Annotated in this window: 35 protein-coding genes and 2 tRNA genes; 15 read left to right on the forward strand and 22 right to left on the reverse strand. The window is 37.8% G+C overall.

Annotation, left to right across the window (positions count from 1 at the left end; genetic code table 11):
- The 9 genes from C0430_RS04350 to C0430_RS04390 form a co-directional block, all read left to right on the forward strand.
- Positions 1-301: site-2 protease family protein (locus C0430_RS04350; protein ID WP_290865853.1), on the forward strand; the 301-nt coding region annotated here is incomplete at its 5' end.
- 84 nt (positions 302-385) lie between these two features.
- A tRNA-Asn gene (locus C0430_RS04355) sits at positions 386-459 on the forward strand.
- Between the two features lie 652 nt (positions 460-1,111).
- On the forward strand, positions 1,112-1,495 hold the full coding sequence (locus C0430_RS04360; protein WP_290865855.1) for an HU family DNA-binding protein: 384 nt from the start codon (positions 1,112-1,114) through the stop codon (positions 1,493-1,495).
- Positions 1,496-2,306: 811 nt separating this feature from the next.
- A complete protein-coding gene (locus tag C0430_RS04365) occupies positions 2,307-3,923 on the forward strand; it encodes a class I SAM-dependent DNA methyltransferase (protein ID WP_290865857.1) in 1,617 nt (538 codons plus the stop codon).
- 12 nt (positions 3,924-3,935) lie between these two features.
- Positions 3,936-5,093 (forward strand): ATP-binding protein, encoded by a 1,158-nt coding sequence (locus C0430_RS04370; protein WP_290865859.1) that lies wholly within the window; start codon positions 3,936-3,938, stop codon positions 5,091-5,093.
- Complete coding sequence (locus C0430_RS04375) at positions 5,094-6,335, forward strand: restriction endonuclease subunit S (protein WP_290865861.1); 1,242 nt, start codon at positions 5,094-5,096, stop codon at positions 6,333-6,335.
- A gap of 138 nt (positions 6,336-6,473) precedes the next feature.
- A complete protein-coding gene (locus C0430_RS04380; protein ID WP_290865863.1) occupies positions 6,474-6,776 on the forward strand; it encodes a GIY-YIG nuclease family protein in 303 nt (100 codons plus the stop codon).
- Between the two features lie 78 nt (positions 6,777-6,854).
- Positions 6,855-9,854, forward strand: coding sequence for a type I restriction endonuclease subunit R (locus tag C0430_RS04385; protein WP_290865865.1), 3,000 nt, complete (start codon positions 6,855-6,857; stop codon positions 9,852-9,854).
- 175 nt (positions 9,855-10,029) lie between these two features.
- Positions 10,030-10,593 (forward strand): DUF4256 domain-containing protein, encoded by a 564-nt coding sequence (locus tag C0430_RS04390; protein ID WP_290865927.1) that lies wholly within the window; start codon positions 10,030-10,032, stop codon positions 10,591-10,593.
- Positions 10,594-10,810: 217 nt separating this feature from the next.
- Here C0430_RS04390 and C0430_RS04395 read toward each other — a convergent pair whose 3' ends face one another.
- From C0430_RS04395 to C0430_RS04415, 5 genes are all read right to left on the reverse strand, one after another.
- Positions 10,811-11,740 carry a sialate O-acetylesterase gene (locus tag C0430_RS04395; RefSeq protein WP_290865867.1) on the reverse strand — a complete coding sequence of 310 codons (930 nt, stop codon included), beginning with the start codon at positions 11,738-11,740 and terminating at the stop codon, positions 10,811-10,813.
- A gap of 51 nt (positions 11,741-11,791) precedes the next feature.
- Positions 11,792-13,252, reverse strand: coding sequence for a glycoside hydrolase family 30 protein (locus tag C0430_RS04400; RefSeq protein ID WP_290865869.1), 1,461 nt, complete (start codon positions 13,250-13,252; stop codon positions 11,792-11,794).
- Positions 13,253-13,275: 23 nt separating this feature from the next.
- Complete coding sequence (locus tag C0430_RS04405; RefSeq protein ID WP_290865871.1) at positions 13,276-14,709, reverse strand: glycoside hydrolase family 30 beta sandwich domain-containing protein; 1,434 nt, start codon at positions 14,707-14,709, stop codon at positions 13,276-13,278.
- Between the two features lie 165 nt (positions 14,710-14,874).
- Positions 14,875-16,326 (reverse strand): RagB/SusD family nutrient uptake outer membrane protein, encoded by a 1,452-nt coding sequence (locus C0430_RS04410; protein ID WP_290865873.1) that lies wholly within the window; start codon positions 16,324-16,326, stop codon positions 14,875-14,877.
- A gap of 26 nt (positions 16,327-16,352) precedes the next feature.
- Positions 16,353-19,343, reverse strand: a complete 2,991-nt coding sequence (locus C0430_RS04415; RefSeq protein ID WP_290865875.1) for a TonB-dependent receptor — start codon at positions 19,341-19,343, stop codon at positions 16,353-16,355.
- Positions 19,344-19,689: 346 nt separating this feature from the next.
- On the opposite strand from C0430_RS04415, the gene C0430_RS04420 reads away from it, so the two are divergent.
- Positions 19,690-22,557, forward strand: a complete 2,868-nt coding sequence (locus C0430_RS04420; protein ID WP_290865877.1) for a triple tyrosine motif-containing protein — start codon at positions 19,690-19,692, stop codon at positions 22,555-22,557.
- 189 nt (positions 22,558-22,746) lie between these two features.
- On the opposite strand, the gene C0430_RS04425 is transcribed toward C0430_RS04420, so the two are convergent.
- The 5 genes from C0430_RS04425 to C0430_RS04445 all read right to left on the reverse strand — a co-directional run bounded on the left by C0430_RS04425 (position 22,747) and on the right by C0430_RS04445 (position 30,116).
- A complete protein-coding gene (locus C0430_RS04425) occupies positions 22,747-23,937 on the reverse strand; it encodes a PepSY-like domain-containing protein (protein ID WP_290865879.1) in 1,191 nt (396 codons plus the stop codon).
- A 174-nt stretch (positions 23,938-24,111) separates the two neighbouring features.
- Complete coding sequence (locus C0430_RS04430) at positions 24,112-24,627, reverse strand: phosphoheptose isomerase (RefSeq protein ID WP_290865881.1); 516 nt, start codon at positions 24,625-24,627, stop codon at positions 24,112-24,114.
- A 48-nt stretch (positions 24,628-24,675) separates the two neighbouring features.
- Complete coding sequence (locus C0430_RS04435; RefSeq protein WP_290865929.1) at positions 24,676-24,918, reverse strand: glycoside hydrolase domain-containing protein; 243 nt, start codon at positions 24,916-24,918, stop codon at positions 24,676-24,678.
- A 247-nt stretch (positions 24,919-25,165) separates the two neighbouring features.
- A complete protein-coding gene (locus C0430_RS04440; protein WP_290865883.1) occupies positions 25,166-27,538 on the reverse strand; it encodes a glycoside hydrolase family 127 protein in 2,373 nt (790 codons plus the stop codon).
- A gap of 493 nt (positions 27,539-28,031) precedes the next feature.
- The gene (locus C0430_RS04445; protein WP_290865885.1) at positions 28,032-30,116 is read right to left on the reverse strand and encodes a TonB-dependent receptor; all 2,085 of its coding nucleotides are present in this window, start codon (positions 30,114-30,116) and stop codon (positions 28,032-28,034) included.
- Positions 30,117-30,339: 223 nt separating this feature from the next.
- On the opposite strand from C0430_RS04445, the gene C0430_RS04450 reads away from it, so the two are divergent.
- The 5 genes from C0430_RS04450 to C0430_RS04470 all read left to right on the forward strand — a co-directional run bounded on the left by C0430_RS04450 (position 30,340) and on the right by C0430_RS04470 (position 35,379).
- Positions 30,340-30,411 (forward strand) — tRNA-Arg (locus tag C0430_RS04450).
- Between the two features lie 122 nt (positions 30,412-30,533).
- Complete coding sequence (locus tag C0430_RS04455) at positions 30,534-31,577, forward strand: hypothetical protein (protein ID WP_290865887.1); 1,044 nt, start codon at positions 30,534-30,536, stop codon at positions 31,575-31,577.
- 409 nt (positions 31,578-31,986) lie between these two features.
- Complete coding sequence (locus C0430_RS04460; protein ID WP_290865931.1) at positions 31,987-33,423, forward strand: circularly permuted type 2 ATP-grasp protein; 1,437 nt, start codon at positions 31,987-31,989, stop codon at positions 33,421-33,423.
- Between the two features lie 35 nt (positions 33,424-33,458).
- On the forward strand, positions 33,459-34,412 hold the full coding sequence (locus C0430_RS04465; RefSeq protein ID WP_290865889.1) for an alpha-E domain-containing protein: 954 nt from the start codon (positions 33,459-33,461) through the stop codon (positions 34,410-34,412).
- Between the two features lie 4 nt (positions 34,413-34,416).
- Positions 34,417-35,379 (forward strand): transglutaminase family protein, encoded by a 963-nt coding sequence (locus C0430_RS04470; RefSeq protein WP_290865891.1) that lies wholly within the window; start codon positions 34,417-34,419, stop codon positions 35,377-35,379.
- A 72-nt stretch (positions 35,380-35,451) separates the two neighbouring features.
- Here the strand turns inward: C0430_RS04470 and C0430_RS04475 are convergent, their stop codons facing one another.
- From C0430_RS04475 to C0430_RS04530, 12 genes are all read right to left on the reverse strand, one after another.
- Positions 35,452-36,759, reverse strand: coding sequence for a peptidoglycan DD-metalloendopeptidase family protein (locus C0430_RS04475; RefSeq protein ID WP_290865893.1), 1,308 nt, complete (start codon positions 36,757-36,759; stop codon positions 35,452-35,454).
- 23 nt (positions 36,760-36,782) lie between these two features.
- Complete coding sequence (locus C0430_RS04480) at positions 36,783-37,553, reverse strand: DUF4292 domain-containing protein (RefSeq protein ID WP_290865905.1); 771 nt, start codon at positions 37,551-37,553, stop codon at positions 36,783-36,785.
- A gap of 8 nt (positions 37,554-37,561) precedes the next feature.
- Positions 37,562-38,911 carry a tetratricopeptide repeat protein gene (locus tag C0430_RS04485; RefSeq protein ID WP_290865907.1) on the reverse strand — a complete coding sequence of 450 codons (1,350 nt, stop codon included), beginning with the start codon at positions 38,909-38,911 and terminating at the stop codon, positions 37,562-37,564.
- A gap of 139 nt (positions 38,912-39,050) precedes the next feature.
- Positions 39,051-40,061: a sugar phosphate nucleotidyltransferase gene (locus tag C0430_RS04490; protein ID WP_290865909.1), complete on the reverse strand. Its 1,011-nt coding sequence runs from the start codon at positions 40,059-40,061 to the stop codon at positions 39,051-39,053.
- Between the two features lie 67 nt (positions 40,062-40,128).
- Entirely contained in the window at positions 40,129-40,446 is a 318-nt protein-coding gene (locus C0430_RS04495; protein ID WP_290865911.1) for a GIY-YIG nuclease family protein, read from the reverse strand.
- 138 nt (positions 40,447-40,584) lie between these two features.
- Positions 40,585-41,019: a dUTP diphosphatase gene (gene dut / locus C0430_RS04500; protein WP_290865913.1), complete on the reverse strand. Its 435-nt coding sequence runs from the start codon at positions 41,017-41,019 to the stop codon at positions 40,585-40,587.
- 48 nt (positions 41,020-41,067) lie between these two features.
- On the reverse strand, positions 41,068-42,540 hold the full coding sequence (locus C0430_RS04505) for an oligosaccharide flippase family protein (protein WP_290865915.1): 1,473 nt from the start codon (positions 42,538-42,540) through the stop codon (positions 41,068-41,070).
- 97 nt (positions 42,541-42,637) lie between these two features.
- On the reverse strand, positions 42,638-43,081 hold the full coding sequence (locus C0430_RS04510; protein ID WP_290865933.1) for a GNAT family N-acetyltransferase: 444 nt from the start codon (positions 43,079-43,081) through the stop codon (positions 42,638-42,640).
- A 74-nt stretch (positions 43,082-43,155) separates the two neighbouring features.
- Complete coding sequence (gene atpG, locus C0430_RS04515) at positions 43,156-44,016, reverse strand: ATP synthase F1 subunit gamma (protein ID WP_290865918.1); 861 nt, start codon at positions 44,014-44,016, stop codon at positions 43,156-43,158.
- Positions 44,017-44,089: 73 nt separating this feature from the next.
- Positions 44,090-45,667 carry a F0F1 ATP synthase subunit alpha gene (gene atpA / locus C0430_RS04520; protein ID WP_290865920.1) on the reverse strand — a complete coding sequence of 526 codons (1,578 nt, stop codon included), beginning with the start codon at positions 45,665-45,667 and terminating at the stop codon, positions 44,090-44,092.
- A 16-nt stretch (positions 45,668-45,683) separates the two neighbouring features.
- Entirely contained in the window at positions 45,684-46,220 is a 537-nt protein-coding gene (atpH, locus tag C0430_RS04525; protein WP_290865922.1) for an ATP synthase F1 subunit delta, read from the reverse strand.
- A gap of 1 nt (position 46,221) precedes the next feature.
- Entirely contained in the window at positions 46,222-46,722 is a 501-nt protein-coding gene (locus tag C0430_RS04530; protein ID WP_290865924.1) for a F0F1 ATP synthase subunit B, read from the reverse strand.
- Positions 46,723-46,897: the final 175 nt, after the last annotated feature.

Below are 46,897 nucleotides of genomic sequence, written 5' to 3' on the forward strand. Positions count from 1 at the left end.
TGCTTACAAAGGCGTGGGTGGTTTTAAAGCTATTTTTGATATTTTCCCTAGCACTTGGAGCTGGGAAGTATTCTGGAATATTACCGCTTTATTGTCGATTATGCTTGGTGTGATGAATTTATTGCCTATTCCGGCTCTTGATGGTGGTCACGTGATCTTTTTATTGTACGAAATGATTAGCGGCAAAAAACCTAGCGACAAGTTCCTGGAAAACGCCCAAATGGTTGGTTTCTTTCTACTTATAACTTTGTTGTTGTTTGCCAACGGGAATGACATCTACAAAGCAATCGTGGGGAAATAAATTTTTTTAAAAATTTTTGCTGATTTGTTTGTGAAAATTAATTTTAGCACTATATTTGCACCGCTTTAAAAGTGAAACACACTTTCCTTCTTAGCTCAGTTGGTTAGAGCATCTGACTGTTAATCAGAGGGTCCTTGGTTCGAGCCCAAGAGAGGGAGCAAAAGCAGAAAGGCTATCAGAAATGATAGCCTTTTTTGGTTTTAGTCCATAATGAACTTAATACGGATCAAGGCCAATACCTCTCACGATGTTTCCCAAACTTTTAATTCGAGTTCAATTTCCCGACAGAGCTACTAAAAGACGATTTGCCGGGACGAATATTCTTTTTTATAATTCGCGATACCGAAGCCTTAATTTCTTTAACCTACACACCGCTCCTAGCGCTTCGATCCAAAGATTTTGTCAATGGAGCTGTCTTTTATTCTCCTTTGTCATGACAAGTGGGATCACCCAAAAAAATACTTGTTTAGCTTTACTTTCTTATTTTGAAGAAGATTCTCAAGTTTATTTCTAAATATTTTTGAAATGCAGCAAAAAAAGTATGATCAAACTATATGTAGTGCACCAATTGTTAATAAAAAAATGATAATCTAAATATCAATTTAATATCAAAATATTGTTAAATAATTGCTAACCAGTTGTTTATGGAAAATATTGATACAATTTCAATAATTGAACATCTTCACTTTTGTTGATAAGAAAATGATTAATAAAACTAAATAATATTTACCTTTGGAATTGTCAGTTAGGTACTGGTTATCAGCACACTAAGACAAAATGTTTTTTTCTTTAATTTAATACGCGAAAATCATGGCGATTAAATTCAAACCGCAGTCCAGAAAGAATCCTCAGGACCTGACTGCACCTGAGAAGTTTTACGCCGCTGCGGTAGCAGATGGCAATGTCGATTTGGATAGGCTCGCGGAGCTGATTTCCTACCAATGTACGGTTACCGAGACCGACTGTTATGCCGTGTTGCTGGCTTTAGAGCACAACATCATTGGCGAACTGGGTCAAGGTCGAATCGTGAAACTGGGCAGGTTGGGTAATTTTCAGGTGGGCATCAGCTCAAAGGGAAGTGACTCTGCCGCAGAAGTTTCGGCGACCACCATCACCAAGAGTCGTATTTTGTTCCGTCCCGGAAAAAAAATGCGCTCCATGTTGAGTGATGTATCCTTCAAAAAAGCTGGCTAGCACCTCTTTTTTGGAGCGAGTCTCTAATGTAAGACCTCGGGTATTTCAGTGCCCGAGGTCTTTTTTTTTGTGCTATTTTCTACGAAAACTTTCGTCAATTCGTCCTGACGAGACAAACGTTTCGTCCTGATGAAGTGAAAAGCTCGTCCTGATGAAGTGAAAATCCCGTCGGGACGAATTGAAAAAATCTCCTACACCGTGCTTTTTACTAAAAACTACTGCTGTTTTGATTTTTTTAGAGGAAATGGCGGCTTTGTTTTTCCTTTTTTTTGGCTCAAAAACCCCATTTTCCTTCCCTTCTTTCCTTAAAAAAAGCCCAAAATCATCCTCCTTTTGTCATTCCGACGTAGGAGGAATCGCATAACGAGAGCAATAAATTGGAGCAACTAATGTGATTTCTCCCGTTGGTCGAAATGACAAATAACCCGAATAAAAGAAATAATTCAACCCCTAAATCGCATTCCTTTCAAAAAAAACAATCCCCTTCCCTTCCCTTTTTTCCATAAAAAAAGCTCAAAATCACTGGCTAGCACCTCGTTTTTTTGAGCGAATTTTTAATGTAAGACCTCGGGTAATTTCAGTTACCGTTTCGAATTATGGGTTAAATGTAATGATAAAGTGGCGAAAAGTGGTGCTTTTTGTTCTTAATTTGTTCAGATTGTTGAAAACTATTCCCGCCCTACTATTGATTTTTATCTCGCTTTTTCAAAAAAATAATTCCCCTTTTTTACGGTTTCCCGTAAACTGTATGAAATTATTTTCAATACCTTAGCAGAACGAAAAAAATACTGTTCCATCATCACACTGAATAATGTCTAAAAATCCTATAAAAGCCGATATCAATTTTGAACAAGAATTATGGAAAGCGGCCAACGAACTCCGTGGTGCTGTAGCCGAAAATCAATACAAAGATTACATTCTGCCCCTGATTTTCCTCAAGCATATGTCCGAGCGATACGAAATTCGCAGGGAAGAGTTGTTGCATTTGGTACAAGACAAAACCTCGGGTTATTACACCCAAAACCAAGACGAAATCAATTATGTATTGGATGATGCCGACGAGTACCTGTCCAAAAACATCTATATCATACCCAAGGAAGCCACTTGGAACTTCCTCAAAGAAAATGCCGAGCAAGACAATATCAAGGTCATCATTGACGATGCCTTTGATGTTTTGGACAGCACGCTGGCACAATTTCGTCCCGATTTGAAAGGGATTTTACCGCGACTTTTCGTAAAAAGCCAATTGTCTCCGCGACAAGTGGGCGGATTGATTAACTTGTTATCGAACCCGAAACTCTCCCAAAAGGAAAATCCCGAAAGCGATATTCTGGGGCGGGTCTATGAATATTACATTGGCAAATTTGCCATTGCTGAAGGTTCCGGTGCCGGACAATTCTTTACTCCGGGAAGCATCGTGCGTTTGATGGTGGAAATGATTGAACCTTATCAAGGCAAAATATTTGACGCTGCCTGCGGCTCGGGTGGCATGTTTGTGCAATCCTTGAAATTCCTGGAATCTCACGGAGGCGACAAAAAGAACATTTCCATTTACGGACAAGAGCGTTACGATGGTACATTGCGGTTGTGCAAGATGAACCTCGCCTTGCGTGATTTGTCTTTTGATGTGCGTTTGGGCGACTCCTTGCTGAATGATAAATTCCCCGATTTGAAAGCCGACTTTATCATCGTGAACCCGCCGTTTAACGTGAGCCAATGGCATCCCGAAGATTTACCCGAAAACGACCCCCGTCTTTTTGGCCCCAAAGAAGAATTTACTACCGATGGCAGTGCCAATTATATGTGGATGCAAACCTTTTGGAGCCATTTGAGCGACACGGGAACCGCCAGTGTAGTGATGGCAAACGGAGCGATGACCTCGAACAACAAAGGCGAGAAAAACGTAAGGGAATTTATGGTCAACAACAATATGATAGACTGTATCGTGCGTTTGCCCGACAAACTGTTCCTGACTACGGGAATTCCTGCCTGTATTTTCATCTTGAGCAAAAACCGCGACGGCAAAGACGGCTTACACCGAAAACGCACGGATGAAATCCTGTTTATAGACACCAGCAAAATGGGCACGATGGAAAGCCGCAAACTGCGTGTTTTTACCGATGCCGATGTGGACAAAGTTGCCGAAACCTACCACGCTTGGCGCAACAATTCCCCTCTTGAGAGGGGTGCCGAAGGCGGGGTGTGTTATGCTAACACCGACGGCTACTGCTACGCCGCCACCCTAGCCGAAGTACAAAAACAAGACTATAAACTCACGCCCGGCATTTATGTAGGCACTGAGGAACTGGAAGACGACGGCATTTTGTTTGAAGATAAAATGGCAGGACTGAAAGCACAACTGCAAGCACAGTTTGCCAAAGGGAATGAATTGCAAGGAAGGATTTTGGAGAATTTTGAGAAATTGTAAAACTATAAATTCATGAATCTAACTAAATTAAGAGAAGAAGTCATTCAGACTATTAATAACATTAAAGATCACGGTGTTTTCCCTAAAGAAAACAACCATTATGATTTTAAATTAGAACTTAATTTTTTTGGATTAACTGATTCAACAGAGATTTTTCTAAGAAATTTTGCAAAAGACATAATATCATTTACAAATACTAATGGAGGCATTATACTGTTAGGTTTTAATGAAGATAAATCTACAGGAAATATTGAAGATATAGGGTTAAACACAAAGAACATAGATTTATTAAAAAAAATAGACTTAAATGATATTGCTCAAAAATTTGAAAAGATAACTAAAGTTACTATCAATTTAGATTTACAATCTTTTCAATCTGGAACTAGGAAGTATTATTATTTATTAATTGAAAAACAGAGTCAAGTAATTTTACCATTAAATGATTATCCAGATTATAAATTTAAAAAAGGTGATATCATATATCGTTTATCAAGTAAGAATAAAATCGCAAATGAAACACCACAAGACTTCAATAGTTTTTTACAATTAAAAGCAAATGAAAAAAGCAAGGAGTTTATGGAAATATGGTCAAAATTATTACCTGAAATGTTTGAAATTAATCCTAGAGAAGTATTAATAATTAATCCAAAATATAACAAAGTTTATGGTTATAATGGTAAAGAAAACATTCTATCAAGTAGTGAAATTGAAATTGAAAAAGGTGGAAATGGAGTTTTTAATGTAATTCTTAATGCAATTTCCGCAGGTGATATTGGAAAAATTTCAGATACCGAGGGAAAACCTTTATACAAAATCGTTGGAGAAATAAAATCTTCCGTACCACGAGATTCAATTACGATTTCAACTTTGCAAAGTGAGTCTTTAAAACAGTCAAATTATAAGTTTACAAATGCTCAATTAAAACTAATTATTAAACATTTAGGATGGGTAGATGATGAAAAATTCAAAATTGAAAATCCTGATTCAGAAAGTGTAAATCCAAATTTTTGTGAATTTCTATGGATTGAAACTGTTGATTCTATAAAAGATACTCATAAAGTAGTTTTTTCAAAAGAAGCTGTAAATCAAATAGTAAATACAGTAAATAATCAAACTTTACATAAATCCATTTTCAAAAAAGATTTAGAAAAAAACACAAAGAAAAAATAAATGCCAAACAACTGGAAAACATATAAACTCTCTGATTTCATCGATATAAATCCGTTAGTAAAACTAAAGGCAAATGAGTCATATTCATTTGTAGAGATGAAGGACTTAGACGCAAACAATAGAACAGTTTTACCATCAAATTTTAAATCTTTAAATGGAGGTGCAAGATTTCAAAATGATGACACTTTATTTGCTCGAATTACTCCTTGCTTACAAAACGGAAAAATATGTCAAGTTAAAGGATTAAAAGAAAATGTTGGTTTTGGCTCTACTGAGTTTTTAGTTTTTAGAGGTAAAAAAGGAGTTTCAGATACAAACTTTGTTTATTATTTATCGAGAGAACCTTTTTTTAGACAATTTGCAGAAAACAATATGATTGGCACTTCTGGCAGACAAAGAGTTGCAAAACAAGCATTTCAGAACATTGAGCTTGAATTACCTCCCCTCCAAGAACAACAATCCATAGCCTCCATCCTTTCCGCGATAGACGACAAAATAGAGAACAACCTCGCCATCAACAAAACCCTCGAAGAAATGGCAATGGCATTGTATAAACACTGGTTTGTGGATTTTGGCCCATTTCAGGACGGCGAATTTGTACAAAGTGAATTGGGGATGATTCCTAAGGGTTGGGAAGTGAAGAAGATTTGTGATGTAGTTTCTGTTATTGGTGGTTACGCCTTTAAATCCAAATGGTTTCAAGAAACTGGAATAAAAGTTTTAAAAATCAAAAACATCAATAATAATATTGTCGATATTAGTAAATGTGATTGTATTTCTGAAACAGTTTCAAAAAGTATTAATCCTAAGTTTAAAGTATCCAAAGGTGATTTCCTAGTTGCTATGACTGGTGCCGAAGTAGGGAAAGTTGGAGTTGTTCCAAATTACCAACAAGATTTATGGTTAAATCAACGCGTTGGAAAATTCAATGATAAAGAAATAAAAAATGCTTCCATATTAATTGGGAAAGTTATGCAAACTAATGATTTTTATAAAATCATTCAAGGTCTTGCATACGGTAGTGCGCAACCCAACATTAGTACCTCTGATATAGAAAACATTAATATTATATTACCAAACGACAAAAACATATTAAATACATTAATCAATGATTTTGTTCATTTACATAATATTACAATTGAAAATTTAACAGAAAACCAAACCCTAACCCAACTCCGCGACACGCTATTGCCTCAATTAATCAGTGGTGCCGTGCGGTTAAAGGAGTTTCGGGAGTACTAATTGAGATTGCCACGCTTCACTGCGTTGCGCTCGCAATGACACCAAACGTCATTGCGAGTGGAGTGCAACGGAACGAAGCAATCTCATTAAATGAGTAACAAATTGTATAGTAGTACCTCCTTGTAATGACTAATGACAATGAAGCCAGGATTTATATACATTATTACAAATAAAAACAATACTACCCTATATATTGGGGTAACTTCTAGGCTACCTGAACGTATAATAGAGCACAAAGAAAAACGCTATCAAAACTCATTTTCAGCAAGGTATAATTTGAATAAATTAGTATATTACGAGTCCTTTCAAATGATTGGTGATGCCATAGGAAGAGAAAAGCAACTTAAAGCGGGTAATAGAGCCACAAAAGAAAAATTAATCAACAGTATCAATCCTGAATGGAAGGATTTGTATGAAGAGATAATAGATATAATGAACTAAAACAGGAGATTGCCACGCTTCACTGCGTTAGATGAATAAATAGAACTACAAACAGATGGCTTCGTGCCTCGCCAAGACATGACAACAGAAGCAGTAATAGAACAAGCCACTATCGAATGGCTCCAAGATTTAGGCTACACGCACGTAAAAGGCAATGAATTGCCCCAAAATGCCAATGCTGTAATCCTGAAAGACCAATTGCGAGACTTTATTGTAAAACAATATCCGCAACTGCCTACTGAGATTCAAGACCTTGCCGTGGCGGACTTCTGCAACAATGCGGGTGCGGATATCGATTATCGCAACCGTAGTTTCCACCTGAAACTCACCAAAGGGATTAGTTATGAATACAAAGATGGCGAGGGCAACGAAAAAGCCGTCCACATCTACCCTATTGATTATCAAAATCCTGAAAACAATGCGTTTTGGTGTGTCAACCAATTCAGCATTGTAGGTAAAAACAAACGCCGTCCCGATATTATTATTTACATCAACGGCATTCCGCTGGTATTGTTCGAACTCAAAAACTGGTTCGACGAAAACACCACCATAGACGAAGCCTTCAACCAAATACAGCATTACCGCAAAGACATTCCGCTCTTGTTCGAATACAACGCCCTCACGATTGTAAGCGACGGCAACGAAGCCCAACACGGAATGTTCAACAGCAACTCCGAATGGTACGCCGCCTGGAAAAGCATCAACGGTGTCGAAATCGTGGACGATGATTTCCAAATGCACACCTTGCTTTTTGGCTTGTTTCCCAAAGACCGTTTGCTGTCTTACATCAAAAACTTTGTCTTTTTTGAAGACCACAACGGATCTTTAATAAAAAAAGGCGCTAAATACCACCAGTTTTTCGGAGTCAACTTTGCCGTTGAAGCCGCCAAGAAAGCGATAAAACCTTTTGGCGACGGACGTATTGGCGTAATCTGGCATACCCAAGGTAGCGGTAAAAGTATTTCGATGGCGATTTATGCCGGAATCCTACGCAGCTTGCCCGAACTGAAAAACCCGACTATTGTGGTTCAAGTGGACAGAAGCGATTTGGATTTTCAATTGTACGAAAACTTTGTTCTAGCCAAAGACTTGGTAGGCGATGTGCAACGCGCCGAATCCACAGACGATTTGCGCAAATTATTGTCCACAGGAAGTGGTGGCGTTATCTTCACGACCATCGAGAAATTCCGATTGAAGCAAGGCAACGAAAACCAATTGGGAGAAATCGCCCACCCCATACTTTCCGAAAGGGAGAACATCATAGTGATGGCGGATGAAGCCCACAGAACCCAATACGGATTGCTCGACGGGTTTGCTTCCAACTTGCGCAAAGCCTTGCCCAATGCTTCCTTTATTGGATTCACGGGAACACCCATAGACAGCAAAGATGCCGATACTCAAGAAGTTTTTGGCGAAACGATACACATATACGACATCAAACAGGCGGTCAACGACAAAGCGACCGTTCCCATATACTATGAACCTAGATTGGCAAAACTGCATTTGGGCAATCAAAATATCGATGCCGAAGTGGATGCCATCACCGAAGATATGGAAGACGATGGCAGCCTGAAATGGGCTGCAATTGAAGATGCGGCAGGCTCAGCAGACAGGGTTCGGAAAATTGCCGAAGACATTATGAAGCATTTTAAAAACCGTACCGAAACCCTGCCCGGAAAGGCAATGGTGGTTTGTATGAGTCGCCGCAATTGCGTTAAAATGTATGATGCCCTGAAAGCCATAGAGGGTTGCCCTGAAATTGCGGTAGTAATGACCGGAAACATTTCGAAAGACCCGATTGCCTGGAACGAACACATTAGAACACAAGACGCCACCGAAGCCTTGAAAAAACGATTCCGCAAACCCGAAGACCCTTTGCAAATTGTAATCGTTAGGGATATGTGGTTGACAGGATTTGATGCGCCTTGCGTACACACGATGTACATTGACAAAATTATGCGCGGGCATACCCTGATGCAAGCCATCACAAGAACCAACCGCGTTTTCCAAGACAAACCTTCGGGCGTAATCGTGGATTATATCGGCATTGGTGACTATTTGAAATCGGCAACTTCTAAATATACAGGCGGTGGCGGAAAAGGACAACCTACTATTGATATGCAGCAAGCCTTGGAAATGTGCTACCATCAAGTGGAAATTTGCAAAGGATTGGTTTCGGAGAATATTGATTATTCCAACTGGAAAGGATTGCGCGACAGCGACAAAGTACTCTTAATTAGAAAAGCATTGAACAGCATCATCAAATACGATGAACCCGCGAATCAATTTATGCTCGAAGAAAAGAAACTCACTGGATTGTTATCCATCGTAAAATCGCAACCTGAAATTCAGGAATATGCGGTTGATGTTTTGTTTATGCAACATTTATCGAAAGCGATACGCAATGCCAAATCCGTAAAAGGAATACGTACCAATCAGAAAGACCAAATCAAGGAATTGATAAGCCGCAGCATCGAATCGGATGCCATTGTCGATGTATTTGCCATGGCGGGATTGGATCGCGCCGATATTTCTATCTTGAACGAGGAGTTTCTTTTGGGTGCCAAAACAGAAAAAGACAGCATCGCCATCAAAATTGAATTGCTGAAAAACATCCTGATGAACGAGGTCAAATTACGTTTGCACAAGAACATCAAAAAATACACTTCCCTCAAAGAAGAGTTAGAAAGGGTAATCGAAAACTATCACAAAAACGCCATCGATTCCTATACTACCATTGCCGAATTAGTAGAAAGAGCCAAGCATTTACAAGAAGAAGACCATCGCAACAAAGAATTGGGATTGTCTGACGAAGAGTTGGCTTTTTATGACATTCTAGCATCCAAAAAAGAAATCATCAAGGAAGCAGGACCCATTCAGGATATTGTACACGCTGTGGTAAAAGCCGTGAAAAACAATTTGCAATTGGACTGGATGAACAAGGAAGATGCCAAGGCAGGAATTCGATTAGCCGTCAAAAAAGAATTGCGCGGCAAAGTGAATATTTCAGAATTGAATGCCATTCTACAAGAGATAATGGAACAAGCCGAAGGACAATTTAGCGATTGGAGTGCTTAAACTTTTGATTCCCCCGAAAGTTTTCGGGGGAATCCCGACGGAGCTACTAAAAAGGCTATCAGAAATGATAGCCTTTTTTGGTTTTGGTAAATGCCTTAACTTTCTTCTTGCTAGTTTTTACCTATTTTTGTTTGAATCAAAAGGAATGGCAACACCTAAACAAACGCTTTCGACAATGGAAAACAAAAAATACTTGTCCGCAGAACAACATTCAGCATTACTGAGCACATTGAAAGAGCGTTTCGAGAAAAACACCAATCGCCACAAAGGGCTGGAATGGGATAATGTACAGGCCAAATTGGAGTCAAATACCGAGAAATTGTGGTCTCTAAACGAAATGGAAAGAACCGGCGGCGAACCAGATGTAGTAGGCCATGATACAAACACGGGCGAATACCTTTTTTATGATTGCTCGTCAGAAAGCCCCAAAGACCGCAGAGGCGTTTGTTATGACCAGCAAGCATTGGACGCAAGAAAAGAACACAAACCCAAAAATAGCGCCTTGGCAATGGCAACAGCAATGGGCATCGAGCTTTTGACGGAAGCACAATACCGGGAATTGCAACAATTGGGGAATTTCGATACCAAAACATCGAGCTGGATAGCAACTCCTGCCAAAATTAGAACGCTTGGTGGCGCCATTTTCGCCGATTTCCGCTACGATACTGTTTTCGTGTACCACAATGGTGCCGAATCGTATTATGCCGCCAGAGGCTTTCGTGGAAGGCTGGGCGTTTAATGTTGTTTGAATATTCTTTGGACTAGATTCCCGAAAAATACAGCTTTGCAATTACCCAAACCTTGCGGTATTCAATGAAAAGCAGAAAGGCTATCGTTTCCGACAGCCTTTTTAGTTTTAAATCCATAATCCCACGAATAGAAAACGGGTTTGTCCGGGTTTGCCAAATCCTTTAGTCTTCGTTTTTCGCCGTAATTAGTTTCCTTTATAAAGTATTTTAATTCGCTTTTTTAGATTTATTGGCCATTTTACTATTCAAGAGAAAAATTTTATTTGCAAATTGTTTGCCTAAATCAATAAATCCGTTGTTGTCATAATGGTATCTATCCGTATATTTATAGGTGTTCGTGGTTCTTACGATGGCGGCATTGGGTTGGGTTGCGGCAAATTTTTCTTGGCTATATTGTACCAATTCGCCAAAATTCCACACTCTTCCGTCCTCGTCGTCACCTGAATCTGATATTTTTCCAATGACGATAGGCAAATCATTGTTTCTAAAAGTGGCTCGCATCAAATCCATCAACCTTTTCAAATTGGAATAGTATTGATTGGCGATGGTTTCCGTTTTATCGGCATCACTTTCGCCTTGCATCCAAATGATGCCACTTGGAATCAAAACATCCTCGACTCCATCACCGTTTATATCTTTTACGGCCATAGCACCTTTGACAGTTTTAAGAAAATAATCGTATTGATTCATCCCTTTTCCGCCTTTAAAATCTGGTTCCCAAGCACCAAAACCAGCTGTTCCAATGCTATCAATTGAAGAACCGTTTCTGGCATATTTTATAAAAGCCAATTTTTGGCGTGGATATAATTCTTGTAACTTTTTGGCCAGCGAAAGCTCCACGCCAAATCTATCGGAAAGGGTGTTGGTTTTTCCATCTGACGAAAATCCTGTTCCGTGACCGGGCTGCAACAAATCCCACTTTCCCAATCCTCCACTTGCATCATTGTCCACAACAGGATTTCCTTGATAAATAAAAACATTTTTTACTTTTTTGTTCAAAGAATCCGGCAAATTTTTCACATAACCAAAACCTTCCATATTGGACTGTCCGCCCAAATAAAACACTTTGATGCTGTCTTTTTTTATTTGTGCCAGCAGCATGAAGGGCATTACAAGAAATATTAAAATAGATTTCATAGTATAATAATTAAAAACATAAAAAAAACAAGAAAGACTATGTCTGGCAAGCTAATAAACCAATGTCTGGATTCCGTGAGCTGGAATGACCACCACCGCTTTTTCTGATGCTATAGCCAAATTATAAGTAACACTTTTGTTGCTTTGATTCATCACAACGGTAACCATTTTCCCGTCAACATTTAGAAATGAGGTGCTCAACAAGCTGCTTCTGCTCACTGAAGTTCTCACTCTTTTGGCATCCTCACGAATGAATTTTGAGAAATGACCTATGTAATAATAACTAGGCGTATAAATTAATTCACCTGAATCCGTGTCGGCATGAATGGGCGCGAAACAAAAATTGCCTACGTGATTTGGTCCTCCATTTTGGTCTAAAAGAATATTCCAATCCGTCCAACCCACGGTTCCGTTATTGAAATCATTGATTATCGAAATGCCGTATCGTTCGCCGTTATCCCAAAATTGGTATTTTTTGGCATCAAATTTTTCGATGCATCCTTCGGTGAACAATAAATGCTTAGAAGGATGTTCTTCATAAACTTCGCGCACATTGTCAAACATTGAGGCGCCTCCCGACCAATTTTCATACCAATGAAAACCTATTCCCCAAGCGTATTTTGAAGCTTCCGGATCAGAAAAAATAACATCGGCCCTATGCCCCATCAAATCTCGATTGTGATCCCAAACCACAATTTTCTTGTCGGCAAAACCTTCTTTTTTCATTGTTGGTCCCAAAAAGTTTTTCAAGAAATCTCTTTCGGCTTCAGCACTGAAAATACAGGATTCCCAAGTTTGAGTGGCCATTGGTTCGTTTTGAACGGTAATCCCCCAAATAGGTATTCCTTCTTTTTCGTAAGCTTTGATAAATTTTGTAAAATAATTAGCCCAAGGCTGGTAATATTCCGGAAGCAATGTTCCTCCTTTGAGCATGTTGTTCGTGCTTTTCATGAACGCTGGCGGACTCCAAGGCGATGCATAAGTCAATAGTTTGCCGCCCGCCGTTTTAATGGCTTCTTTGATCATTGGAATACGGTATTGCCTGTCGTGATCAATGTTGAAGGACTTTAAATCCTTGTCGCCTTCATTGATATAAGTATAGCTTCCGCTGGCAAAATCAGAACTGTGGATCGTGGTTCTCAACAAGGAATACCCAATTCCTTTTTCTTTGTCATAATAAGCATCCATAAATTCTTTTTGCTTGTCTTTGGGTAATTTTGCATAAACCTCGGCACTGGCATCGGTTATTGCTCCACCGATTCCGATAAACTTTTGGAACGTTTTAGCGGGTTCCACAAAAACAGAAACCTCAATTTCCAAGGGTTGTTTTGCAGGTTCAAAAGTTAAAATGTCGGTTTGGGTCAATCTCAATTTTAAGCTGTCTGCCGTAGTGTAAACAGTAATTTTTTTGTTTTTGGCAGAAAATGGCTTGGATTGTTCCGTGTTTTTTTGCTGGGAAAAAGCAAAAACGGATACCATCAAAAGTACTGCTGCTGTTGTTATTTTTTGCATAATATTATATTGTTTACTGTTATTTACCAGATGTAAGTGGCTACCGAACCTGCTTCTAATGATGTTGTGACACTTTTTCCTTTGTATTTGATGTTAAATGATTCGGCCGTGTTTCCATCATTTTCCACAATTAAAACTTTTTTGCCGTCGGGCGTTTTAAAAGCTACATTTTGCAAATTACCGCTTAAGTTGCTTGCAATTCTAACCGAACCAGCCGGTACAAATTTGGAGGCGTGGGCAATAATATAATAGGCAACATTTCGTGTGAAACTATCGCTGTTTTCAATTGTCAAAGCGCCTTTGCAAGTGGTGCAACCACCGGGAGTATTGGGGCCAAAAGCAGCGTTGTTGGCCAAGTTCCATTCTAATGCCGTTTTACTCCAATTGCGCATCGAGCCAATAATAACATTTCTTAAATGCCATTTTAAATCCCCGTCAAAATTGCCTGCATTCGATGTGTATTGTTCCGTGAAATAGACATTCTTGTTCGGGAATGCGTCGTGAACCGTTGACAATGCGCTAATGTCTCCTTCATACAAATGAAAGGCCGATCCGTCAATGTAAGGATATGCCGCAGCATCATTTAAAATGGCCAACGGATATTCGGGTTTGTTACAATTGTGGTCGTAGGTAATGATTTTAGTTTTCAGGTTTGCCTTTTGGAATACCGGTCCCAAATGATTTTTAATGAAATCGGCTTGTTGGGTAGCAAGCATCAACAAACTTGGATTATTACCTGGATGAAGTGGCTCGTTTTGTGGAGTTATGGCATCGATGGTAATTCCTTCGGCTTCCATTTGCTGGATGTATTTTAGAAAATATTGCGCATAAACGCCATAATATTTGGGTTGTAAACTTCCGCCAATGAAACTGTCACTGTCTTTCATCCAAACTGGTGGTGACCAAGGCGTGGCCAGGATTTTGATGTTTGGATTGATGGCCAGTATTTCTTTCAACATTGGAATCACGTCATTTTTATTGGGAGCCAAACTGAATTTTTCCAGATTCATGTCTGTTTGTCCTTTTGGTAAATCGTTATACGTGAAAGGTGCCGAGTCCAAATCTGAAGCACCGATGCTAATCCTGACATAACTTACCGAGATTGCATTATGGCCAGAGCCAAATATTTCTTGCAATAATTGTTGTCTTTTTGATGGGTTTAATTGATTGATGACTTGGGCACTTCCTCCCGTCAATGTATATCCAAAGCCATCAATACTTTGAAAAATCAATGTTTCGTCTACTTCTATATCAGGAAAGTTATTAGAAGTTGGGCCAAAGGCCAAAGTGTGAGATTGCTTTTGAAGCATTGCGCCCTGATCTCCTTTTGTTAACCAAAAATCCATTTCAGTTGGAGCCACGGGAGCTGTTGGAGCCGGTTTTTGACCAGCAATGTTATTCGACGAGGAACAATTCAAGAAAAGAATTGATGCCGCTAACAGGAATAAGCTCTTCATAATTTAATGTATAATATTCGTGTTTTTATTTCATTCATTCTTCAACATAAATCGGCAAAAACAATCCGATTACTATTTTGTATAAATAATAATCCATCAATAAGAACTGAAATTTAATTTCGTGACAATTGAAACCGTTCTTATTGATGGATTAAAAAAGCAATATTAATACCCTGGGTTTTGGGTTAATTGCGCATTAGCATCTAATTTATCTTGAGGAATAGGCCATAAAAGTCTATTTTGATTGATATTGGCAGCAAATGGCAGCACATTTCCGTTACCGTCTTTTTGTTGGGACAATACTTGAATTGCTTTACCCATTCTTTTTAAATCAAACCAACGATCTCCTTCGAAAGCCAATTCCATTAATCTTTCTTCAAGAACTTTATTGATTGCATCCGATTGATTGGAAGCGCTAATTGGAGCAATTCCTGCTCTATCTCTAACTTGGTTTACCAAAGCCATCGCTCCGGCAACATTGCCAGTACTAGCCAAAGCTGCTGCTTTTAGCAATAAAATATCTCCTAAACGAGCTATATAATAGTTTTGATTCCCATTAGTATCTCTCATTTTGTAAGCAAAAGGATAGCCTGTTGAAGACCAGTAAGTGTCAGCCCAACCTACATTTTCTCTTGTTACGGTTGATGCCAACCTTTGAGTATCGCCATTATTGGTATAAGCTTGAACTAAAGTATGGGAAGGTGCATTGAATTTTTTCCAATCTGTTCCTATAAACATGAACGTATTCCAGGCACCGATTGGACTGCTCCATCCATCACCGTTAACTTCCCAAATTGACTCTGCATTTCCTTCGTGTGCGCTGTCAAAAAGATGATCGAAAGTTGGTAAAAGAGTGTAACCACCACCAATAACCACGTCGCAATGTTGAATCACTTTAGCCCAATCCGGATTTGGCATCGAGGCATATACTTTTGCAAGAAGAGCGTTGGCCGCCATTTTGTTGGCTTTAAATTTATTGGATGCGTCTGGTGCTTTTTGAATGGCAACTTGGCAATCGGCAATAATTTGCGCGTATACTTCGGCAACAGGTTTTCTAGCAGGAAATAAAGCGTTGAATGCCGCTTCAAAGTTTGCACTTGAAATTGAAAAGATCGCTTCTTTTGCTATTGGACAGTCTCCCCATAATTGAACGGCTTGAAAATGATTCAAAGCTCTAATCAAGGAAGCCTCACCAATCATTTCATTTTTTCGGGTGGCGCTTAAATCTGTAGCTTGATCCACATAATTAATCACGATATTACAAGTATTGATGTTGTTGTAAATATCATTCCAATCGCCTTTCATTTGCGAATTTGTAGATAACATTTGGTAAGTTTCATATTGGAAAATGGCAGGATTGTCAGCTCCCATATACGCATTGTCAGATTGTCCGTCACCCACCAAGAAGAAATCCAATTGCCAATAACCGGAACCAAAAGTTCCATATACGGCATTCATTCTAGATTCGGCAGCAGCTGCATCTTTTATTACAACTCCATCGTTTAGGGAAGTTGCTTCTTCCGTAATAGGTTCAGTATCTAAATAATCTGAACAGGATGTTAAAAATACCAGCATTAATGCCGAGAATATTTTTAAATAATTTTTAAATAATTTCATAACTATATCGTATTTATATTTTAGTATTAAAAATTGGCTTTTAGTCCAAAAATAAATGTTTTAACTTGAGGATATGTTCCTAAATCAATACCTTGACCAATTCCTGTGGCATTGTTAAATGCTCCAACTTCTGGGTCAAATCCTTTGTAATTAGTTATTGTATATAGGTTTTGTCCAGTTACATATACTTTAATTGAATTTAACTTCAATTTTTCCAATTTAAATTGATAGCCTAATGTAACGGCTTTCAAACGAACATAAGAACCATCTTCAACAAATCGGTCCGAAACGTGCAAAGCATTTGCGTCGTTCGCTTTTGGAACCTCTGTAATTTGGCCTGCAGTAGTCCATCTGTTCAATACTTCTGTCGATTGGTTGTTGTAATTATTCATCAACGTTAAATCCATTCTTGAAGCATTAAAAACGTCTCCTCCTTGTGAACCCGTGATTAAAGCATCTAATGTAAATCCTTTGTAGCTAAAATCGTTGCTTAAACCAAAAGTGAAATTTGGATTAGGATTTCCGATGTTGGTTCTGTCATCTGGAGTAAGCACTCCATCGCCATTGATATCTTTGTACAATAATGTACCAGTTGCAGGATCTACTTTATCTACTTTATATCCGTAGAAACTTCCTAAAGAACTTCCTTCAGTCAATAGAATTACACTTTCCCCAACAGAAGTTAAATTTTGAAACGGTAGTTTTTTAAGCAACCCTAATTTAACCACTTTGTTATCATTGAAAGAAATATTGAAATTAGTATTCCATTTGAAATCACCTGCCATATTTATGGTGTTTAAACCTAATTCCAATCCTTTGTTTTCAATTTCACCGGCATTATAATAATAGGGTTTTGAAAAACCTGGGAAGTAAATGATTTGAAGCAAGTCTTTGGTGTTTTTTTGATATATATCTGCAACAAATTTTATTTTATTGCCAAACAATCCAAGATCCAATCCAAAATTGATATCGGTTGTGGTTTCCCAATTCAAATCTGGGTTACCAATTTGATCTAATGTTGTTGCATTCGTGGTAGGATTTGTATAGTTCAAATCAAAGCTGGAATAAGCTGGCAATCCTGACAAATTACCTGTTTTTCCCCAACCACCTCTTAGTTTTAATTCACTGATAGTTTTTGCGTCTTTAAAGAAATCTTCATTAGATACAATCCAAGCGGCAGAAACTCCTGGGAAAAATCCCCATTTGTGACCTGCAGCCAATTGTGATGCACCACTTTCTCTAAATACTCCATTCAAAATATATTTGTTTTTGATGTTGTAAGTGGCTCTTCCGAAATAAGATAAACTTCTTACCTCATTTTCCCTGTTTTCAAAAGATTGATTTTTGGCAGCATTAAAATCATAGCTGGTTTGGTCAACTGCAAAACCAGTTCCTGAATTTGCATCCCTGGTAAAGTTGTTTTTCTGCATGGACATACCTCCCAATAAGTTTAAATCTGAATTATCAAATTTCAATTGATAGTTTAAGGTATTTTCAAAATTCCAATTTGTATTGTTGTCTACCGTGTTGCTACCTCTTCCTTTGTCAGAAGTAGGGTTGTTGTCGCCGTTTCTTCCCCAAACATTGGTAAATGGATCTACAAACTGAACGTTGTCTGATTTTGTCTTGTCTAACGACACCATTGGTTTCCAAACCAAATTATGCAAAATATTAACATCAAAACTAATGCTGCTCAAATATCTGTTTACCGCTGTTTTGTTTTGTCTTGACAACAATGAAACTGGGTTTTCCCATCCTGATTGATAAGGATTTTCAGCATATTGACCGTCTTTATATCCGTCCATGTAAGATCCATCAGGATTTGTGTCCCTCACATTCAATTGAGAACCCCAAGTAGGCAAAAATGCTGGTGTTACCAATGCGCTCATAACCGCACCACCTTGTCCCACACTGTTATTGTCACTAATATAAGAACCATCCGATTGAATGATATTCAAGCTTACATCCGTTTTCAACCAAGAAGTAAGATTGGCATTCACATTAATTTTTCCGGAAAATCTGTTGTATTTTGATGGATTTATGATACCCTCAGTCAGTTGATATCCTAAAGCACTATAGAATCTTACTTTATCAGTACCACCGGCATACGAAAAATTGTAATTTTGATCAAGACCAGTTCTCAAAATCTCGTCTTGCCAATTCGTGTTTATTCCTGTGTATTTTGCATTGTTGGCAGTTGCCAAGTAACTAGGATTGATTTCGTTTATCAATGTTTTGTAATCCGTTAAATTTAAAACGTCTACGTTGCTCACTGCTTTAGACAAACCTAAATAAGAAGTAAATTGAAAATCATTTTTATTTGATTTCCCTTTTTTGGTAGTAATAACCACAACTCCCGATGAACCATTAACACCATATATTGCCGTTGCGGTAGCATCTTTCAAAATGGATAAATCCACAATGTCTTCTGTATTTAAACCAGAAATGTCTTTGGTCTGGATTCCGTCAACAACATACAAAGGAGAGTTTTCAGAATTTATGGAACTAAGTCCTCTAATTCTTACGTCAAAACTTGCGCCTGGTTTTCCTGAAGTTTGAACAACATTTACCCCGGCAGCATTACCTTGTATGGCTTGGGCAACAGATACAACAGGACGATTTTCAAAGGCATCCGACTTTACTTTAGAAACTGCATTTGTTGAATTTTTCATCTTCTGGGTTCCATAACCTACATTGATCACTACCTCTTGCAAGGATTGTTGCTCAACCTGAAGTTTTACATTAATGCTTGTTCTACCGTTAATGGGTTCCTTAACAGAACTATATCCCACGTAACTAAATACTAAAGTACCGCTAGAAGCAGCCTTTATTTCATAAACCCCATCCATATCCGAAGTAGTAGCCTTGGAGGTTCCTTTAATTAAAATTGTCACTCCTGGAATGGGTAATCCGCTCTCGTCTATTACTTTCCCTTTTATGGAAACATCTTGTGCTTGTCCATAAACTGAAAATAGAACAGATAATAAACAAAAAATAAATAATTTTGTTAATTTCATTTTTCTAAAAATTTTTGGTTAATAAATTAGTAATTCGAACCAAAAATAAAATCATTTATTTGTTTTAAGCCCTAAAAATTCCTTACAAAAACAATACAAAGTTCATTTTTGAACTTTACAAAAACTGAACAAATATTTTTTATTAAATTAATTGTCAATAGATTAAAAATAAATTTATGTTATAAACGAAAACATTTGAGATAAAAACAAACACAACATTCCAAAAAAAAGTAATTTAGCTCTGGAAATACGTTTTTATGGCAAAAAAATCGAAAAAACGACTGCTTTTTACAAAGAAAGAAAACGTTTTCGCTTACAAATCAAATCATTACATTTTGAATTAATTATGGGTCGTTTAAATTTCAACATACTATTATTATTCTTGTTTGCAGCACCTCTTTTTAGTCAGGTAAAAAACATCGGGCTACCAGAAATAACAAATTACAAGAAAACCGACTACAAAGGCGGCACTCAAAACTGGAATATTGACCAAGATAAAAACGGAAATCTATATTTTGCCAACAACAATGGCTTATTCCAGTTTGACGGAGCAACATGGCACAATTATCCTTTGCCCAATCCGCCTGATACTCGATGCGTAAAAATTGATCCTTCCGGAAAAATTTTTATAGGCGGTTACAGTGAATTTGGATATTACAAAGCAAATTCAAAAGGGAAACTAGAATATGTTTCTATTTCAAAACTGGTGAACAAAAAGAAAATTATCGATTTCATCTGGAAAATACATCTTTATAAAGACGAGGTTGTTTTTCAATCATTTGCCCGAATCTATAGCTACAAAAACAACCGATTAAGTATAGTAGAAGCCCCGGACAGGTTTCAATTTTCTTTTCTGGCAAACAATCACTTGTATTTACAGGATATTTCCGCAGGTATTCTAGAATACAAGAATGGTAAATTGTACCCCTTGAAAGGAACATCCACTTTTAACAATACTGAAATTTGGGGCATGTTTCCTTTGCCCGAGAACAAATTACTCATCGCCACTTTAAACAAAGGCCTTTATGTGTACAAGGATGAAAAAGTTAGTCCCTGGAATACGGAGGCAAACGCTTTTGTCAAGAAAAACAGTTCTTTAGGAGGCGTATCCTTCAAAGATAAATTCATTGTGTTGAATTCTGTTCTCAACGGAATTATAATTTGTGATACCAATGGCAAAATAATTCAACACATCAACCACAAAAAAGGACTTCAAAACAACACTGTTTTGACCTCTTTTATAGACAACAAAAACAATCTTTGGCTGGGTCTGGACAATGGTATCGATTTTATAAATGAAAACTCGCCTTTCACCTACTTTGGTTTTAGTTATGGCATTAGTACCGTATATGCATCGGTTGTGCATAATGGCAAGTTGTATGTTGCCACAAATCAAGGGGTTTTTTATTCGGCGTGGAATACCCCTTTCAGTGAAGAAAATTTTACTTTGTTGGAAGGGACAACAGGCCAAGCATGGAACATTCAAGTAATTGATGGACAATTAATTTGTGGCAACAATAACGGCGCTTTGGTAATTGAAAAAAACCATTCCGTTAAAACACTTGACGGCAGAGGATACTTTCGTTTCAAAAAAATTCCAAGCCACCCTAATTATATCATTGGCGCCAATTATAATGGTTTTGCTGTTTTCGAGAGAACGGCAAACGGTTTGGAATACCGAAATCAAATTATTGGTTTTGACAAGCCATCCAGTTCTTTCGAGATAGACCAGTCTTTTTTATGGTTAAAAAAAGATGATTTAATTTATAAAATGAGTCTTTCCGATGACTTGAAAAAATTCAGTGCAATCAAGACCTATCCAAACTTAACCAACAGCATTAAAGGCATTGGCAACATTCAAACGTTGAACAATACCGTTTATTTTCAAACGAACAATCATTTTTATAAATATTCCGATGACCAAGACCTGTTTTTTGAAGACAAAAAAATGTCTGCATTATTTAAAGATTTGCCAAAGGTTTACTCTCTTACCGAAGATTCACTGGGCAATATTTGGTATCTTTTTAAAGAATCATTGGGAGTACTGTCAAAAAACACCTCTGGCGAATACAAGAACATTGTGGCTCCATTTTCAAGCTTGACCGGAAATTTAAATTTAGTCAACAACTACTTGTCTGTTAACACAATTGATCCCAAAAACGTATTTATTGGACTAACGAATGGATTGGCCCATTTTGATTTTCATCTTTTGAATAATTCCGTTAGAAAACCCACGGCATTCATCCGAAGTTTTTCGTTTCCGGGAGACACGCTCCTGTTTGGCAACAGCCAAAACACGTTTGAAAAACAAGAAATTCCATACAAATCAAATCGAGTAAAGTTTACGTTTTCGTCTCCCAGCTATGAAAACATAGACAATATTGAATTTTCATATTTATTAGAAGGTTTTGATGACAGATGGAGTAACTGGTCTCCCATCACCATTAAAGAGTACACCAACTTAAGGGAAGGCAACTACAAAATGAATCTGAAAGTAAGAAACAGCTATGGAATACAATCCGAAGTAACGCAAATTCCATTTACAATTTCTCCGCCTTGGTACAGACATATTGTGGCTTATTTTTGTTACATCATACTAATTATTGCCATAACGTATTTTATTAGAAATAGAATTATAGCCAAAATACGAAAAAACAAATATTACGAAACCATCGAACAGCGAAGGCTTTATCTGGAAAAAGAAGCAAAAATCAGAAAAGGTCAATATGATTTAGAAAAAGAAATCGAGCGATTAAAAAATGACAAGTTGCAAATTAAAATCCTGTCAAAAGACAAAGAATTGGTTACCAATACGCTACAGGTTGTAAAAAAGAACAAAATTCTAAATGGAATTATTCATAAACTCAAAGACATCAATGCAGATTCATTTGACGAATCCACTAAATTTCAATTCAACAAACTCAACAAAAGCATTGTAAGAGAGGTAAATACAGATAAAAGTTGGAAAGATCTTGAAAAACACATCAAAAATGTCCATTTTGATTTTCTTAAAAGATTAAAAGAAAAATACCCGACCATTTCCCCTCGCGAATTGGATTTATCCACTTATTTACTCATGAATATGTCTACAAAAGAAATTGCAGAAATCATGAACATTTCGAGCGGAGGCGTAGAAGTGTCCCGTTACCGTTTGCGCAAAAAATTTGGACTCAATAAAAAGGAAAATCTAACTGGTTTTTTGATGAGTATTTAATCTAAACCAGCTACGTTGGAATAAACCATAAACCTGGCAGTTTGTCCAAACCCAAACCTTGAAAGCTGCAGAAAAAGTGTAATAGTAAGCCAAAAGACCATGCGTTTTCAAGTCCTGTTTAAACAAGAACAAAAAAGACCATCGGCAAACCGATGGTCTTTTTAAAATAAGATTGGAAATGATTACTTCTTAATCATTTTTTACGCTCACAAATGCTCCGGCAGCGGTAAAATATAATTTTAATTTAACCCCATTGGCCGAAATAATCGTAACATCATAACTTCCGTCAGATTCTAAATGGGCTTCTTTTATGGTCGCTCCGGCATAATTTGTGGCAATGTATGTTTTAATATCGGTTATTAAATCGGCCACGACAACAGCAACCGTTCCAGATGAATAATTATTATTAGAGTCAGAACCTACCACGAAGGCACCCGCAGCGGTAAAATTCAATTCTATTCTAACTCCTGCTGCAGTAGTAATATGCAGTTCGAAACCACCATTCCAGTCTTTTTCTGCCGATGTAATGGTCGCGCCTGCATAATTGGTAGTGATGTAAGTGGTAATTTCTGTCAATAAATCGGCAACAGCAATTGGAGTTTCATCATTGGAATGATTATTCCCGTTAGAACTTACCGAAACAAAATCACCGGCAGCACTAAAATTCAAATTCAGTTTAGCTCCTGCAGCTGTTGTGATAAACACGTCAAAACTACCATCAGACTCTTTATGAGCAGACGTAATTGTAGCCCCTGCATAAGTGGTCGTAATATATGCTGTTATGCTTGTGGCCAAATCAGCAATGGCAACTGGTGTTTGACTGCTGGCATGATTGTGTTTGTGGTTCCCATTTGCCCTGAAAATACGCGCAGATTCAAACGTTCCATCGGCTTTAAAATCCAATTTGAGTTTACTTCCATCGGCAGCAGTGATTAAAACATCAAAACTTCCGCCAGTTTCTGAATGGGCAACATTTATTGTGGCACCCGGATAATTGGTAGAAATATAAGTCGTTATTGCTGGCAATAAATCGGCAATGGTAACTGCTGTTTCAGTTTTTGCAGACACTAGAGTCCCTTTGGCAGTAAAATTTAGTTTTGCCTTGGCATTACTCGTTTTTGCCGTTGTTCCAGTAGCCAAAGCCACATAAGCCACATACGTCCCGTCCGAGTTCAAGTTCACTTCGGTTGTGGTAGATCCTGCGTATTTCGACGTGATATAACTTGTAATGGTTGTTGGCAACGCAGCAGCAGCAACCACTTCATAAGTTGAGGCTACAGCAGTGGTGCTTGAACCAGATGAAACAGGTTCATTGTTAGAACAACTTAACATCATACATGAAAGTACAAATCCAATTAGGGGTTTTTGCGTATTTTTCATTTGCTTAAAAATTAAAGGTTAGGTAAAATTTATACCATATTTTTCAACTGATTTTATAATTCTATTATTGCTTGTCGTATAAAACAATCCGTAACAAAATTACCCTACCTGTTTCTTTAATTTTTTTTCGAAGATTTTTGATTTTTTTTGTAAAAAAGAATGTCAGCGTCGAATTTACCTTCCAAAATCATCTTGCAAACGAACAATGTCCTCTTCATCCGATGGGTTTTCAGGATCGGTATGTTGCCAAATTTCGGCTACAATTCCCCAAGAATCAAGACCAATTAAGCGATGGCGTTCTCCCTTGTCCATTTGGATAAAAGTTCCCGGCTCCAGTTGTTGAATTTCTCCTTCTTGATCTGTATCACTGATTTTAACCCCAACAACTCCTGCAAGTATTTTCCATATTTCGGCTCGGCGATAGTGAAATTGCCAAGACAATCTTTTGTTTGGAGCAACCACAAGAATTTTTGGACTCAATTTATTGGTAATTTGAATTTCGGACATTTCAAGTTGCGGAAAAAATTTAGCTGCAAAAGCACCGGCTTGGCTTTCATCAATTACAAAAAAACCTCCCCAAGGACGGGTTTCGTCTTGTTTGATGACCGTAAAGTTTTCTTTTTTCAATGCTTCGGCGATTTGTTCAAAAACAGCCTTTTTTTCTAGATTATTTGGTAAATTGAAATTCATTGTAATGTCTATTTATTTTAAAATTTGATTTGATTATTGACCAACATCCTATTTTGATGGTGGCGCTATTTTGGTTCCCCAATCAACGGATGGCTTGGCTCCCATTTCAAGAATTGATTCTCCTCCGTTTACAATATCTCCATGCATAATCCAAGTTTTTCCATACCGAATCCCATGCAATAATGCGGCTACAATATACTTATTTTTGCCCGAAAGATTGCGTGCTATTATCACAAAAATTTTGCCGTTTTCCTGATGGATTAGCGTCTTTTTAAAAAAAAGTGTATTGATTAAATAATACGATTGTCACGTATTGAGATAAAATTCCATTATGTGAATCGCTGGCAAAGCGAGCTTGTTCATAAACGTGAAATCTCAATAATCCACTTGCCAGAAATTGCAAAACATAAAGCACAGGTTCTTTTCAGCATCGAAAGATGTATTTAGGACAAAAGCTACTGTTGACATCAAAAGAATGATGCCAAGAAAATAGAAAAAACTCGTTTTTAGATCTGTCCTTTTAAATCAAAAAAAAAATCTACTTCAACAACCGCACTTCATAAATACCCGTAATGCTTGAATTCGGTTTTGCCTTAAATTGTACTTGCAAAATATTAGATTTTCCGTCTAGAATCGCTGCAGGAAGTTCAATTATCTTGTCAATAAATTGATTTCCTTCTGTTCCGTCCATATTAAGGCTTGCCACCAAAACTTCATTCACAAAAATGTCAAAATTTTTATTATTGTCTGCACCAAAATAAGTGATTCGCAGTTGACTCGCGTCCAAATTCGGATTTTTCAAATCATAACTGAACGAACCTTGCCCGTTTCGATAATGACGTTCCTTGAACATTCCGGTATCAGTTTTTTCTCCTTTGAAATTATGGTCGGATTCCGGTTGTTGCTCGCCAGCGGTTACCAAATCAAGGGTAATCGCTTCCAATTTCATTTGCGCTTCTTCGCGTTCTTTCATCGCTTTTTGCAATTCAGGCAATTTTTCTTGGGTGGTAAATGGCCAATAAATCATATACCTCGCATCGTGAATTTGGAAGAATGGAACCAGTTGCAAATTCTTGTATTTCTCCTGATAAATAATATTCGAAGCCGAAAAAGTAAAGGTTTTATTTTCTACCGGTTTCAATGAAGTCGCCAAATCAGCATTGTTGGAAACGAGTAAAGGCGCATCTTCAATCGGGTAAATGGGTCCGCTGGCAATGTGTCCCATTCGGCTGTCGTCGGCTATTAATCCTTTTAAATCCGTGGTGTCGGTGATGGCTGCCAACACAATTGGACCGTGTACAAAAGAAACCCAAGCCGATTTGTCGGGAAGTTGCTCGGTTTTGTTGTGCATTGGCAATACAACTGAAATCTGGTCGCCCGTTTTCCATTTTCGGTCAATGGAAACATAAGAATTGGCTTCTTTTGTAAAACCAATTTCCTTGTTGTTGACCTTGATTTTCATTTTTCCGTCTTCTATCCAGGAGGGATAACGGAACTTGATGGCAAATTGCTGCGGTTTTTTCAAAGTCAAGGTTAAAGAAGATTGTTCTTCAAACGGGAATTTGGTGTTTTGCGTAAGCGAAATTCCTTTTTCTTTCCAATTCAGGGTCGAAGGAATAAAAAGGTTCACATAGAGATTTTGCTTGTCGTGTGCATAAATGAGTTCACCGTATTTGCCGTGATTTTCGAGTCCTGAACCCACACAACACCAAAACGAATGTTGCGCCTCCGAATACACTCGGTAATGGCGTGGTCGAATGGGCGTGAAATAGACGAAACCACCATCAGGATGTTGGGACGACAAAATATGGTTATAAGTCGTGCGTTCGTAATAATCCATGTATTTTGAAGAAGGATTCGCCAGAAACAAATGCTTGCTCAATTTGAGCATATTGTAGCTGTTGCATGTTTCTGGTCCTTCACGGGATTCCAACATGGAAGAAAAATCGGTGGACGGATTAAAATGTTCCCTCACGCTGTTTCCACCGATGGAAATCGTGCGGTTGTTGACAACGGTGTTCCAAAAAAAGTTGGCGGCATTTGCCCAATTTTTGTCGCCAGAAACTTCGGCAACACGCATAAAACCGATTACTTTCGGGATTTGGGTATTGGCGTGAATGCCGTTTAGGGCATCTTTATTTTCCAAAAGTGGATCCAAAATCGCTTTGTGGGAGAATTTTTGAGCCAATGTCAAGTATTTTTTATCGCCCGTAATCGCTGATACATCGGCAAAAACCTCGTTCATTCCGCCGTGTTCGCTGCGCAACATTTGTTGGATTTGGTCGTCGGATAGTTTTTTGGTCAACGTCAAACACCAATCCGAAAGTTGGATGAGTATTTTTTTGGCTTTTTCATTTCCAGTTAATTTATAGGCATCGACCAATCCTGCATATACTTTATGGATGTTGTACCAAGGCACCCATTTATTATTTAACGAAAAACTTCCAGCTTCAATTTTTCCTTGGGCAATTTCATCCCATAATGCTTTGCTTCCAGGAACGCCGCCAATGTAACCGTTGCCGTTTTTTTTTTGGCATTTTTCAAGACCGTCCAACATATAATCCAATCTTTCCTTGATTTGCTGATTTCCGGTTGCGGCATACATTTCAGCCAAAGCCGAAATATAGTGCCCGCCAATGTGCCCGTCCAAGCCCGTATTTTCCCAATTGGGATAATTGATGGCATTGGTTTCCAATCCCGCTTCCTTGAAATAAGGAGCCAAAAGTCTGTCTGCATCAAGCGATAAAATATACTTTAAATCCGTTTGTTGCGCCGCCTTGAAAGGACTTTCGAGCAAACGAACCGACGATAACGGAAAACTTTCCAGTTTAGCAGATTGCCCGTAAACATTAGCCATTGAGACTAATGCAAGCCCAAAGTAAACCGATTTTTTGATAGTGTTAAATAGCATCTTTTTTGAATTTTATTTTTTGGAACCATCTGTTTTAATGCGATATGCGGTAAATGAATAAGCCGCCAATTCAACATTATTCAAGTCCGAAACGGAACCCGTTAGTTGACAAACCATTGGAATCGTCTTTAAAATAGACCATCAAATAAGCACCCATTTTTTTTCTTTGGTAAATTTATTTTTGTTTGGGCCAAACCTTCAATGGTTATCAATAAAAACAAAACGAGCAGGCCCGGGCAATCAAAAATTCTTTTCAAAGGGTGTTTATTGGACAGGAATTATTTAATAGATTCGAAATTAAAAAAAATAATTGTAAAATTTACATTTATTTTTTTAATTAACGATTTTCCCGCTTTATGTGAAGTAAATATCTATATTTTACTACACATTTGTAAAACTTCCTTTTAAGTTGAAACAAAGAATTTAGATTCAAAAGTATAGGTTGCAGCAACTTCAAACCTGAAAAAAGTGACTTAGAGGAGAATTAATCGCCTTAAAAAACACAAGAAATCGAAAAACCTCCATAAAAATTTACGGGATTACCTGGATAATAATATCTAGGAGGCACAGTGCCAAAACCAACAGCATTTGGCAAAATACTCGCTGCATATTTCTCGTCCAATGCGTTATTAATCCCAGCATTCAATTCGGTTTTCAGGACTTTAAGTATTGTGAAAAAGTAAGTTGTTTTGATGTCGAGCACCGAATAACCATCACTGTATTTTGTATTGGAATCATCCATTGGAATCCTTCCCACGGTTCTGTAAGACGTGTTTATGCTAAACCCTTGTTTTGTGTTGATGTCCAATCCAAAATTGACTTGTTTATCCGGAACACCCGTAAGTTGGTTGCCCGAATAATCCGCTTCGTGATCCACAAAATTCTTGAATTTGAAATTATTTATCGCTGCTGAAAAATAAGGCGTGATTTGAAATTTATTGGCATCCAATAATTTGTAATTGACAAGGAATTCAATACCAGGATGAGAACTCGAACCCGCATTAATTCCGACATATTGATCCTCGGCGGTTCGTCGTGCCACCAATAAATTGTCAATTTGGGTGCTAAAAAATGTTAGCTCGGCATATAATTTATTTTCCATCCAATTGCCCTTGAATCCTATTTCGTAATTCCAACCGGTTTCTGGTTTTAAGTCCGTGTTGATTTGGCCTTCGGGAGTCAAGGTTTCGGCAACTGCAGGAACCGAAAACCCTTTACTGATGGAAGTGTAGATGTTTTTTTCGTTTCCCACTTTATAGGAAAATCCAATCCTTGGCGACCAAACATTGCCAAAAGTATAGGTGTAATTTTGGCTGTTAGAATTAGTAAAAACATCTTTTAACGAATATTTGGTGGTGTTTAATGCAATCCCGGTTTCTAAATGCAGCTTTGGGGAAAGCCAAACTTCCATTTGCAAAAAATAGTTGCTGTAGTTTCGGTTTTCGTCAGTGGCGCTGAACTTATCCCCTTGAAGACTTCCTTGCCCGGGTTGCGTTAGGTATAAATTTTTATAGAGTGAATATTGGTATTTTTCCGCATCCATTTCAGTTCCAAAACTTAATTCAAAAGGCAAAGAAAGCAATCGGTCTTTATAATTTACATTCAAACGAAGACCCAATGAACTTGTGTTTTCGTCTAAAATATCAAACGGCCTCGCTTCATAAGCATTTTTAAAATTGGAAAAAACACTAGATTTCAAAAACCATTTTTTAGAAAATTGATGGTCATAACCCAAACCCAACAGGAATTTGTCATAAGACTCATATCCTTGTGCCGCCGACCATGTCGTGGCTGCCTTTTTTGAATTGTTTTTAAAATCATTTTCGTTCAAAGAACTCGGAATATAAGCTTTCAATTTGGTAAAAATCCCCAAGAAGGACAAACTGCCTTTAGGACTTGTTTTTTGATTTCCGTACATGTTAAACGATTTTCTCTTGTAGGAACTATTGTCCCTGTATCCATCACTTTGCAGGTCAGAATAACTCGAAAATATATTCGAATTCGCGTCGCTGTATCCGGCAGAAATTCGCTGTTGCAGCGACCCAAAACTGCCAAAAGTCGTTGTTGCTTTTCCGAAAGATTCCATCAAAGGCGTTTTCCTTGAAAACAAGTGAACCACCCCGCCCAATCCTGAACCAAAACTGGTCGAGTTGGGGCCTTTAATGATTTCGATTTTTTCTATTGAAGCCACGTCAATGTCCTCAATGACTGTTTCGCCTTCTCCGGAACTCAATGGAATCCAATTAAAATATGCTTTTACTCGATTTGTTCCATATTGCGAGCGGGCTCCCATACCTCGAATGGTAATTCTATTGGTATTTAATCCCCCTTGTTGCATGTGTACGCCAGGGATTTTATTCAAAACCGGAGTTAGAATAATTCCATCGGTTTTATCGATGTCGGCCGTAGTGATTACAGAAACGGAAGAAGCGGCATTTTGAAGCCCCTTTTTGATGGGGGAAGCCTCCAGAATTACAGCTGAAAGCGCGATGGTATCTTTTTTTACTTGGCTAAAAAGAGAAATGCCGCCAAATGAAAAAAGCAGAAACAAAAAAACGGAAAGGGTACTTTTAAACAATTACCATTGTGTTTTAAATGAATTACAAACTTAGCTTTTTCTTTCCATTCAGCGAAAATCTATTTCTAAACAGATTCTGTTCAAAGCAATTATATTTAAACCAAAAACTGGAAAAAAACTTGTTTCGTTTGAATCGCATAAACCATGAATTTATTTAGTAGACGCCACGCCTTAGAAAGAAAAAATCATTAGTTTTGCCAAATATTGCCATTGCAACCTTTATAGCCCCGTAGTTCAACGGATAGAATGGGAGTTTCCTAAACTTTTGATCCGGGTTCGATTCCCGGCGGGGCTACAATTTAAAAAGTCTATTTTTACTACTGCTTTGTAACTTTTTAATCTAAAATTATTACTGCTAAAATTTAGAATTCGCTCTTAAATCACGTACCTTTATGCTATCCATAAAAGTGCTGTCTCATGAAAACGCCGGCGCATACTTTCCTGTTTCGAATATTTTTGCTTTTGTTCTTGTTCTACTCCAGCAGTTGCAATAGAGCCAAAGCCACCGATGCTTCCGTCGAAAAAGAAAAAAACAAAATCGTTCAACAACTTCCATTTCCTGAAACTTCCGTTCCCACAATTGACACCACCGACTATAACCAACGTGTTCATGCTTTGGGCAACAAAGACAAATCCGGCAGATGGCCAGTAAAAAAATTACCTTATCCTCTACCGGGAGCACTTTTGCCTTATAACAGGATTATTGCATTTTATGGAAATCTATATTCAAAAAAAATGGGAATCTTGGGCGAATTACCCAAAGATGCCATGCTCAAAAAGCTAAAAGGGGAAGTGGCAAAATGGCAAGCCGCCGATTCCACCACAAAAACAATTCCAGCACTGCATTACATAGCCATCACGGCACAGGGTTCTCCCGGAAAATCAGGTCTATACCGGTTGCGCATGCCTTTTCACCAGATTGACATTATTATGGATTGGGCAAAATCGATTGACGCCATAGTGTTTCTTGATGTTCAAATAGGCCATAGTTCCTTGAAGAACGAAGTCGCCTCGCTAGAAAAATATCTAAAACTACCAAAAGTACATTTGGCGATTGATCCTGAATTTTCGATGAAAAATGGTGGTGCTCCCGGAACTAAAATAGGCAATTTCTCTTCCGATGACATTAATGAGGCTATTGAAATATTGGCACAACTGGTGCGCAAAAATAATCTCCCTCCAAAAGTATTGGTAATACACCGCTTTACCCAACGAATGGTAACCGGATACAAAAAAATAAAAATACTTCCCGAGGTGCAAGTGGTCATAAACATGGATGGTTTTGGCAACAAGACCCTCAAAAAAATATCCTACCAATCTTATATTTATAAAGAACCCGTGCAGTTTACCGGATTCAAATTATTTTATAAAAACGACACCAAAACGAATCCCAACGGACTCTATACTCCAGCAGAATTACTCCGGTTTACGCCCAAACCCATCTATATCCAATATCAGTAATTTGATGCGTTTTTTACCTAAATTATAAAATACTCACAGATTTAATATCAGTCAGTTCATTTTATCGATGGGCTGCCTGTTTGAAGCTGGATCCAAAAGCTGGATTAATAAAATAAAAAATACAGATACCCCGTATTAAAAAGGACATTTATTTTTAATTATGCATTATAATTAAATTTACACCCCTTAAATAAAGGGGTGTTGTTTTTAAATTTTTATATAATTGAAAAAACGAAGTGAAAAAATAATAAAATTGTCAAAAATTATTATTTAAATAACGAATATGGTATAAATTGTTAAATACCTAACAAAATAACGTTTTTGATGAAAATAAAATAATAAATTTGTCTTAAATGACACATTTTTTAGACAAAACAGTCAAAAAAACCACTATTTAACAATGAAAGAAATGATGAAGTTGATGCCGAAATTAAACCCCAATGGCTGGGACGAAATGTTTTCCAATAAAGGAGTGCGAAATTCTTATCGCAAAGTTTTACAAACATTACAAAGTCTTAATCCCGAAAATTTAAATCAAAAACAAAAACAGGCCGCTGATTTCTTTATGAATCAAGGAATCACTTTTACCGTATATAGCGACAATAATGAGGGCATTGAAAGGATATTTCCGTTCGACATCATTCCGAGAATAATCACTCAAAAAGATTGGGAGGAAGTAGAAACAGGCATTAGCCAACGGTTAAAAGCTCTCAACATGTTTTTGGAAGACATCTACAACGAGCAGTTTATCATAAAAGAAGGTATTATGCCAGCAGCATTAATATCATCTTGCCCTCATTATATTCAGGAAGTCCACGGAATAAAAGTGCCGCATGACATCCATATCCATATAGCGGGAATAGATTTGATTCGGGGTGCCAAAGGAGAGTTCTATGTATTGGAAGACAATCTAAGATGTCCAAGTGGCGTGAGCTATATGTTGGAAAATCGTGAAATTACCAAAAGGATTTTTCCAGAAATGTTTACCTCCAATGATGTAAGCATGGTAGCAAATTATCCGATGATTTTTCATAACATATTGATTTCCTTGTCTCCAAGAAATATCTCTAATCCAAATGTCGTGTTGCTCACTCCCGGAATTTATAATTCTGCTTATTATGAACACACTTTCTTGGCCAGACAAATGGGAATTCCATTAGTAGAAGGCAGGGACTTAGTGGTCAACAATTGCAAAGTATATATGAAAACCACTTCTGGGCTTCAACAAGTTGACGTGATTTACAGACGATTGGACGATGAATATTTAGATCCATTAGTCTTTAAACCCGACAGCGCACTTGGCGTTCCTGGATTGATAAGCGCATATAAAATGGGAAATGTAGCCCTGGTAAATGCCGTGGGGAATGGTGTTGCCGACGACAAAGCGGTCTATGCCTATGTGCCTGAAATGATAAGATATTATCTCAACGAAGAACCAATACTCAAAAACGTTCCCACGTACCAAATGGGTAATAAAGAGGAACGCGAACTAGTGTTTGCCGACATGGAAAACATGGTCATCAAAGAGACCAATCAAAGTGGTGGATACGGAATGATTATGGGAAACAAAGCCACGGAACAAGAATTAAAAAATGCAAAAATTGCCATTTTAAATAATCCACGAAACTTTATTGCCCAACCCATCATCCAACTCAGCACCGTGCCTTGTTTAATCGATGGAGAACTAAAACTGCGCCATGTCGATTTAAGACCTTATGCTTTGTGTGGGCCAAATGGCGTGAAAATAGTTCCGGGCGGACTCACCAGAGTAGCTCTTACCGAAGGCTCGTTGGTAGTCAATTCCTCACAAGGAGGCGGAAGCAAGGACACTTGGATAGTTAAATAACCCAAAATTATTTTGGCCTTTTTAAAACAAATGAAATGAAAGTAAATATGCTCAGCCGAGTGGCGGACGGAATGTTCTGGCTCAATCGATATATGGAAAGAACAGATGGAATGTTGCTTACCCTCAACACGTTTTATATCTTGTCTTTCGACAAAGAATTAGTGGATTCTCAAGGCTACAAACCGCTATTGGAATACTATACTGATTTGTCACAAAAGCAAATAAGCGATGCACAATTTGACACCAATTTTGTGCTGAAATACATTGTTTGCAGCAATCAAAACCACAATTCAGTTAAAAATTTGGTAATTAAAGCTCGGGAAAATGCCCGAGGTTCCCAAGATAAAATAACCAAAGAATTATGGGAACACATCAACTCTTTGTACCACTTCATGAATGCACCCGATTTGCCCAAAAAACTAGAAACTTCAGAAGCATTGGGCATTGTGACAAAACTCAACAAGGATTTTTTGCTTTACAACGGTATTTTAGAAGTAACAATGCCAAGAGGACTGGGATGGTCTTTTTCAAACATTGGCAAACATATCGAAAGATGTTTACAAACCATTTCGTTGACACAGGCTTACTTTGCACCCATTCATTACAATCTCGAAGGAAATGAGGATTTGTTGTACTGGAGACGCTTGTTGCTCTCCCTTTCTGGATACGAATTGTATTTAAAAAGTTACAGCAATATTCCGCACAATCGCAAGGTAGTGCAACAAGTAATTTTCAACAGAGATTTTGCCCACTCGGTGATTTATACCTTGGGACTTATAGAAATATACTTGGATAACCTGTTTAAAGACAATCATTTGAGCGAAGCACGAACACTACACAATCAATTTGGAAGACTCAAAAGTGCTGTTGAATTTACGGACTATCACAATCTGACCAACCAACAACTGGAAGATGTACTTAATGACACCAAAAAACAATTGATTCAATTTTCGACAGATTTTTCTAAATTATTCTTCTCCTACACCTAAAAAAATGGCAGTTTTCAAAATAATACATATCACAAAATACCAATACAATTGGCCCATAAAGGAGAGTATCAACGAAATACGCTTGTTTCCGCATAACTTTGCCAATCAAGATGTGCTGCAACACCAACTCTTGATAACCCACAATCCCAATATCGAAATTTCGAATGATTATTATGGCAATCGAATTGGGAATTTCAATAATTTAGAATCCCATGAAGAAATGACCATCGAATCCCGGATGTTGGTGCGTGTCAATCATTCGCTAAAAATACCCGAAATAGATACCACCACGGTGCAGGATTTAGCTAATGAAAAAGAAAAAAGTATTTACTTGCAAAGGCTTTGTTGTCCAGAAATCATTGACAAACAAAATAAAATAAACCTTATTTTAAAAAAAATAAACCGTGCCGACAAATCCATTATAGCTATTGCCCAAGAGTGCAATACATATATTTTTAAGCACTTTACTTACACCAAGGGAATTACCAACATAGAAACTACGGTTGACGAGATTTTAGAAATTAAAAAGGGGGTTTGCCAAGATTTTGCTCATGTATTGCTTCAACTCTTGCGAACTGCCGGGATTCCATCAAGATACGTGAGTGGCTATATTTGCCCTAACAAAAGCGGCCTTAGAGGAGAAGGCGCAACGCATGCTTGGGTAGAAATTTACACGCCAACACAAGGTTGGCTTGGACTGGATCCCACAAACAATATCTGGACAATGGATAACCATGTCAAACTTTCGGTGGGAAGAAATTTCTACGATTGTACTCCTGTAAAAGGTACCTTCAAAGGGTTTGCAAGACAAACACTTTCGGTTTGCGTGTCCATTGGCTATGAAGACGGAAGACAATTTGAAGAAATTAACGATGTTCAGCTTCAGGAAGTAACGGTGGAAGAACAAGCTCAACTTGACTATATTGAACAATTGCAGCATCAGCAAAGACAACAGCAACAACAATAGTTTCATTAACAAAAACAGCCTTGGTTATTCCATAGAATATACAAGGCTGTTTTTATTGGAATATATTCTTCTTTACATATTGTACAACCAGCTTGCCGGATCGTTATAAGTTGTGTTTTGCTTAATGATAAATTTAATAACTGTTTTTCCTGTGTCGCCGTTGGTCCTGATTTTACCAATGCTTTGTTTTATGCTTACTTTATCGCCTTTGTTCACATAAACGGAGCTTAAATTTTGATATACCGTGAAATAATCCCCGTGCTGAATCAGCACCGCTTTGTTTACGGGCGACAAAACAAAAACACTTATAACTTCACCTCCAAATACGGCTCTTGCCGATGCGCCTTGGTCAGTCGTGATCTCGACGCCGCTATTGTGAACGGTCAAATTACTGAATTGTGGGTGCTGTTGATCACCATACGGCAAGGAAACGAAGCCTTTTTCTACTGGCCAAGGTAATTTCCCTTTGTTTGCCTTGAAATTATCGGCCAATATTTTTGATTCAGCCGTTAATATTATTTTTGATGAAGTTGAAGCTGGTGTGGAAGAAACAATAGCTTTGGCACGTGTTTTTATTTCTTCTTTAGTGTCACCTGTTTTTGCTTCGGCTTCGGCTTTTTTCATCGCTGCTTCTAAAGCTGCTTTTCTATTGGCTTCGGCAATGGCTGCTCTAATTAAACGATCTATTTGTCTTTCAATGGCTCTTGTTTCTTGTTGTTTTTTCTTGATTTCGGCCGTGATTTTTTTCTTGTCTTTTTTGATGGAATCCACCAACTTCTGTTGTATCTGCTTCTCTTTTAACAACGACAAACGTTCTTTTTCGTTTTCGGCAATTAGTTTTTTCTTGGCCGTTTTTTGCACGTCAAGTTTCTCGTTATGGAGAACAAGTTGCTTTGTTTTAGATTTTATTTCCTCGCCCTGCATTTTTCTGAAACCGGTGTACTGCTTCATGTATTGGGCTCTTTTATAAGCCTGGAGAAAATTCTCGGATGATAATATGAACATCGCCCTGCTTTGTTCGGAGCGACTTTTGTACGATTTTACAATCATTTCTGCATAATCCTCTTTAAGCACGGCAAGTTCTCTATTGAGTTTATTGATTTGCAGTTGATTGATATATATGTCATTGCTCAACAGTTTTGCTTGTCGTTCAGTGGTGTTGATCAGTCTTTCCTTGAGTTTTATTTTATTGGCCTGAATCACAATCACGTTTACGGCGGACTTCTCTTTCTTTTTTACCGTTTGCAACAATGCTTCGTTTTCCCTAATTTCTTTTTGAATTTGGGCTTTTCGTGCTTCTAGTTTTTCTTGCTGGGAATCTTGGCTCCACGATAGCGAAGTCAAGCATAAAAATAATAGGCTTAGGAGAAATTTTGGCATATTTGAAATAAGTTTGTGCAAATTTACTTAATTATAATTCTTTTGTAACCATTTGGGACACTATAAGGAAAAGAAAGTTCTTCATTAAAGCTTATGGTGTTGTAATCAAAATTGATTTGGGTTTTCCCTTTCTCTTGAATGGCGTTGATGGACACTTTCGAAGGCAAGGTTAACTCCTTGTAAACCGTTTTGTCGGAATAAGCCACTTGAATCATCCTGCCTTTGGCGGTTTGGGCTATTTCCTGTTTGTTCAACAAAAAGGTATTGGCATCAAAATAAAATACTTTTTTAAAATTACTCGCCGATGCATCATCCAATCGATACTCTTGGTCAACGAATGATTCCGTATATTTTCCCTTCTCCAAATCATCAATGGCACGTCCCAACAACATGTTCTGCATTTTGTTGAAATCCAAATCGGTTCCCAGCCATTGGCTCAAGGTGCTGAAATCGCCTTCAAAATAACTGCCTCCCATTTTTTCGTAATAGCTTACCGATGTTGGCGTGATCGATGCTTTAGCCATTGTGATTCCCAAAAAACGAACGCTCACCAAAATTTGTTGGTCTTTCTTGATTTTTATTTCGGCCGTAACGTTCTGTGTTTGTTTGTCATCCGAATATTGAACATTCGATTTTATATATAATGTCGAAAAATCAATTTTATTGTTGTAATAGTTTTCAATAATTGTATTGGCCTTTACTCGAGTCGGGGCTTTAACGGTTTCCACCGCAACCGCTTTGGATTTGCAGGACGTCAAAAAAACCAACAACGCCATAGCTAAGAATCTCTTCATTTGAATTGTTATTTTTTATTTTTTAATAATTGATTGGCTTTGGAAAAATACTGTTCCTTTTTCTTGAAATCGCCCAATCCATTGTATGCTTCACCCAATTGAAGGTTGAAATTAACTTCCAACGGCACATCGTCTATCACGTAATCCAAGCCCATTTCCAGCATCTCTTTTGCCTTCTTGAATTGCTGCAATTGATTGTTTGCCAATCCCGAATAGTAATAAAACTGCGGTTGCGAAGGAAATGTTTCCACTAATTCCGCTGCTTTTTTGGCTACCAATTCAAATTGCTTGGTTTCGACATACGCCTGAAGCAAAAGCAAATTGGTCTCGACATTTTGCCCATCACTGTTTTTTAAACTCAATTCATAATAGCGAATGGCCTTGTCCCACAATTGTTTGTTATGAAAATACTTGCCTATTTCCTTGGCCACGTTGATGTTTGGGTCTTTGTCAAAATAAGCAATGGCTTTCTCCAAATCGGGTTCGTATTGCTGATTTTTGGTGACAAAAATCAAAAACTCGTTCATGATTCGATGCTTGACAGAGGAGTCTATTTCGGGACTAGCCAAGGCCACGTTCATTGAATTGACTGCTTTTTGATTTTCCTTGTTGTCCAAATAATACTTGAACATGCCCACTTGTGCCCAAGCCGAATTGGGAATGGCGGCATCCAATTTTTTCGTGATTTCAAACGCTTTTTTGGCATCGCCATTATCCAGGTACAACCGAATCAAGTTGATGTAATTGGATTCTTCTTTTGGATTTTTGTCAATTTGTACAATTAAATTGCCTATTTCATTGTTTTGAAATTTCCCTTGGGACAAAATCTGCGTCTTGTAGGCTTCCCTCCTGTCTGTTTTTCCAATCGTCTCGTTCAGCTCATTGATAAGAACGAGTGCCTTGTCAAATTGTTGCGTGTTCATGTAAATCTCCGTCAAATCTTCTTTGTAAGCCGGGTCAAACTCGATGAGTTTGTTGACCGAAACCAGGGCTTGATTGTAATTTTTGGTTTCATAACTCGTCTCGTACATTCCCGTCCAAAACCATTTGTTTTTGGGGTCGATTTGTGCGGCTTTTTCGAATGAGGCATAAGCCTGTTCGTAATTTTTCAAGGCCAAATAATTCTTTCCCATTTCAGAAAAAACGGTGGCGTCATTGGGTTTCAATTTCAAGCATTGTTCCAATTCCGTAATGGCTTTGTCATGATTTTCGATGCCCTTTTGCTTCAAGGATTCATAAAAATAATCCTCGAATTTGTCGGGTTCCGTCACGATTGATTCAGGTTCGGTTTGTGCCAATGACACCACCGAATTGCAAAGCAAAACCCAAAACAAAAGGATGGAAACCGTTTTTTTCATTTTTGTTTTTATGAATTACACCCACAACCAACGGATTAAAATCCGTTGCTACAATATATCTCGTTCCCACGGAACTATCACATTTAGTAATAGAGCCGTTGGCTCGAACTATTTTGTAAGGCTGGACTTTAGTCCAGTTTTATTCCAACACCGAATAATCGCCAATGCTGATACTGGTAAAATTACCGTCGAAACTGGCGTGGTTGCCTATCATCGCGTTGTCCAAATTGGCGTTTTTGATATGTGAATGGGTTTGCACCAAACTGTTTTTTATCGAACTGTTTACAACATGGCATCCATCTCCCAAAGACACATTAGGTCCCACCGTTGCATTAATCAAAACTACGTCTTTACCAATATAACAAGGCGGAATGATGGTCGAATTTTCCAATTTCACGTCATAATCCACCAAATGTTCTCCGTCATTGTGCAAGAATCCCAACATTCTGGAATTGGTTTCTACGGTAACGTCTTTGTTTCCGCAATCCATCCACTCGGCTACTTCTCCCGGAACAAAAACCATGCCTTTGGCCATCATTTGCTTGATTCCGTCGTTGATTTGGTATTCGCCACCATTGACGATATTGTTGTCCAAAACCAATTGTAGTTCGTTTTTCAAAACGGCCACATCTTTGAAATAGTAAATCCCGATAACCGCGAGGTCAGATACAAATTCTTTTGGTTTTTCGACCAATTCAATGATTTGGTTAGCTTCGTTCAAGTTGACCACGCCAAAAGCTTCTGGTTGCTCCACTTTTTTTACCCAAATCACGCTGTCGGCATTTTGATCCAAATCGAAATCGGCACGAATCAAGGTATCGGCATAGGCAATAACGGCCGGGCCGCTCAAGGAATCCTTGGCACACATAATGGCGTGCCCCGTTCCTAGTGCTTCATTTTGATAATAAATAGTTCCTTTTGAACCCAATTTTTCGGCAATGGCAATCAAGTCTTCTTCCACTTTTTTGCCAAAACTTTCGTGAATGATGAAAGCGATTTCTTCAATATCTTGATTCAAAACGCCTGCAATATCTTCAACCAATCGGTGCACGATGGGTTTTCCCGCAACCGGAATCAATGGTTTTGGAATGGTTAATGTGTGAGGTCTTAATCTGGAACCACGTCCAGCCATTGGTACTATTATTTTCATATTAATTGCCCGCGAATGCGGGTATCTTTTACATACCTGCGTAGGCAGGTATCTTGGTTAATAATAATTATTTTTCTCTTATTTTATTAAAATCGAAATTCCAATTTAAACTGATATCCATCCAAGTTGGATTCATGTCTTCGATTAAATTTACTTTCCAATCTCTTTTCCACTTTTTTAATTGCTTTTCTCGGTTTGTGGCTTCAAACCCATTTTCCCATTCTTCAAAATAAATCAACTTGTCACAATTATATTTAGCAGTAAATGAATTAGGATAAATTTTTAATTTATGTTCTTTTACTCTTTCAATTAAGTTGTCGGTAACACCAACATAAATAACTCCTTGATGTTTATTTGACATTATATAGATATACCATAATTTCATATTCTTATTCCTGCGAAGGCAGGAATCTTATTTATAATAATTTATACTACACAAAAAATTAATTTAATTTACGAGATTCCTGCTTTCGCAGGAACTTGAAAATACATTCAATTCAAAAGATTCCTGCCTACGCAGGAATTACATAACTCCCGTACTTCCAAAACCGCCTTCGCCTCTTGATGTTACAGATAATTCTTGGACTTCGATCCATTCGGCTCTTTCGTGTTTTGCGATGATGAGTTGCGCAATGCGTTCGCCGTTTTCGACCACAAAAACTTCATTGGATAAATTGACCAAAATCACGCCAATTTCTCCGCGGTAATCCGCATCAACGGTTCCGGGTGAATTGAGCACGGTGATTCCTTTTTTGGCAGCCAGTCCGCTTCTTGGTCTCACTTGCGCTTCATAACCTATGGGTAATTCGATGAAAAGACCTGTTTTTACAATGGTTCTTTCCAAAGGTTTCAAAGTGATGGATTCCGTTAGATTGGCACGCAAATCCATTCCTGCCGAAGCCATAGTTTCATAGTTGGGCAAGTCGTGTTGCGATTTGTTGATGATGTTTATTTTCATTTTTATTTGATTGATGGAATTGTAGCAACAAGCACGAGCTGTGCGTACTTATAATGATTTATTTTTTCTTTTCATGATGCCCAAAATGGTTGCTTTCTCGTTGTGGTAAACAAAATACACAAACCCGAATAATAACGGAATTCCAACGAAATAATTTTCTCTAAATCCATAAAAAGAAATGACTGAAAACAAGATGGACAAGCCCAAATAACCACCTATCTTCTCCATATCGTAAGGAATTGGGTAATACTTGTTTCCAAGTACATAGGAAATAATCATCATACTGCCATAAGCCGCAATGGTGGCAATGGCCGAACCATAATAACTGTATTTTGGAATCAAAAAATAATTCAACACCAAGGTTAAAATGGCTCCCACGATTGAAATATAAGCACCTATTTGTGTTTTATCCGTCAATTTGTACCAAACGGAAAGGTTGTTGTAAATACCCAAAAAGAAATTGGCCAAAATAATCAATGGCACCACTTTCATCGCTTCCCAATAGGATTTGTCGTCGAGCAACATCAATTTTAAAATATCGGCAAAAACGATCACTCCAAGGAGAATCAACGAACCCAATATCACGAAATACTTGGTGATGACGGCATAAGTCTGTGGCGCGTTTTCGTTGCTGGAATGACTAAAAAAGAACGGTTCGATTCCCAAACGGAAAGCCGTGGCAAACAAAACCATGAACAAGCCGAGTTTGTAACAGGCAGAATAAGCCCCAACTTCGGATTTGGCAATATTCTCGGGCAACAAGTATCCCAACAAAATCTTGTCGAAATGTTCATTGACCGCAAATGCGATTCCTGCCACCAAAATAGGCAGTCCGTATTGCATCATTTTTTTCCAAAGCACTTTGTCGAATTTTCGGTTCAAGGAAAGATAGTTGGGCGAAAGCACAACCAACGTCAGCAAACTGGCGAGTAAATTGGCCACGAAAATATAGCCAATTTCAAAGTTGTCGATGTATAAATCATCCAGGAAAGAATGTGGATTCTCTTGGGCCAATTTTGGCAAATACAGCAAAAAGAAAATGTTGAGGGTCAAATTGACTGCCACATTTCCTATCTTGATGGCAGCATACATCATTGGTCTTTGATTGGCTCTCAATTTAGAAAAAGGAACGATTACCAAAGCATCCAGGACCAAAATCCAAATGGAATAAGTAACATACTGTACATCGACATTGGCCAAAGTTGCCAAAGAATTCCTGAAAATCAAGGCGCCAAAAAGGAAGAAAATGGAGGACCAAAAAACGGAAATTGTGGTTGTCGCAATCACGTTTTGCTTGTCCTTTTCAGAATTATAGAAGCGGAAAAATGCGGTTTCCATTCCGTAAGACAAAATCACGTTGAAGAATACCATCCAAGAAAGTACGATGGAAACTTCGCCATATTCGGCAGTTGGCAATATTCCTGTGTACAATCGCACCAACAAGAAACTCAGCATTCGAGGCAAAACCGTGGCGAGTCCGTAAATGGCGGTTTGTTTGAAAAGATTTTTATACAATCCCAAAGGTTTCTTTTTAAATTTTTATAAAACAAAAATAACCATTTCTTTGGTTTAATCTTGATTTTATTGATTCAAACCAAATAGTTTTTAAATGTTCAATCTATGTCAATCCTTCTTCGTTTAATGTTTTAATAAAATGGAATCCTCTGGGAAAATATCCTTGATTGTAATAAAACCGATGCGCTGTGAAATTTCCTGTATAAGCGTCAAGAACTATCATTGTACAGTCTAAATCACTTGCTTTTTGATTGACAAAATCGGTAAGACTTTTGCCAATTCCCTTGGATCGATATTCGGGATGAACAATGAAATTGTCGATTTCCATATATTTTCCTGACCAAAGTTTGATTCCATACCATAAACCGGTAAGTCCAACACATTGATCCTCTTCAAAAACAGCAACTTGGGTATAATTGTGCGGAATCATTGCTTGAAGATAAGATTTGTATTTTTCTTCGGAAATATTGGGATACAAGTGGCGAATTATTTCGATTTGGGCAAACATTTCGTCGAATGTGGTAAGTTCTATGATTTTCAATGCTATAAATTTTTATAAATTTAATCAAAAAAAAAGAGCTACAAAATTCGTAGCTCTTAAATATATATTCAGAATAAAAATTATCCTTTCAACGCCTCTGCTCCACCAACAATCTCAAGGATTTCATTGGTAATGGCAGCTTGACGTGCTTTGTTGTAAGTCAATTTCAATTGATCTCTCAATTCGGTTGCGTTGTCCGTTGCTTTGTGCATTGCAGTCATACGCGCTCCGTGTTCAGATGCAAATGAATCTCGAACTCCTTTGTACAATTGTGTTTTCAATGATTTTGGAATCAAAGTCAAGACAATTTCTTCTTTGGATGGTTCAAAAATATAATCTCCTGTAGAAGCTGGTTTGTCTGATTTTATTGGAGCCAATGGCAAAAATTGTTCTACTTGAACGATTTGAGTGGCAGCATTTTTAAATTGATTGTAAACCAATTCAATTTTGTCATATTCACCAGATACAAATTTTTGAGTCAATGTTTCGGCAATTACAGTCACATTCTCAAAAGTCAATGCGTCAAAAACTTGACTTTGATTGTCCACAACGGTTAAGGTTTTGGTCAAAATGTCGTTTCCTTTCTTACCAATGGCAAAAACATCCACTTGTTTTCCTGCGTAGTAATCGGCGCGGTTTTTAACTTCCTTGATTACATTGGTATTGAAAGCACCACACAAACCTCTATTTGAAGTAATGGCAACAACCAATACTTTTTTAACTTCACGTTGTGTTGTGAATTCCCCTCCAACATCTCCGTCAAGAGTTGCTGAAAGATTTTGCAATAATTCCGTCAATTTTTCGGCATAAGGTCGCATTGCCGTGATGGCGTCTTGCGCCTTCTTCAACTTTGCTGCAGAAACCATTTTCATCGCGGCAGTAATCTGCATCGTCGATGAAACGGAAGTAATTCTATTACGGATTTCCTTTAAATTTGCCATTTAGTATTGTATTAAGATTGAAGTATTAAGTATCAAGACGTCTTAATTCTTGATACTTAACACTTAATACTTTTTAGTTATATTTCGCTGAAACTTCTTTAGCTGCTGCTTCTAACACGTCCGTGATTTCGTCAGTCAGTTTACCTGCTTTCAATGCATCAAGAGTAGCCCTGTTTTTGTTGTTCAAGAATTCCAAGAAATCTTTCTCGAATTCTTTCACTTTGTTCACGGGAACATTTCTCAACAAGTTTTTGGAACCTGCGTAGATGATGGCAGTTTGGTTTTCAACAGTATAAGGATCGTTTAGATTTTGTTTCAAAATTTCCACGTTTCTTTTTCCTTTTTCAATTACGTTCAAAGTAACGGCATCAAGGTCAGAACCAAATTTAGCAAACGCTTCCAATTCACGGAATTGTGCTTGATCCAGTTTTAATGTACCGGCCACTTTTTTCATTGATTTAATTTGTGCATTACCTCCAACACGAGATACGGAAATACCTACGTTAATCGCTGGACGAACCCCTGAGTTAAACAAATCTCCATCCAAGAAAATCTGTCCGTCAGTAATCGAAATTACGTTGGTTGGGATGTATGCAGAAACGTCACCCGCTTGAGTCTCGATAATTGGCAAAGCAGTTAATGAACCACCACCTTTTACGATACCTTTTAATGAATCTGGTAAATCGTTCATGTCTTTAGCAATACTGTCATCAGCGATTACTTTACAAGCTCTTTCCAATAAACGGGAGTGCAAGTAGAAAACGTCTCCAGGGTAAGCCTCACGTCCCGGTGGTCTTCTCAACAAAAGAGAAACCTCACGGTAAGCAACAGCTTGTTTAGACAAATCATCATAAACAATCAAAGCTGGACGACCAGAATCTCTGAAATATTCTCCAATTGCAGCACCTGCCATAGGAGCATATACTTGCATCGGAGCTGGATCAGAAGCATTAGCAGCAACGATAACTGTATAAGCCATTGCACCTTTTTCTTCCAACATTTTTGCGATTCCTGCTACCGTTGACGCTTTTTGTCCAATTGCAACATATATACAAAATACAGGTTTTCCTGCATCATAAAATTCTTTTTGATTCAAGATAGTATCGATACAAACAGTTGATTTACCTGTTTGACGGTCACCAATAACTAGCTCACGTTGTCCACGACCTACCGGGATCATTGCATCTACTGCTTTGATACCTGTTTGCAATGGCTCGGTAACTGGTTGACGGAAGATAACTCCAGGAGCTTTTCTTTCTAATGGCATTTCGAATAATTCACCACCGATAGGCCCTTTACCATCAATTGGCTGACCCAAAGTGTTTACTACACGTCCTACCATTCCTTCTCCAGTTTTGAGAGAGGCAATACGTTGTGTTCTTTTTACAGTAGAACCTTCTTTGATGCCTGTTGATGGTCCTAAAAGTACCACACCAACATTGTCTTCTTCAAGATTCAATACAATCGCCTCAAGACCATTGTCAAATTCTACAAGCTCACCGTATTGAACATTAGAAAGTCCGTAAACACGAGCAATTCCATCCCCAACTTGAAGTACAGAACCTACTTCTTCTAATGTAGCACCAGATTCAAAACCTTCTACTTGCTTTTTTAATATTGCTGAAATCTCAGCAGGTTTAATTTCCGCCATAATTATTTATAAATAACTAGTTACTTAATTCTCTCTTTAATACTTGTAATCTGTCGGCAATGGAAGCGTTGTATTGCTTGTCGCCTATTCTTAAAATAAATCCTCCAATGATGGATGGATCTACCGTGTTTTCAATCGTGATTTTTTTGCTTGATGAAAAGGTGGCAATTTTCGCCGAAACTTTGGCTTCCAATGCTGCATCCATTGGGATGGCAGTGGTCACTTTGGCTACTTCAACACCATTCGAAATATCAAACAATTTGTTGTATTCCACTGCAATGCCGTCCAAGATTTCAAATCTTTTGTTTTCCAACAATAATTGGAAAATGCTTTGGGTCACCGGATTAACAGATGCAAAAACTTCGGAAACAACATCCTTTTTGGCATCCGTTTTTACAAGCGGATTTTGGATGAAAGAACTCAATTCAGAATTCGATTGTATTGTTGATGCAATCAATGCCATATCAGCACTCACTTCAGAAGCGACACTTTTGGAGTCTGCTATTTCTAAAATAGCTTTTGCATAACGAATTGCTGCTCTTGTACTTGACATATTAGTTTAATTTAGCGTCACCCAACATTTTTTCCACCAATTTTACTTGAGCTTCTTTGTTGGACAATTCGTCTTTTAATAATTTTTCGGCAATTTCAAGTGACAAAGTAGAAACGTGTAGTTTCAATTCGGCCATGGCTGCATTTTTTTCGCTTTCGATGGCAGCTTTTGCTTGTTCGATCATTTTTTGACCTTGAGCTTGAGCTTCATTTTTGGCATCGGCAACCATTTTGTCTTTCATTTCACGTGCATCTTTCAATAAAGCATCATGTTCCATTCTTGCTTCTTGCAAAATACGTTGATTGTCCGATTGAAGATTTAGCATTTCTTTTCTGGCGTTGTCTGCAGAAAGCAAGGCGTTTTTGATTCCTTCTTCTCTATCGTTAACGGCATCCAAAATTGGTTTCCAAGCGAATTTTTTCAATAAAAGAATCAATCCAACAAATATTACTACTTGCCAAATAAACAAACCAAACGAAAAATCATTTATTAACTTCTCCATTTTATATCTATGATTTAATTTTAATGTTTTAAATTAAAACAATAGTTACAACCAACCGTTGCAACTATTGTTTTTGATTTTAATTAAGCAGCGAATAACGCAGCGAAACCAATACCTTCAATAAGTGCAGCTGCAATAAGCATGGCTGTTTGGATTTTTCCAGAAGCTTCTGGTT

This window comes from Flavobacterium sp. (assembly GCF_013823965.1).
Classification (GTDB): domain Bacteria; phylum Bacteroidota; class Bacteroidia; order Flavobacteriales; family Flavobacteriaceae; genus Flavobacterium.

What these genes read in the sequence shown, in the direction of transcription:
- C0430_RS04360 (WP_290865855.1), top strand. Translation starts at nt 1,112, where the DNA reads ATGGCGATTAAATTCAAACCGCAGTCCAGAAAGAATCCTCAGGACCTG.
- C0430_RS04365 (WP_290865857.1), top strand. Translation starts at nt 2,307, where the DNA reads ATGTCTAAAAATCCTATAAAAGCCGATATCAATTTTGAACAAGAATTA.
- C0430_RS04370 (WP_290865859.1), top strand. Translation starts at nt 3,936, where the DNA reads ATGAATCTAACTAAATTAAGAGAAGAAGTCATTCAGACTATTAATAAC.
- C0430_RS04375 (WP_290865861.1), top strand. Translation starts at nt 5,094, where the DNA reads ATGCCAAACAACTGGAAAACATATAAACTCTCTGATTTCATCGATATA.
- C0430_RS04380 (WP_290865863.1), top strand. Translation starts at nt 6,474, where the DNA reads ATGAAGCCAGGATTTATATACATTATTACAAATAAAAACAATACTACC.
- C0430_RS04385 (WP_290865865.1), top strand. Translation starts at nt 6,855, where the DNA reads ATGACAACAGAAGCAGTAATAGAACAAGCCACTATCGAATGGCTCCAA.
- C0430_RS04390 (WP_290865927.1), top strand. Translation starts at nt 10,030, where the DNA reads ATGGAAAACAAAAAATACTTGTCCGCAGAACAACATTCAGCATTACTG.
- C0430_RS04395 (WP_290865867.1), bottom strand. Translation starts at nt 11,740, where the DNA reads ATGAAATCTATTTTAATATTTCTTGTAATGCCCTTCATGCTGCTGGCA.
- C0430_RS04400 (WP_290865869.1), bottom strand. Translation starts at nt 13,252, where the DNA reads ATGCAAAAAATAACAACAGCAGCAGTACTTTTGATGGTATCCGTTTTT.
- C0430_RS04405 (WP_290865871.1), bottom strand. Translation starts at nt 14,709, where the DNA reads ATGAAGAGCTTATTCCTGTTAGCGGCATCAATTCTTTTCTTGAATTGT.
- C0430_RS04410 (WP_290865873.1), bottom strand. Translation starts at nt 16,326, where the DNA reads ATGAAATTATTTAAAAATTATTTAAAAATATTCTCGGCATTAATGCTG.
- C0430_RS04415 (WP_290865875.1), bottom strand. Translation starts at nt 19,343, where the DNA reads ATGAAATTAACAAAATTATTTATTTTTTGTTTATTATCTGTTCTATTT.
- C0430_RS04420 (WP_290865877.1), top strand. Translation starts at nt 19,690, where the DNA reads ATGGGTCGTTTAAATTTCAACATACTATTATTATTCTTGTTTGCAGCA.
- C0430_RS04425 (WP_290865879.1), bottom strand. Translation starts at nt 23,937, where the DNA reads ATGAAAAATACGCAAAAACCCCTAATTGGATTTGTACTTTCATGTATG.
- C0430_RS04430 (WP_290865881.1), bottom strand. Translation starts at nt 24,627, where the DNA reads ATGAATTTCAATTTACCAAATAATCTAGAAAAAAAGGCTGTTTTTGAA.
- C0430_RS04440 (WP_290865883.1), bottom strand. Translation starts at nt 27,538, where the DNA reads ATGCTATTTAACACTATCAAAAAATCGGTTTACTTTGGGCTTGCATTA.
- C0430_RS04455 (WP_290865887.1), top strand. Translation starts at nt 30,534, where the DNA reads ATGAAAACGCCGGCGCATACTTTCCTGTTTCGAATATTTTTGCTTTTG.
- C0430_RS04460 (WP_290865931.1), top strand. Translation starts at nt 31,987, where the DNA reads ATGATGAAGTTGATGCCGAAATTAAACCCCAATGGCTGGGACGAAATG.
- C0430_RS04465 (WP_290865889.1), top strand. Translation starts at nt 33,459, where the DNA reads ATGAAAGTAAATATGCTCAGCCGAGTGGCGGACGGAATGTTCTGGCTC.
- C0430_RS04470 (WP_290865891.1), top strand. Translation starts at nt 34,417, where the DNA reads ATGGCAGTTTTCAAAATAATACATATCACAAAATACCAATACAATTGG.
- C0430_RS04475 (WP_290865893.1), bottom strand. Translation starts at nt 36,759, where the DNA reads ATGCCAAAATTTCTCCTAAGCCTATTATTTTTATGCTTGACTTCGCTA.
- C0430_RS04480 (WP_290865905.1), bottom strand. Translation starts at nt 37,553, where the DNA reads ATGAAGAGATTCTTAGCTATGGCGTTGTTGGTTTTTTTGACGTCCTGC.
- C0430_RS04485 (WP_290865907.1), bottom strand. Translation starts at nt 38,911, where the DNA reads ATGAAAAAAACGGTTTCCATCCTTTTGTTTTGGGTTTTGCTTTGCAAT.
- C0430_RS04490 (WP_290865909.1), bottom strand. Translation starts at nt 40,061, where the DNA reads ATGAAAATAATAGTACCAATGGCTGGACGTGGTTCCAGATTAAGACCT.
- C0430_RS04495 (WP_290865911.1), bottom strand. Translation starts at nt 40,446, where the DNA reads ATGAAATTATGGTATATCTATATAATGTCAAATAAACATCAAGGAGTT.
- dut (WP_290865913.1), bottom strand. Translation starts at nt 41,019, where the DNA reads ATGAAAATAAACATCATCAACAAATCGCAACACGACTTGCCCAACTAT.
- atpG (WP_290865918.1), bottom strand. Translation starts at nt 44,016, where the DNA reads ATGGCAAATTTAAAGGAAATCCGTAATAGAATTACTTCCGTTTCATCG.
- atpA (WP_290865920.1), bottom strand. Translation starts at nt 45,667, where the DNA reads ATGGCGGAAATTAAACCTGCTGAGATTTCAGCAATATTAAAAAAGCAA.
- atpH (WP_290865922.1), bottom strand. Translation starts at nt 46,220, where the DNA reads ATGTCAAGTACAAGAGCAGCAATTCGTTATGCAAAAGCTATTTTAGAA.
- C0430_RS04530 (WP_290865924.1), bottom strand. Translation starts at nt 46,722, where the DNA reads ATGGAGAAGTTAATAAATGATTTTTCGTTTGGTTTGTTTATTTGGCAA.